45 protein-coding genes, 4 tRNA genes and 1 pseudogene (1 of these 50 cut by a window edge) are annotated in these 48,323 nt (G+C 59.9%); 14 read left to right on the top strand and 36 right to left on the bottom strand.

From position 1 onward, the window contains the following. From fabF to ACWIKB_RS16605, 7 genes are all read right to left on the bottom strand, one after another. A protein-coding gene (fabF, locus tag ACWIKB_RS16575; protein ID WP_109633845.1) for a beta-ketoacyl-ACP synthase II crosses the window boundary here: on the bottom strand, window positions 1-615 show its 5' end (the start). The gene continues 630 nt to the left of window position 1, outside the view; only the first 615 of its 1,245 coding nucleotides appear in the window; it begins with the start codon at window positions 613-615; its stop codon lies beyond the left edge, outside the window. A gap of 108 nt (window positions 616-723) precedes the next feature. Next, window positions 724-960: an acyl carrier protein gene (gene acpP / locus ACWIKB_RS16580; protein ID WP_003442511.1), complete on the bottom strand. Its 237-nt coding sequence runs from the start codon at window positions 958-960 to the stop codon at window positions 724-726. 191 nt (window positions 961-1,151) lie between these two features. Next, window positions 1,152-1,895 (bottom strand): 3-oxoacyl-ACP reductase FabG, encoded by a 744-nt coding sequence (gene fabG, locus ACWIKB_RS16585; RefSeq protein ID WP_475268187.1) that lies wholly within the window; start codon window positions 1,893-1,895, stop codon window positions 1,152-1,154. 16 nt (window positions 1,896-1,911) lie between these two features. Continuing rightward, window positions 1,912-2,850, bottom strand: coding sequence for an ACP S-malonyltransferase (gene fabD, locus ACWIKB_RS16590; protein ID WP_054051772.1), 939 nt, complete (start codon window positions 2,848-2,850; stop codon window positions 1,912-1,914). Window positions 2,851-2,975: 125 nt separating this feature from the next. Continuing rightward, window positions 2,976-3,986, bottom strand: coding sequence for a phosphate acyltransferase PlsX (gene plsX / locus ACWIKB_RS16595; protein WP_475268189.1), 1,011 nt, complete (start codon window positions 3,984-3,986; stop codon window positions 2,976-2,978). A gap of 4 nt (window positions 3,987-3,990) precedes the next feature. Next, on the bottom strand, window positions 3,991-4,173 hold the full coding sequence (rpmF, locus tag ACWIKB_RS16600) for a 50S ribosomal protein L32 (protein ID WP_008152339.1): 183 nt from the start codon (window positions 4,171-4,173) through the stop codon (window positions 3,991-3,993). 13 nt (window positions 4,174-4,186) lie between these two features. Further along, the gene (locus tag ACWIKB_RS16605; protein WP_008152342.1) at window positions 4,187-4,714 is read right to left on the bottom strand and encodes a YceD family protein; all 528 of its coding nucleotides are present in this window, start codon (window positions 4,712-4,714) and stop codon (window positions 4,187-4,189) included. 105 nt (window positions 4,715-4,819) lie between these two features. Here ACWIKB_RS16605 and ACWIKB_RS16610 point away from each other — a divergent pair, with 105 nt between their 5' ends. Further along, window positions 4,820-5,398, top strand: coding sequence for a Maf family protein (locus tag ACWIKB_RS16610; RefSeq protein ID WP_475268191.1), 579 nt, complete (start codon window positions 4,820-4,822; stop codon window positions 5,396-5,398). Between the two features lie 145 nt (window positions 5,399-5,543). On the opposite strand, the gene sppA is transcribed toward ACWIKB_RS16610, so the two are convergent. From sppA to rluC, 3 genes are read right to left on the bottom strand one after another with little or no spacing between them, the layout of a single operon-like run. Continuing rightward, a complete protein-coding gene (gene sppA, locus ACWIKB_RS16615; RefSeq protein WP_475268192.1) occupies window positions 5,544-6,533 on the bottom strand; it encodes a signal peptide peptidase SppA in 990 nt (329 codons plus the stop codon). A 24-nt stretch (window positions 6,534-6,557) separates the two neighbouring features. Next, entirely contained in the window at window positions 6,558-7,217 is a 660-nt protein-coding gene (locus tag ACWIKB_RS16620) for an HAD-IA family hydrolase (RefSeq protein ID WP_475268193.1), read from the bottom strand. Then, window positions 7,204-8,166, bottom strand: a complete 963-nt coding sequence (gene rluC / locus ACWIKB_RS16625) for a 23S rRNA pseudouridine(955/2504/2580) synthase RluC (RefSeq protein ID WP_054051763.1) — start codon at window positions 8,164-8,166, stop codon at window positions 7,204-7,206. Before rluC ends, ACWIKB_RS16620 begins: the two co-directional genes overlap by 14 nt. A gap of 702 nt (window positions 8,167-8,868) precedes the next feature. On the opposite strand from rluC, the gene rne reads away from it, so the two are divergent. Next, window positions 8,869-12,147, top strand: a complete 3,279-nt coding sequence (gene rne / locus ACWIKB_RS16630) for a ribonuclease E (protein WP_475268195.1) — start codon at window positions 8,869-8,871, stop codon at window positions 12,145-12,147. Between the two features lie 173 nt (window positions 12,148-12,320). Here the strand turns inward: rne and ACWIKB_RS16635 are convergent, their stop codons facing one another. The 12 genes from ACWIKB_RS16635 to ACWIKB_RS16690 all read right to left on the bottom strand — a co-directional run bounded on the left by ACWIKB_RS16635 (window position 12,321) and on the right by ACWIKB_RS16690 (window position 23,775). Further along, window positions 12,321-12,917, bottom strand: a complete 597-nt coding sequence (locus ACWIKB_RS16635) for a nucleotidyltransferase family protein (RefSeq protein WP_475268197.1) — start codon at window positions 12,915-12,917, stop codon at window positions 12,321-12,323. Next, window positions 12,914-13,897, bottom strand: a complete 984-nt coding sequence (locus tag ACWIKB_RS16640; RefSeq protein ID WP_475268198.1) for an XdhC family protein — start codon at window positions 13,895-13,897, stop codon at window positions 12,914-12,916. Before ACWIKB_RS16640 ends, ACWIKB_RS16635 begins: the two co-directional genes overlap by 4 nt. Beyond that, complete coding sequence (locus ACWIKB_RS16645) at window positions 13,897-16,218, bottom strand: xanthine dehydrogenase family protein molybdopterin-binding subunit (protein WP_475268200.1); 2,322 nt, start codon at window positions 16,216-16,218, stop codon at window positions 13,897-13,899. Before ACWIKB_RS16645 ends, ACWIKB_RS16640 begins: the two co-directional genes overlap by 1 nt. Beyond that, complete coding sequence (locus tag ACWIKB_RS16650; protein ID WP_475268202.1) at window positions 16,215-16,685, bottom strand: (2Fe-2S)-binding protein; 471 nt, start codon at window positions 16,683-16,685, stop codon at window positions 16,215-16,217. The genes ACWIKB_RS16645 and ACWIKB_RS16650 overlap by 4 nt, the downstream gene beginning before the upstream one ends. A 243-nt stretch (window positions 16,686-16,928) precedes the next feature. Further along, window positions 16,929-17,948 (bottom strand): UDP-N-acetylmuramate dehydrogenase, encoded by a 1,020-nt coding sequence (gene murB / locus ACWIKB_RS16655; RefSeq protein ID WP_475268204.1) that lies wholly within the window; start codon window positions 17,946-17,948, stop codon window positions 16,929-16,931. Then, window positions 17,945-18,409, bottom strand: a complete 465-nt coding sequence (locus ACWIKB_RS16660; protein ID WP_475268206.1) for a low molecular weight protein-tyrosine-phosphatase — start codon at window positions 18,407-18,409, stop codon at window positions 17,945-17,947. Before ACWIKB_RS16660 ends, murB begins: the two co-directional genes overlap by 4 nt. Further along, a complete protein-coding gene (kdsB, locus tag ACWIKB_RS16665; RefSeq protein WP_475268208.1) occupies window positions 18,409-19,173 on the bottom strand; it encodes a 3-deoxy-manno-octulosonate cytidylyltransferase in 765 nt (254 codons plus the stop codon). Before kdsB ends, ACWIKB_RS16660 begins: the two co-directional genes overlap by 1 nt. Further along, window positions 19,170-19,355, bottom strand: a complete 186-nt coding sequence (locus ACWIKB_RS16670; RefSeq protein ID WP_007945752.1) for a Trm112 family protein — start codon at window positions 19,353-19,355, stop codon at window positions 19,170-19,172. The genes kdsB and ACWIKB_RS16670 overlap by 4 nt, the downstream gene beginning before the upstream one ends. Window positions 19,356-19,380: 25 nt before the next feature. After that, complete coding sequence (gene lpxK, locus ACWIKB_RS16675) at window positions 19,381-20,391, bottom strand: tetraacyldisaccharide 4'-kinase (protein WP_475268209.1); 1,011 nt, start codon at window positions 20,389-20,391, stop codon at window positions 19,381-19,383. Beyond that, window positions 20,391-20,819, bottom strand: a complete 429-nt coding sequence (locus ACWIKB_RS16680; RefSeq protein WP_475268210.1) for an ExbD/TolR family protein — start codon at window positions 20,817-20,819, stop codon at window positions 20,391-20,393. The genes lpxK and ACWIKB_RS16680 overlap by 1 nt, the downstream gene beginning before the upstream one ends. Continuing rightward, window positions 20,816-21,454, bottom strand: a complete 639-nt coding sequence (locus ACWIKB_RS16685; RefSeq protein ID WP_185058243.1) for a MotA/TolQ/ExbB proton channel family protein — start codon at window positions 21,452-21,454, stop codon at window positions 20,816-20,818. The genes ACWIKB_RS16680 and ACWIKB_RS16685 overlap by 4 nt, the downstream gene beginning before the upstream one ends. Before the next feature lie 86 nt (window positions 21,455-21,540). Further along, window positions 21,541-23,775, bottom strand: a complete 2,235-nt coding sequence (locus ACWIKB_RS16690; RefSeq protein ID WP_475268212.1) for a DNA internalization-related competence protein ComEC/Rec2 — start codon at window positions 23,773-23,775, stop codon at window positions 21,541-21,543. 136 nt (window positions 23,776-23,911) lie between these two features. Between ACWIKB_RS16690 and ACWIKB_RS16695 the strand changes: the two genes are divergently transcribed. Next, window positions 23,912-24,427, top strand: coding sequence for a DUF2062 domain-containing protein (locus ACWIKB_RS16695; protein WP_475268214.1), 516 nt, complete (start codon window positions 23,912-23,914; stop codon window positions 24,425-24,427). Between the two features lie 110 nt (window positions 24,428-24,537). On the opposite strand, the gene ACWIKB_RS16700 is transcribed toward ACWIKB_RS16695, so the two are convergent. The 4 genes from ACWIKB_RS16700 to ACWIKB_RS16715 all read right to left on the bottom strand — a co-directional run bounded on the left by ACWIKB_RS16700 (window position 24,538) and on the right by ACWIKB_RS16715 (window position 27,705). Continuing rightward, window positions 24,538-25,317: an ABC transporter permease gene (locus ACWIKB_RS16700; RefSeq protein WP_123407003.1), complete on the bottom strand. Its 780-nt coding sequence runs from the start codon at window positions 25,315-25,317 to the stop codon at window positions 24,538-24,540. After that, window positions 25,314-26,246, bottom strand: coding sequence for an ABC transporter ATP-binding protein (locus ACWIKB_RS16705; protein WP_475268215.1), 933 nt, complete (start codon window positions 26,244-26,246; stop codon window positions 25,314-25,316). Before ACWIKB_RS16705 ends, ACWIKB_RS16700 begins: the two co-directional genes overlap by 4 nt. A gap of 132 nt (window positions 26,247-26,378) precedes the next feature. Further along, complete coding sequence (locus tag ACWIKB_RS16710; protein WP_475268216.1) at window positions 26,379-27,002, bottom strand: glutathione S-transferase family protein; 624 nt, start codon at window positions 27,000-27,002, stop codon at window positions 26,379-26,381. 43 nt (window positions 27,003-27,045) lie between these two features. Then, window positions 27,046-27,705 (bottom strand): transglutaminase-like domain-containing protein, encoded by a 660-nt coding sequence (locus ACWIKB_RS16715; RefSeq protein WP_475268217.1) that lies wholly within the window; start codon window positions 27,703-27,705, stop codon window positions 27,046-27,048. 248 nt (window positions 27,706-27,953) lie between these two features. Between ACWIKB_RS16715 and ACWIKB_RS16720 the strand changes: the two genes are divergently transcribed. Together ACWIKB_RS16720 and ACWIKB_RS16725 are read left to right on the top strand one after the other, a co-directional pair. Beyond that, the gene (locus ACWIKB_RS16720; protein WP_475268218.1) at window positions 27,954-30,401 is read left to right on the top strand and encodes an acyl-CoA dehydrogenase; all 2,448 of its coding nucleotides are present in this window, start codon (window positions 27,954-27,956) and stop codon (window positions 30,399-30,401) included. 74 nt (window positions 30,402-30,475) lie between these two features. Beyond that, window positions 30,476-30,883 carry a PA2817 family protein gene (locus tag ACWIKB_RS16725; RefSeq protein WP_054051726.1) on the top strand — a complete coding sequence of 136 codons (408 nt, stop codon included), beginning with the start codon at window positions 30,476-30,478 and terminating at the stop codon, window positions 30,881-30,883. Window positions 30,884-31,031: 148 nt separating this feature from the next. Here the strand turns inward: ACWIKB_RS16725 and ACWIKB_RS16730 are convergent, their stop codons facing one another. After that, the gene (locus tag ACWIKB_RS16730) at window positions 31,032-32,030 is read right to left on the bottom strand and encodes a LysR family transcriptional regulator (protein WP_475268219.1); all 999 of its coding nucleotides are present in this window, start codon (window positions 32,028-32,030) and stop codon (window positions 31,032-31,034) included. A 90-nt stretch (window positions 32,031-32,120) separates the two neighbouring features. Between ACWIKB_RS16730 and ACWIKB_RS16735 the strand changes: the two genes are divergently transcribed. The 4 genes from ACWIKB_RS16735 (at window position 32,121) to ACWIKB_RS16750 (ending at window position 36,188) form a co-directional block, all read left to right on the top strand. Then, a complete protein-coding gene (locus ACWIKB_RS16735; RefSeq protein WP_475268220.1) occupies window positions 32,121-32,747 on the top strand; it encodes an alanyl-tRNA editing protein in 627 nt (208 codons plus the stop codon). 93 nt (window positions 32,748-32,840) lie between these two features. Beyond that, window positions 32,841-33,611, top strand: coding sequence for a 2OG-Fe(II) oxygenase (locus tag ACWIKB_RS16740; protein WP_475268221.1), 771 nt, complete (start codon window positions 32,841-32,843; stop codon window positions 33,609-33,611). 1 nt (window position 33,612) lies between these two features. Next, window positions 33,613-34,251 carry a LysE family translocator gene (locus ACWIKB_RS16745; RefSeq protein ID WP_475268223.1) on the top strand — a complete coding sequence of 213 codons (639 nt, stop codon included), beginning with the start codon at window positions 33,613-33,615 and terminating at the stop codon, window positions 34,249-34,251. A 197-nt stretch (window positions 34,252-34,448) separates the two neighbouring features. After that, window positions 34,449-36,188: a dipeptidase gene (locus ACWIKB_RS16750; protein ID WP_475268224.1), complete on the top strand. Its 1,740-nt coding sequence runs from the start codon at window positions 34,449-34,451 to the stop codon at window positions 36,186-36,188. A 107-nt stretch (window positions 36,189-36,295) separates the two neighbouring features. Here the strand turns inward: ACWIKB_RS16750 and ACWIKB_RS16755 are convergent. The 4 genes from ACWIKB_RS16755 to ACWIKB_RS16770 form a co-directional block, all read right to left on the bottom strand. Continuing rightward, a tRNA-Gly gene (locus ACWIKB_RS16755) sits at window positions 36,296-36,371 on the bottom strand. Between the two features lie 3 nt (window positions 36,372-36,374). Further along, window positions 36,375-36,450: transfer RNA gene (locus tag ACWIKB_RS16760), tRNA-Glu, on the bottom strand. 105 nt (window positions 36,451-36,555) lie between these two features. Continuing rightward, window positions 36,556-36,631, bottom strand: a tRNA-Gly gene (locus tag ACWIKB_RS16765). Window positions 36,632-36,633: 2 nt separating this feature from the next. Next, window positions 36,634-36,709 (bottom strand) — tRNA-Glu (locus ACWIKB_RS16770). 393 nt (window positions 36,710-37,102) lie between these two features. Between ACWIKB_RS16770 and ACWIKB_RS16775 the strand changes: the two genes are divergently transcribed. Further along, window positions 37,103-37,861 carry a hypothetical protein gene (locus ACWIKB_RS16775; RefSeq protein WP_475268226.1) on the top strand — a complete coding sequence of 253 codons (759 nt, stop codon included), beginning with the start codon at window positions 37,103-37,105 and terminating at the stop codon, window positions 37,859-37,861. Window positions 37,862-38,432: 571 nt separating this feature from the next. Here ACWIKB_RS16775 and ACWIKB_RS16780 read toward each other — a convergent pair. The 4 genes and pseudogenes from ACWIKB_RS16780 to ACWIKB_RS16795 all read right to left on the bottom strand — a co-directional run bounded on the left by ACWIKB_RS16780 (window position 38,433) and on the right by ACWIKB_RS16795 (window position 42,921). Further along, the gene (locus tag ACWIKB_RS16780; RefSeq protein WP_427633846.1) at window positions 38,433-39,314 is read right to left on the bottom strand and encodes a methyl-accepting chemotaxis protein; all 882 of its coding nucleotides are present in this window, start codon (window positions 39,312-39,314) and stop codon (window positions 38,433-38,435) included. Further along, a pseudogene (locus ACWIKB_RS16785) lies at window positions 39,294-40,400 on the bottom strand (HAMP domain-containing protein); the annotation flags it as partial. The pseudogene ACWIKB_RS16785 and the gene ACWIKB_RS16780, both read right to left, overlap by 21 nt. A 108-nt stretch (window positions 40,401-40,508) precedes the next feature. Then, entirely contained in the window at window positions 40,509-41,912 is a 1,404-nt protein-coding gene (locus ACWIKB_RS16790) for an aminotransferase-like domain-containing protein (RefSeq protein ID WP_475268228.1), read from the bottom strand. Window positions 41,913-42,159: 247 nt separating this feature from the next. Beyond that, the gene (locus ACWIKB_RS16795) at window positions 42,160-42,921 is read right to left on the bottom strand and encodes an SDR family oxidoreductase (RefSeq protein WP_054054927.1); all 762 of its coding nucleotides are present in this window, start codon (window positions 42,919-42,921) and stop codon (window positions 42,160-42,162) included. 235 nt (window positions 42,922-43,156) lie between these two features. On the opposite strand from ACWIKB_RS16795, the gene ACWIKB_RS16800 reads away from it, so the two are divergent. Then, the gene (locus ACWIKB_RS16800; protein WP_475268230.1) at window positions 43,157-44,161 is read left to right on the top strand and encodes an NADP-dependent oxidoreductase; all 1,005 of its coding nucleotides are present in this window, start codon (window positions 43,157-43,159) and stop codon (window positions 44,159-44,161) included. 141 nt (window positions 44,162-44,302) lie between these two features. Here ACWIKB_RS16800 and pyrF read toward each other — a convergent pair whose 3' ends face one another. After that, window positions 44,303-45,001, bottom strand: coding sequence for an orotidine-5'-phosphate decarboxylase (pyrF, locus tag ACWIKB_RS16805; protein WP_475268232.1), 699 nt, complete (start codon window positions 44,999-45,001; stop codon window positions 44,303-44,305). A gap of 296 nt (window positions 45,002-45,297) precedes the next feature. Here pyrF and ACWIKB_RS16810 point away from each other — a divergent pair, with 296 nt between their 5' ends. The 3 genes from ACWIKB_RS16810 to xopAW all read left to right on the top strand — a co-directional run bounded on the left by ACWIKB_RS16810 (window position 45,298) and on the right by xopAW (window position 48,232). Further along, window positions 45,298-46,056, top strand: coding sequence for a response regulator (locus ACWIKB_RS16810; RefSeq protein WP_475268234.1), 759 nt, complete (start codon window positions 45,298-45,300; stop codon window positions 46,054-46,056). Continuing rightward, window positions 46,056-47,105: a sensor histidine kinase gene (locus tag ACWIKB_RS16815; protein ID WP_475268236.1), complete on the top strand. Its 1,050-nt coding sequence runs from the start codon at window positions 46,056-46,058 to the stop codon at window positions 47,103-47,105. The genes ACWIKB_RS16810 and ACWIKB_RS16815 overlap by 1 nt, the downstream gene beginning before the upstream one ends. 257 nt (window positions 47,106-47,362) lie before the next feature. Then, window positions 47,363-48,232, top strand: coding sequence for a XopAW family type III secretion system calcium-binding effector (gene xopAW, locus ACWIKB_RS16820; protein WP_475268238.1), 870 nt, complete (start codon window positions 47,363-47,365; stop codon window positions 48,230-48,232). Window positions 48,233-48,323: the final 91 nt, after the last annotated feature.

Consider the following 48,323-nt stretch of genomic DNA (forward strand, 5'->3'; position numbering starts at 1 on the left):
GGCACCGAAGCCGCCCATGCCCAGACCGCAAGCCGCCATCTCGGCGCCGCCGGCAATCATCACGTCGGCTTCGTCGTACATGATATTGCGGGCTGCCATACCGATGCAGTGCGTACCAGTGGTACATGCAGTGGCGATGGCGTAGTTAGGTCCCTGTGCACCCAAGTGGATGGACAGGAAACCGGAAATCATATTGATGATCGAGCCAGGCACGAAGAACGGTGAAATTCGACGAGGGCCGGAATCATGCAGCGTGCGGCTGGTTTCTTCGATATTGGTCAGACCGCCAATACCCGAACCCATGGCTACGCCGATGCGCTCACGGTTGGCGTCAGTGACTTCCAGACCGGAGTTACGCACAGCCTGAAACCCTGCGGCCAGACCGTATTGAATGAACAGGTCGAGCTTGCGAGCTTCCTTGACCGACAGGTATTCCTCGACATTGAAGCCCTTTACCGAGCCGCCAAAGCGGGTGGAATAGGCAGAAAGGTCGGTGTGTTCGATCAGACCAATGCCACTGCGGCCAGCCAGAATGCCCTGCCAACTGCTCGGCACATCCGTGCCCAGTGGCGACAACATACCCATACCGGTGACTACGACGCGTCTACGCGACACAGCACTCTCCTTTTTCAAATGACGACTTTGCATCAGGCCTAAAGAAAAAACCGCACGCCGTGATGGCAGTGCGGTTTTTCCATGACAGCAAGCAACGATTACAAGCTATTAAGCCTGGTGGTTAGTAACGTAATCGATTGCAGCTTGTACAGTAGTGATCTTCTCAGCTTCTTCGTCAGGGATTTCGGTCTCGAATTCCTCTTCCAGAGCCATCACCAGCTCAACGGTGTCAAGGGAGTCGGCACCCAGGTCTTCAACGAAGGAAGCAGTGTTGACCACTTCTTCTTCTTTAACGCCCAGTTGCTCAGCAACGATTTTCTTGACGCGCTCTTCGATGGTGCTCATACCTTGTTTTCACTCCTAATGGACAAATTCAGGCAGCTGGCCAGTGGGTAAGTGTATAGAAAGACTTTTCAGTTTTTCAACTGAAAGCTTCACTCCTCAAACCCGGCGACCCTCTGCCTATAAATAGATTGCAGCTTTATAACGGATTTTAGACAGCTCGTATGACATTTTTTTGAAGCAACCCGTCACATTTAACTCATGTACATCCCGCCGTTCACCGGGATTGTAGCCCCAGTAACGTAAGCCGCACCGTCGGATGCAAGAAAAGCGACCACAGACGCGATCTCTTGAGCTTGCCCCAGACGGCCCAGCGGAATCTGTGTCACCAAGGATTCACGCTGCGCCTCAGGCAGCTCGCGAGTCATATCGGTATCGATGAACCCTGGGGCTACCGAGTTTACCGTAATCGAACGCGAACCGACTTCACGCGCCAGTGCACGGCTGAAACCTTCCAGACCGGCCTTGGCGGCTGCGTAGTTTACTTGGCCTGCGTTGCCCATGGCACCCACAACCGAACCAATACTGATAATTCGTCCCCAACGGGCCTTGGTCATGCCACGCAAAACACCCTTGGACAGGCGGAACAGACTGTTCAAGTTGGTATCGATGACGTCGTTCCATTCGTCGTCTTTCATGCGCATCATCAGATTATCGCGGGTGATGCCGGCATTATTGACCAGGATCGCCGGCGCACCGAACTGCTCAGTGATGCTCGCCAGTACCGCTGCCACGGACTCGTCGCTGGTGACGTTGAGTTCCAGGCCGGTACCTTGAATAGCGTTTTCTTTCAGGGTAGCGGCAATGCGCTCAGCACCCGAGGCGGAGGTCGCGGTGCCAATGACGATGGCGCCCTGACGGCCCAGCTCCAGGGCGATGGCCTGGCCGATCCCGCGGCTCGCACCGGTGACCAGTGCAACTTTACCTTGCAGACTCATGCAAGTTTCTCCTGATTCAGGCCAGCGCTGCGCGAGCGGCAGCGAAAGCGTCTGGGGTATTGAGGTTGGATGTCGATACGCCTTCGGCGCAGCGTTTGTTCAGGCCCGCCAGCACCTTGCCAGGACCGCACTCGACCAGTTGGGTCGCGCCCTTGGCTGCCAGCGCCTGGACCGATTCGACCCAGCGCACAGGCTTGTAGAGCTGTTCAAGCAAATCACGCTTGAGGGTCTCCAGATCGGCCGGCACCGCGGCGCTGACGTTCTGCACCACAGGAATCTGCGGCGCCTGCCAGTCGATCGCAGCGATGGACTCGGCAAACCGCTCGGCCGCCGGACGCATCAGCTCGCAGTGAGACGGCACACTGACCGGCAACGGCATGGCGCGCTTGGCACCACGGGCCTTGCAGCCTTCGATGGCACGCTCGACCGCAGCCTTGGCACCAGCAATGACCACTTGGCCCGGGGAGTTGAAATTGACTGCACTGACTACTTCGCCCTGCGCCGCTTCGGCACAGGCTGCCAGTACGTCGGCATCTTCCAGACCGAGAATAGCGGCCATGCCGCCCTGCCCGGCCGGAACGGCTTCTTGCATCAACTGGCCACGACGCTCGACCAGTTTCACCGCGTCGCCCAGGCTCAGGCTGCCCGCTGCGACCAAAGCGCTGTACTCACCCAGGCTATGCCCGGCAACGTAAGCCGGACGCGCGCCGCCTTCAGCCAGCCACAGACGCCACAAGGCGATCGAGGCGGTCAGAATGGCCGGCTGGGTTTTATCGGTTTGATTGAGTTGCTCTTCCGGCCCTTGCTGGGTCAGTGCCCACAGGTCGTAACCCAGAGCATCGGAAGCTTCTTTGAATGTTTCGAGGACTACCGGATGTTGCGCGCCCAACTCGGCCAGCATGCCGAGGGACTGCGAACCCTGTCCTGGAAAGACGAATGCGAGGGAAGCAGACATGTAACAAGCCCCTAATGATCTTGTCGTCGGAGAATTGACGTCCCGCTTGGGGGACGCAAGAAACTGACAGTTGGATGGCCAATTGAACTGAGCGGTCACATTTAAGCATTGTCCGACGAAAACGCCTAAGGCAACAAATCCTCAAGACGGCCGTGAAGCCGTTCCGGGAGGTTTTCCTGGATCTCGATCAAGGCGCGATGAATCGCGCTCTGGAAGCCCTGAACCCCGGCCGAACCGTGGCTTTTCACGACAATGCCCTGCAAACCGAGGAAGCTGGCGCCATTGTGTCGCGCCGGAGCCAGATCCGCCTGCAAGCGCTTCATCAGCGGCAGCGCCAGTGCACCCACCATCCGCGAGGCCAGGTTCTTCTTGAACAAGGCCTCGATGCGCCCGGCAATCATGGTCGCCAGACCTTCGCTGGACTTGAGCAGGATATTGCCGACAAAACCGTCACACACCACCACGTCTGCCTCGCCCCGGTACACACCGTCACCTTCGACAAAACCGATGTAGTTGATGCCGCGAGCGCCCTGCAACAAGGTCGCCGCCAGTTTGACCTGCTGATTGCCCTTGATGTCTTCTGTGCCAATATTCAGCAACGCCACCCGCGGACGAACAACCCCCAGGGTTTCCGCCGCCACCGAGCCCATGATCGCGAACTGCAACAAGTGCTCGGCACTGCAATCGACGTTGGCACCCAGGTCGAGCAACTGGCAGTAACCTTTCTGGGTTGGAATGGCCGCGACCATCGCCGGCCGATCGATGCCCGGCAAGGTCTTGAGCACAAATCGCGACAGAGCCATCAGCGCACCGGTATTGCCGGCGCTGACACAGGCCTGGACCTTGCCATCACGCAACAACTCAAGGGCCACGCGCATCGACGAATCAGGCTTGCCACGCAAGGCCTGAGCAGGCTTTTCGTCCATGGTGATGACTTCGGACGCCGGGGTAATCGAGAGGCGCGCGCGATCCACAGCCGAATGACTGGAGAGCAGTTCTTCTAAAAGGGTAGGTTGACCGACGAGGGTCAGGTGCAGCGAGGGCGTAGCAGACAGGCAAGCAAGGCTGGCCTGAACAATGCTGCGGGGACCGAAGTCCCCGCCCATTGCGTCAATCGCGATGACTTGAGCAGACAAGTGATTACTCGTCAGCGCCCTTGTCGATCACTTTACGGCCACGGTATACGCCTTCTGGCGATACGTGGTGACGCAGGTGAATTTCACCGGTGGTTTTTTCTACAGACAGAGTGCTTGCCGTCAGGGCGTCGTGCGAACGACGCATGTCACGGGCAGAGCGGGATTTTTTGTTCTGCTGAACAGCCATAATTGATTAACTCCTAAACGTTTGGGTCACGCTTTAACTGCGCCAATACACTGAACGGGTTGGACCGCGTTACCTCGTCCTCGCTCGGTTCGGGCTCATCGAGACCCGCCGGCTGCTGGCATTCTTCCGGATGATGAGCAGGCACAATGGGCAAGGCGAGCAGAAGCTCCTCCTCGATCAGTGACTGCAGATCCAATGGATCTTCGCCCAGTTCCAGCACGTCATAACCTTTCGGCAACGACTGGGTATTCGCACCCTCCTTCACCACAGCATAACTGCATTCGCTATGGATCGGCAGGGTGACCAGCTCAAGACAACGCTGGCAAACCATTTTGACTTCGGTGTCGATAAAACTGTGGATTACCACAGACTTACGTTCATCTCGTTCAAAAACGAATTTAGCCTGCACCGTACCGACAGTGTCGGAAAGCGGGTCGCAGAGTCTCTCCAAATCGGCCAGCAGCATTTCACCTTGAAGGGTGGTGCCACGATCAGCCAATTTGCGCGGGTCAACGTGAGGTGGAATCGGGTCATTCAACATAGGCGCAGCATTATAGGGATGCACCCAGCCATGTCAAAGGAAATTCAGCCCTGTCCGTCACTTGGAAGCCTCGCTAGAATTCGCCCCTGCCTTTTGGAGATGCCCATGCTGCCTTTATTACTCGCTTCAAGCTCGGTTTATCGCCGGGAATTGCTGGCTCGCTTGCAGCTTGAGTTCACCTGCAGCTCGCCGGATATTGATGAAAGTCATCGCCCCGACGAGTCCGCGATTAATTTGGTAAAGCGCCTGGCTGAAGAGAAAGCGCGGGCGCTGGCCGGCAGCCACTCCGCTCATCTGATCATTGGCTCCGACCAGGTTGCAGTACTCGGCGAGCGGATTATCGGTAAACCCCACACCTTCGAAAAGGCCCGCGAACAACTGCTGGCGTCCAGCGGCGCCAGCGTGACCTTCCTGACCGGCCTGGCGCTGCTCAACAGCCAGACCGGCCACTGCCAGGTTGACTGCGTGCCGTTCACCGTACACATGCGCACACTCGATCAGGCGCGCATCGAACGCTACTTGCACGCAGAACAGCCTTACGACTGCGCTGGCAGCTTCAAGGCCGAAGGTTTGGGGGTGAGCCTGTTTCAAAGCACCGAAGGCCCTGACGCCACCAGCCTGATCGGCCTGCCGCTGATTCGGTTGATTGATATGCTTTTGGCCGAAGGTGTGCAGATACCTTGAAGATCAAAAGATCGCAGTCTCGTTTCTCTCGACAGCTCCTACATTGAAATGCGTATCCCTTGTAGGAGTTGTCGAGTGAAACGAGGCTGCGATCTTTTGATGTTAAAAAACCGGCCGAAGCCGGTTTTTTTATGCTGCAGCAGAATCAGCGCAACGATGGACCATGGAAACCCATCCACATCGCCAACTGTTCGGCCACGCTGGCTCCGAGCTTCTTCGAGAAGCGATCAAAGGTCGATTCCTGAATGGTGAAGTCCACCAGCTCTTTCTCGCCAATCACATCACGAGCCACGGAACTGGCATTACCCAGACCATCGATCAAACCCAGCGGCAGCGCCTGCTCGCCAGACCAGACCAACCCGGAGAACAGCTCCGGATGCTCTTTGTCCTTGAGCCGATCACCACGCCCCTTCTTCACGCTATTGATGAACTGCTGGTGCGTAGTGTCGAGCACGCCCTGCCAGAACTGGGTTTCCTCAGGCTTCTGTGGCTGGAACGGATCGAGGAACGACTTGTGCTCGCCAGACGTATAGGTCCGGCGCTCGACACCGAGTTTCTCCATGGTGCCGACAAAACCGTAACCGGCTGCCGTCACACCAATGGAGCCCACCAGGCTCGCTTTGTCGGCATAGATCTGGTCCGCCGCACTGGCGATGTAATAAGCGCCGGAAGCGCCCAGATCGGAAATCACGGCGTACACCTTGGTATCCGGGTGCAAGCCGCGCAAGCGCTTGATCTCGTCGTACACGTAACCCGACTGCACCGGACTGCCGCCCGGGCTGTTGATGCGCAGGATCACGCCCTTGACCTTGGTGTCCTCGAAGGCTGCACGCAGACTGCCAACGATGTTGTCGGCGCTGGCGGGCTCCTTGTCGGCGATCACGCCATTGACGTCGATCAACGCCGTGTAATTGGAGCTGCGGGTGGCGCTCTTTTCCATGTCCATCAGCGGCGTGAACAGCAGCAACGCGGCAAACAGGTACACAAAGGTCAGCAACTTGAAGAAAATCCCCCAGCGGCGCGAGCGGCGCTGTTCCTGCACGCTGACCAGCAACGTCTTCTCCAGCAGCTTCCAGCTCTTCTCGTCACCGCCATCCGCGCTTGCCTTGACAGGCGCTTTCCATTCGTCGGTCATGCCATCTACCCCAGCAAAAACGTATTAAGCCTGACGGAGCCAGGCGTGCAATTCAGAAAAACGATCAATGGCCAGTCGCGGCTCGAACAGTTTCAGCGCTTCGATGGATTGGGCACCGTAACTCACGGCAACCGAATCCATGCCGGCGTTACGGGCCATTTGCAGGTCAAAGGACGAGTCCCCGACCATCAGCGCCTGCTGCGCAGACACACCACAATGAGCAAGGATCTCTTCCAGCATCAGAGGATGAGGCTTGCTGGCAGTTTCATCCGCCGCACGGGTGATATCGAAATAGTCTTCCCAGCCATGAGCCTTGAGCACCCGATCCAGCCCGCGACGAGCCTTGCCGGTGGCCACCGCCAAGTGATAACCCTCATCGCGAAAGGCTGCCATCGATTCGACAACGCCTTCGAACAGCGGCGAAGGCACAGCCTCTGCTGCGATGTAGTGATCGGCATAGTGCTGACGAAACACGATGAGTTCGTCGTCGCCGATGTGCGGATACAGCGTGCGAATCGCCTCAGGCAATCCCAGGCCGATAATGCCTTTGACGGCAAAGTCATCGCACAACTGAAAACCGGAGCGCTCAGAGGCGACATGCATCGCCTCGACAATCCGACCAATGGAGTCGGCCAGGGTGCCGTCCCAATCGAAAATCAGCAGTTTGTAATCAGAGGGGTGCACTCAGTCGCTCCACGGTCTTGGCCCACATCTCATCCACCGGCGCCTGCAACTTCAGTTCACCACCATCGGGCAGCGGCACAGTCAGCATGTAGGCGTGAAGGAACAGGCGCTTGCCGCCCAGGTCGCGAATTTCCTTACTGAAATCGTCATCGCCGTACTTGGTGTCGCCGGCAATGCAATGCCCGGCGTGCAAGGTGTGGACACGGATCTGGTGAGTGCGGCCGGTGATCGGTTTGGCTTCGATCAGGGTGGCAAAGTCGCCGAAACGACGCAGGACCTTGAACACGGTCACAGACTCCTTGCCCTCCTCCTCGTCGACCTCGACCATGCGCTCGCCGGAACGCAGATTGCTCTTGCCCAGCGATGCACGCACTTGCTTGATCGAAGCCGCCCAGTTGCCGCGGACCAGCGCCATGTAGCGCTTGTCGACGCCATCACCGCGCAAGGCGGTGTGCAAGTGACGCAGCATGCTGCGCTTTTTAGCAATCATCAGCAGGCCGGAGGTGTCACGGTCGAGACGGTGAACCAGCTCAAGCTCCTTGCAATCGGGACGCAACTGACGAAAGGCTTCGATCACCCCGTAAGTCAGGCCGCTGCCGCCATGAACCGCGATGCCGCAAGGCTTGTTGATCACGATCAGCGCCTTGTCCTCGAAAATAATCGAGGCTTCGAGACGCTGGAGCAGGCCTTGTGCCAGCGGCACCGGTTCGTCGCGCTCAGGCACGCGAACCGGCGGCACGCGCACGATATCGCCCGCCTGCAGCTTGTATTCGGGCTTGATCCGACCTTTGTTCACTCGCACTTCGCCTTTACGCAAAATGCGGTAAATCAAGGTCTTGGGCACGCCTTTGAGCCGAGCGAGGAGGAAGTTATCAATACGTTGGCCGGCATATTCCGGCGAGACCTCCAGCAGTTGTACGGCTGGGGTCGAAGGGGCAGTAGTCGTCATGGCGCGGATGATAACAATTTTTTATGGAATTGAAGCACTTAATCATTGCTGCTATAGTCGCGAACGCCGCCAAAAGCGGCCTGGACAGCGGACTAACGGTCAAAAACCGGCCCTGACCAACGCAATTCACCAGGACGCGAGGCCGTCCTACGGGGCTTTCGCTACGTAACGGTGGAGTTTGCAGGTGTAACGAGCGCAGGTGACATGAGGCCTGAATCAAGCGGCAAAGCAGAGTTTTCACTCGCCTTGCGAGCCAATATTCATGGCCAGTTCACAAAGTGCAGTCAGCTGCGAATGACCCCGAGCGAACGCTTCGGAAACAACGCCTAAATTAGCCATGATGCGTGACCTCCCCTTTCGGAGCTCACGGTAAATGCCAACCCGCTGCGGATTCTGCGCGCGGCAGCACCCGAATTATCAGGGATACGTGTAGGGTGGAGATGCACAACCGCTGGACTGTGTAGCAATAGGCTTTATCAAGACGCTTCATCTCGTCCACAGCCACTGGTTGATTCCTCCTCCTGACTGAGTGCTTAAGTAGCCACAGCAAGCAGGACGCGTACGTCGCGACGCCGGCCCACATTGGCCGCCATCGCTAGACACTGGAGTGTCCAACCACACTCCTGACGCACCTGACACCGACCGTGAGAAGTCGTGTGTGCCGAACGCCGTTTCCGGCAGCCCGGAAACCGACGGTACTACATGAAAAGAATGCTGATTAACGCAACTCAACCCGAAGAGTTGCGTGTTGCACTGGTAGATGGCCAACGCCTCTACGACCTGGACATCGAATCCGGTGCACGCGAGCAGAAGAAGGCCAACATCTATAAAGGCCGGATTACTCGCATCGAACCAAGCCTTGAGGCTGCCTTTGTCGATTTCGGCTCTGAGCGCCACGGCTTCCTGCCCCTCAAAGAAATCTCCCGCGAATACTTCAAGAAAGCCCCCGAAGGCCGCGTCAACATCAAGGACGTCCTGACCGAAGGCCAGGAAGTCATCGTTCAGGTCGAAAAAGAAGAACGTGGCAACAAGGGCGCAGCCCTGACCACCTTCATCAGCCTGGCCGGTCGTTACCTCGTTCTGATGCCAAACAACCCGCGTGCCGGCGGGATCTCCCGTCGCATCGAAGGTGAAGAGCGCAACGAACTGCGTGAAGCCCTGAACGGCCTGGTTGCCCCGGCTGACATGGGTCTGATCGTGCGCACTGCCGGCCTTGGCCGCAGCAGCGAAGAAATGCAGTGGGACCTCGACTACCTGCTGCAACTGTGGACCGCTATCAAAGAAGCTTCGCTGGATCGCTCCGCGCCGTTCCTGATCTACCAGGAAAGCAACGTGATCATCCGCGCCATCCGCGATTACCTGCGCCAGGACATCGGTGAAGTGCTGATCGACAGCGTTGAAGCCCAGGACGAAGCCCTGACCTTCATCCGTCAGGTGATGCCGCAGTATGCGAGCAAGATCAAGCTCTACGAAGACAGCGTTCCGCTGTTCAACCGTTTCCAGATCGAAAGCCAGATCGAGACCGCTTTCCAGCGCGTCGTCGAACTGCCTTCCGGCGGCTCCATCGTTATCGATCCGACCGAAGCCCTGGTGTCCATCGACATCAACTCGGCGCGCGCCACCAAAGGCAGCGACATCGAAGAAACCGCCCTGCAGACCAACCTTGAAGCCGCCGAAGAAATCGCCCGTCAGTTGCGCTTGCGCGACATCGGCGGCCTGATCGTCATCGACTTCATCGACATGACCCCTGCCAAGAACCAGCGCGCCGTGGAAGAGAAAGTCCGCGAATGCCTGGAAGCCGACCGCGCTCGCGTGCAAGTCGGTCGCATCTCGCGCTTCGGCCTGCTGGAAATGTCCCGTCAGCGCCTGCGTCCATCGCTTGGCGAAAGCAGCGGCATCGTTTGCCCGCGTTGCAACGGCACTGGCATCATCCGCGACGTTGAATCGCTGTCGCTGGCGATCCTGCGCCTGATTGAAGAAGAAGCCCTGAAAGACCGCACCGCCGAAGTTCGCGCCCAAGTGCCGATCCCGGTGGCCGCGTTCCTGCTCAACGAAAAACGCAACTCGATCACCAAGATCGAACTGCGCACCCGTGCCCGCATCGTCATTCTGCCGAACGATCACCTCGAAACGCCGCACTTCGAAGTTCAGCGTCTGCGTGATGACAGCCCGGAAGCCCACATCAACCAGTCCAGCTACGAAATCGCTGCTGCCGCTGCCGAAGTGGAAGAAGTCCAGCCAGCCGCTGCGACACGCACCCTGGTTCGCCAGGAAGCCGCGGTCAAGACTGCGCCGGCCCGCGCCAACGCGCCGGTGCCGACCGAAGTCGTCGCTGCCGCTCCGGCACCTGCACCGGCCGTCGCGCCAGAGCCAAGCCTGTTCAAAGGCCTGGTGAAGTCGCTGGTCAGCCTGTTCGCTACCAAGGAAGAGCCAGCCGCTCCGGTTGTGGTTGAAAAACCAGCGACCACCGAGCGTCCGGCCCGTAACGAAGAGCGTCGCAACGGGCGTCAACAGAGCCGCAACCGTAACGGTCGCCGCGATGAAGAACGCAAGCCGCGCGAGGAACGTGCACCGCGTGAAGAACGCGCACCACGTGAGCCACGCGAAGAGCGCCAACCACGCGAAGCCCGTGAAGAGACTGCTACCCCGGTAGTAGCTCGCGAAGAACGCGCACCACGCGCCCCTCGTGAAGAACGTGCACCGCGCGCTCCACGTGAAGACCGCAAGCCACGTGGCGACCGCGAAGAGCGTCCGGTTCGTGAACTGCGCGAGCCACTGGACGCCGCTCCTGCTGCGCCAGCCGCTGCCGCTGCCGTCGCTACCACCACTGAAGAGCGTCCAGCCCGTCAGCCACGTGAAGAACGCGCGCCACGCCCACCGCGTGAAGAGCGTCAGCCACGTGCCGAACAAGCTGCTGCCGCCTCCGAAGAAGAACTGCTGACCAGCGAAGAGCAACAGCAGGAAGACGGTCAGGAAGGCGCCGAAGGCGATCGTCCACGCCGCCGTTCCCGTGGCCAGCGTCGTCGCAGCAACCGTCGCGAGCGTCAACGTGATGCCAACGGCAACGTGATCGAAGGTTCGGAAGAATCCGAGTCCGCCGAAGGTAGCGAAGCCAGCGAAACCAACGAGGCGCCAAGCGCTGCCGATCTGGCCGCCGGCCTGGCTGTTACTGCAGCCGTTGCCAGCACCGTGATCAGCGCTCCTGCTGAAGCCCAGGCTAACGAGCAAGCCGAACGCGCCACCGCTGCTGTTCAGGAAACTGCACCAGTAGAAGCGCCGGTCGTTGAAGCGACTACCCCGGTAGAAGCAACAGCCGCTCCAGAAGTCGAAGTAGCACCGGTTCGTGAAGCACAGCCTGAAGTTCAAGCTGCTGCCGAACCTGCTTTCATCGCTGAGCCAGTGGTCGTCGCAGAATCGGTTGTCGAAACTTCGACCGAAACCGTGACCGAAGCCGTTCGCGAAGTGCGTGAAGAGCAAACCGCGTTCAACTGGGTTGCCGAGCCGGTAGCTGCCGAGCCAGTCGTCGAAGCACCAGCGCCAGTCGCTGAAGCTCCGGTGGCTGAAGCCATGGCCTCCGAGCCAGTGGTTGCCGCTGCCGAGCCTGCTCCGGTGGTTGAAGCCCCGATCGTGGAAGCTCCGGTTGTTGCCGAAGTGGCTGCACCGGTGGTTGAAGCTGCTCCGGTCAGCGCCCTGACCGAAAATGGCCGTGCGCCGAACGACCCGCGTGAAGTGCGTCGCCGCAAGCGTGAAGCCGAGCGTCTGCAGAAAGAAGCCGAACTGGCTGCCGCTGCTGCACCGGCTGTTGCCGAGCCAGCACCGGTTGTGGCTAAAGTCGTCGAGGCAGCTCCTGCCCCGGTTGCTGAAGTCGCCGCCGAGCCGGTTGAATCCGTGATCGACGAAGCGCCTCGCTCCGTTCAGGAAGCGGTACAGCAACACGAAGAAGCCCTGGAAAAAGAGCACGAGCCTAAACCCCTCGTCTAATTCCATCGGCCACTAAAAAGCCCCGCCTGGTAATCCAGGCGGGGCTTTTTTTATACCCGTGCCTCTGCGCAATCCCCTGTGGGAGCGGGCTTGCTCGCGAAAGCGGTCCAACATTCAACATTCATGCAGGCTGATCCACCGCATTCGCGAGCAAGCCCGCTCCCACAGGGAATCTATGCCGGCGAATAGATCAACTTCTCAGGTACATCCACATCCCACAACACACCCGGATCATCCACCGCCACCTCGACCACCCTCGCCTGCGCAAACAACGGCTTGGCCCCGCGATCACCCGACAACCCCATCAGCCCCGGCCCAAAACGCCGGCCAAACCCCACCGGATGCCCGAACTCGCCCGCGTGCACCGGCACACTGATGCAATCGTCGGCAATTGCCGCCATTACCCGCTCGATACTCGACGGCAAAATGAACGGCATATCCCCCAGCACAATCAGCCAGCCACTGAGCTGCGAACATGCCGTCACACCCGCAGCGATACTGTCGCCCATGCCGGTCGATTCAATCAGTACGATTTCGTAACCGTAAGCCTGAGCCATGCGAATCACCTGCGGGCGATCCTCGGTGGTGACCAGCACGCGCTTCTCAATGCTGGGCGGCAGATTTACCAACACCTGCTCGATCACCGAACGTACAGCACCGTCGCGCCCGGTGCAGTCGGCCAGCAACTTGTCCTTTTCGGCACCGGCGACTTGGCGAAACCGACTGCCCCGCCCCGCCGCCAGCACGATGACACCGATAGGTTCGCTCATACGTCCTCGCGCAACGGCTTCTTCTGTTTCAACTCGACGCCGTTCTTGATCGCCACGATCTCGGCCAGCAGCGACAAGGCGATTTCCGCCGGGGTGTGGCTGCCAATGTGCAGGCCGATTGGGCCATGTAACCGCCCGATGGCCTGTTCTGACAAGCCTAGCTGAGCCAGGTTGTCGCGGCGCTTCTGGCTGTTGATCCGCGACCCCAGTGCGCCAACGTAGAACGCCTTGGAATCCAGGGCGGTGAGCAGCGCCATGTCATCCAGCCGTGGATCGTGGGTCAGGGCGACGATGGCAGTGCGTTCATCGGTCTGGATGTTCAATACCGCCTCGTCGGGCATGCCCGGCACGAAACGACCGTGCTGTTCTTCCCAACCGTAGACGAACTCGGTACGCGGATCACAGATCAGCACTTCGAAATCCAGCAGCCGCGCCATTTCCGCGACATAGCGCGACAGTTGCCCGGCGCCGATCAGTAGCAGGCGCCAACGCGGACCGTAGATGGCGCGCAAGGTACTGCCGTCGAAACTCAACACGTCGGTCTTGTGCGCCGGCTGCAAAACCACTTCACCGGTCGCGAGATCCAGCGAACGCGCGACGATTTCATGGGCCTCGCAACGGCTCAGCAACTCGGCGACCCACGCAGGATCGCCGACCCGCTCCTCGGTCAGGCGCAAGGTGCCGCCACAGGGCAAACCGAATCGTGCGGCCTCCTCGCGGGTAACACCGTAGGTGATCAACTGCACGGGCGGCCCGTCGGACGGAATGCGGCCATCATGCAGCCGCGCAATCAGATCGTCCTCGACACAACCACCCGACACCGAGCCGATCACCACGCCGTCTTCACGCAACGCCAACATGGCGCCAGGGGCCCGGGGCGCGGTGCCCCAGGTCTGGACCACGCTGTACAACACCACCCGCTGACCGGCGCGGCGCCAGTCGAGCACGCTGCGCAGGACGTTCAGATCGACGCTGTCCATCAGGCGTCCGCCTTCTGCCAGCCTTGCAGTTGATAGCGAACCGGCAGGCTACGGATACGTTTGCCGGTGGCGGCGAAGATCGCGTTGCACAGCGCCGGCGCAATTGGCGGCACACCCGGCTCACCAACCCCGCCCAACGGCACTTCGCCCGGCGGCGTGACCAGATGCACGGCGACTTCTTTCGGCGCCAGGGACATGCGCGCCACTTCGTACATGTGGAAGTTGTCCTGCTGCACCTTGCCGTCCTTGAAGCTGATTTCGCCGAGCACCGCGTTGCCCAGGCCCATCACGCAGGCCCCTTCGAACTGCGAGCGAATTCGTTCGGGGTTGATCTGCGGACCGCAATCCACGGCGATGTCAGCCTTGTGCACGATCAAAGTGCCGTCGTCTTTGACTTCGACTTCGATCACCGCCGCCACATAGGTGACGAAGCTGTAATGCACCGCCAACCCCAGGCCTCTGCCCTTGGGCAGTGTGCGTCCCCAACCGGCAGCCTTGGCGGCGGTTTCGAGTACCGTGCGCATCCGCGCGGTATCGATTGGATAACGCTCGGGGGATTCGCCGTAGTTCCACTCTTCACTCAAGGTGCGCGGGTCGATCTGACGATCCGGGCCGAGCAACTTGATCTGGTACTGCAGCGGATCCTGCCCAGCCTTGTGGGCCAATTCATCAACAAACGTCTGAATCGCGAAGCCGTGGGGAATGTTCGACACCGAGCGATACCAGCCGACCCGGGTGTGGACCGTCGCTTCCGGGTTTTCCAAACGCACGTTGGGGATCGCGTACGCCATGTTGGTGAAGCCCATGCCCAACTCGAACGCCGCCTCATGGTTCATGCCTGGGGCGAACAACGCGGTGATGCTCGGCGCCACGGTGCGGTGCAACCAGCCGGACGGCAGGCCGTCCTTGTCGAGGCTGGCCTTCAGGTATTCGGCGGACACGGTGTGGAAGTAGGAACAATGGATGTCGTCTTCACGGGTCCATTGCACCCGCACAGCCTTGCCGGGAAACTCCTTGGCGAGGATCGCGGCTTCAACGACGAAGTCCGGTTTGGACTTACGCCCGAAACCACCACCCAGCAAGGTGACGTTGAAGGTGACGTTATCGAACGGCAGACCGAGACGTTCGCCAATCCGCTCACGGGTAACTTGCGGCGCCTGGCTCGGTGCCCAGGCTTCGCATACGCCATCCTTGAACCGAGCGATGGCGACCATCGGTTCCATCGGCGCCTGGGCCAGGTGCGGTAAATAGTAGGAGGCTTCCAGGGTGCTGCTGGCGCTGCCCAAGGCTTTGTCGATGTCGCCGGTATTGCGCACCACTTTGCCGGGTTTAAGCGAAGCGGCTTCGAGTTCCTTGCGGTAGGCAATCGAGTCGTAACTGGCGTTGGGGCCATCGTCCCACTCGATGTTCAGCGCTTCGCGGCCCTTGATCGCGGCCCAGGTGTTGCTCGCGACCACGGCCACGCCACCCAATGGCTGGAACTCTGATGGCAGCGGACGGCTTTCGATCTGCAAGACCTTGATCACACCCGGTACTTTCATTGCCGCACTGGCATCGAAGGATTTGACCTTGCCGCCATACACCGCAGGACGAGCGATGGTCGCGTAGAGCATGCCGTCGAAATGCACATCGGCGCCGTAGACCGCACGACCATTGACGATGTCGGCACCGTCGATGGCGCGCACGCCTTCCTTACCGATGTAGCGAAATTCCGACGGCTGTTTGAGCCGCAAGCTGTCACGGGCCGGCACCGCCAGCGCACCGGCAGCGGCGGCGAGTTCGCCGTAACCGAGTTCACGTTTGGTAGGTTGGTGAATCACTTTGTGCAGTTGCGCGTGGCACTCGCCGACCGGCACTTTCCACTGCTCGGCGGCGGCCTGTTCCAGCATGGTCCGCGCGGCGGCACCGCAGCGGCGCATCGGTTCGTACCAGTGACGCATGCTGCGTGAACCGTCGGTGTCCTGGTTGCCGAAGCGCACTTCATCCCCCGGCGCCTGTTGCACTTTGACCAGCGCCCAGTCGGCGTCCAGTTCATCGGCCACCACCATGCTCAGGCTGGTGCGTACGCCCTGGCCCATTTCCGAACGGTTGCACACCACCGTTACCGTGCCGTCGGCGGCGATGCTGACGTAGACCTTCGGATCATCGATCCAGCCGTTGGGCATGCCGTCGGCACCGAATTTCTTCGGTTTGTCTTCGGCGAAAGCGTCTTGCCAGCCCCAACTGGCGGCGAGCACCAGCGCACTGGTGGCGCCGACGCCTTTGAGGAAACCGCGACGGCTGAGATTGCTCAGGGCGAAATCATTCGGGAGCTGGCTCATGCCTTGGCCTCCTTCAGATGAGTGGAGGCCTGGCGGATCGCGGTCTTGATGCGGTTGTAAGTACCGCAACGGCAAATGTTGCCGACCATCGCCTCTTCGATTTGCTCGTCGCTGGGGTTGGGGTTGGTCTTGAGCAATGCCGTGGCAGACATAATCTGCCCGCCCTGGCAGAAACCGCACTGAGCCACGGCGGTGTCGAGCCAGGCTTGCTGGACGATTTGCCCGACCGGGTCGGCGTGCAGGTTGTCGATGGTGCGGACGTCTTGGCCGATCACCGAACCAATCGGCGTGATGCAACTGCGCGCCGGCAAACCGTCGATATGGATAGTGCAGGCGCCGCACAGGCCCATGCCACAGCCGAATTTAGTGCCGTTGTAACCGGCCACGTCGCGGATCGCCCAGAGCAGCGGCATATCCTCGGTCACGTCGAGTTGATGGTCTTGGCCATTGAGTTTGAGGGTAATCATGGGCACGCCCGCATAGTGTTTCGGTTATGGGGTCGAGCAATCTGCCGCCAGGGGGTAGCGGTGGGTTCACGCAGATCGACTCAGGCTAGTGGGCTCTCTTACGCAAACGGTAACGTCTGCATCGGGCCTTTGATGGAGCAAATGCTTGCATCGTTAGGTGGCTAAGTTAACCCAGCATTAACAAAAAAGCCCTGCACAATTGAAGTTGAGCAGGGCTTCGAAATTCGCCTTTAAAGCGTAGCTTCAATAGCGATTGGGCTCCATTTCCAGCTCGACGCTGAATCGTTGCGAAATGTCTTTCTGGATGCGTTGCGCCAGCGCCAACAGTTGCAGACCGGTCGCACCGCCATAGTTGACGAGCACCAGTGCCTGCAATTTGTGCACGCCCGCATCGGCGTCACGGAAACCTTTCCAGCCAGCCTTCTCGATCAGCCACCCCGCCGCCAGTTTCATTTGCCCGTCCGCTTGCGCATAGGCCACCAGGTCCGGGTATTCCAGCTTGAGCCGAGTCACCAGCGCCGCTGGCACCAACGGGTTCTTGAAGAAGCTGCCGGCGTTGCCGAGTACGGCCGGGTCCGGGAGTTTTTCGCTGCGGATGCTGCAAATCGCCTGACTGACATCGGTCGGCGTCGGCTGATCGATGCCCTGCTCGGTCAGGCGCTGACGCACCGGGCCGTATTCCAGATGCAGGTGCGCGGTGCGATTCAGGGTGAAGCGGACCCGCAGGATCAACCAACGCCCCGGCTGCTGTTTGAACAGGCTGTCGCGGTAGGCGAAATTGCATTCTTCCAGGCTGAAATCCCGCAGCTCGCCGGTCTGGCGATCCAGCGCGGTGAGGCCGGCGAACACGTCTTTGATCTCGACGCCGTAAGCACCGATGTTCTGCATCGGTGCCGCGCCAACAGTGCCAGGGATCAGACTGAGGTTTTCCAGGCCCGATAAGCCTTGGGCCAGGGTGTGTTGCACGAACGGATGCCAAGGCTCACCGGCCTCGGCTTCGATCACCACCTGACTGCCATCATCGCTCAACACGCGAATACCGCGAGTGGCCATGCGCAGCACCAGCGCCTCGATATCCGCGGTCAGCAACAAGTTGCTGCCGCCGCCGATCACCAACAGCGGCACCGCGTTGGAAGCAGCATAGGCCAGTGCTTCACGCACCTCGGCATCACTGTGGGCTTCGGCGAACAGTCGGGCTTGGACGTCTACGCCAAAACTGTTGAACGGCTTAAGGGAAACCCCGGGGTGTACCTGCAAACTCATAACCGTCCCTTCAACTCGATCACCAGCAAATCACTGGCGCGCTCGATCAAATCCAGTACTTGCTCAAAGCCTTGGTCGCCGTCGTAGTACGGGTCCGGCACTTCATCGATTTCCGACTGGTAGCGACGCAGGAACAGGTCCAGCTCAGCCTTGGCCTTGGCCGGTTGCAGGGCCTTGAGGTTGCGCAGGTTGCTGTTGTCCATCGCCAGGATCAGGTCATAAGTGGCGAAATCAGCACGGCTGACTTGCTGGGCACGCTGGGCCGACAGGTCATAACCGCGCAGTTTGGCCGCAGCTTGGCTGCGCTTGTCCGGGGCCTTGCCGACGTGCCAGTCACCGGTGCCGGCGGAGGCCACTTCCACTTGATCGGCCAGCCCGGCCTCACGCAATTTGTGTCTCAGCACACCTTCAGCCGTGGGCGAACGGCAGATATTGCCCAGGCAGACGAACAGGACCCGCATCAGGCCTCCAGCAGGCGACGAACGCGCTCAAGGTCTTCGACGGTATCGACACCGTGCGGCGGAGCAATCAGCGCATCGGCGACATGAATCCGCACGCCGTGCCACAGGGCGCGCAGTTGTTCCAGGGATTCGGTGTTTTCCAGCCAGCACGGGCCCCAACTGACGAAGTCATGCAGGAAACCGGCGCGGTAGGCATAGATGCCGATGTGGCGGCGATACGGCACGCCTTCCGGCATCTGCTCACGCGACTTGGCGAACGCGTCCCGGGCCCACGGCAGCGTGGCGCGACTGAAGGTCAGCGCCAGGCCATTGAGGTCGCTGACGACCTTGACCACGTTGGGATTGAACAGGCTTTCCACGTCTTCGATCGGCTCAGCCAACGTGGCCATGCGCGCTTCGGTGTGGGCGGCCAGGTTGGCGGCGACCTGATCGATCACACTCGGCGGGATCAGCGGCTCGTCACCCTGGACGTTGACCACAATGGCGTCGGGCGCCAGGCCCAGTTTTGTCGCCACTTCGGCCAAACGATCTGTGCCGGAGTTGTGGTCTTCACGGGTCAGCACCACTTCGGCGCCAAACCCTTTGCAGGCCTCGACGATACGCGCATCGTCAGTGGCGACCACCACACGCTGCGCGCTGCTTTTACTCGCCTGTTCCCAGACGTGCTGGATCATCGGCTTGCCGGCGATCAGCAGCAGCGGTTTACCCGGCAAGCGGGTGGAGGCATAACGCGATGGGATGACAACGGTAAAGGCTGTGGTCATTTATCCAGACGCTCGTCGGTGGTCAGGGTGCGGGCTTCGGTTTCGAGCATCACCGGGATGCCGTCGCGAATCGGGTAGGCCAGGCCGGCGCCCTTGCTGATCAGCTCGGTCTTGTCGGCACTGAGCTTGAGCGGGCCTTTGCAGACCGGGCAAGCGAGAATATCGAGCAATTTGGTGTCCATGAGCATTCCCTGGATAAAAACGGTTTTAAGGCAAAAGACGATTCGGCAACAGGCGCATCAGCTGTGTATCGAACCAGGCCACGAAGGCCGGCGATGGCACAGCATCGACCGCCAGGTACCACCAGTCGGCGGCGGCAAAGGCACGGCACTTCACCGCATCCTTTTCGGTCATCACCAACGGCAATGACGGGGTGAAATTCAAGGCCTGCACGCTGTATTCGGCGTGGTCGGCAAACGCATGGGGTACTGGCTGCCAGTGTAGCGTTTCGAGGGTGGTGAAGAAACGCTGCGGATTGCCGATGCCGGCCACGGCATGCAGCGCCTGGCCTGAGGGAAAATGGTCGAGTGGCCGACGCTCACCCGTTTTCAGGTTGATCAGCGTCGTGGGTTGCAGTTGAAAGGCAAAACCATCGTCGCGGTCATGGGCGGCGCCGTTGTAGAGCACCGCATCGACACTTTGCAAACGCTCGATCGGTTCGCGCAATGGCCCGGCAGGCAGGCAACGCTTATTGCCCAGGCCACGGGCGGCGTCGATCAGCACCAACTCAAGGTCGCGGGCCAATCGATAGTGCTGCATGCCGTCGTCGGACAGGATCAGGTCCAGCGGTTCACTGGCCAGCAAGGCTTTGACGGCGCTGCTGCGGTCCGGGTCGATCATCAAAGACACGCCAGTGCGCTGGACGATCAACAGCGGTTCGTCACCGGCAATGTCAGCGCTTTGATCGGCCTCGACCCGCCACGGCAGTTGCGGCGGTTTGGCGCCATAACCCCGGCTGACCACGCCGACCCGCAAACCGCTGCGCTGGCAATGCTCGATCATCCACAGGATCAGCGGCGTCTTGCCGGTGCCGCCGACGGTGATATTGCCGACAACAATCAACGGCACCGGCGGCTGATAGATCTCGCCCTCACCCGCCAGGAAACGCTTGCGCTTGCCCGTGACCACTCGCCGATACAACCATTCCAGCGGCTGCAACAGCTTCAGGGCCGGATGACCTTGATACCACGCGGCTAGTAATCGATCAGACATGGCCATCAGTGCGCTGGCGCCGCCTCGACGGTGGTCATGCGCAGATGGCTGAAACCGAGTTTGCCGGCGGCGTCCATGGCGGTAATGACGGATTGATGCTGGGTCTTGCCGTCGGCGGTGATGGACAGCGGCAGGTTGGTGTCGCCGTTGGATTCTTTCTGCAAGGCGTCCATCAGGCTGGTCAGGTCATTCTTCGGCAACAACTGGTTGTTGACGGAAAACACACCCTCGGCGTTGATGGCGATGTCCAGTTGCTTGACCTGCTGATCTTCAGCGGGCGAGCCGCTGACCGCTTCCGGCAGCTCGACGCGCAATTGGGTCTCGCGGGTAAAAGTGGTGGTCACAACGAAAAACAGCAGCAGGACAAACACCACGTCGATCAGCGACACGAGATTGATGTCCACGTTCTCCCGTTGCTTTCGGCGGAATTTCACGCTTTTTTGCCCTCGGACAGGTCCACGTCACGGTCGCCCTGCACCACTTCAACCAGCTTGATAGCTTCCTGCTCCATCCCCACTACCAGCTCATCGATGCGCCGTTGCAGGAACCGGTGGAAGAATACCGACGGGATACCGACGATCAGGCCCGAAGCCGTAGTGATCAAGGCTTTGGAAATACCACCGGCCAGCACTGCGGCGTTGGTGGTCATGCCCGTGCCCATGAACGAACTGAAGATATCGATCATGCCCAGCACCGTCCCCAGCAACCCGAGCAACGGGGCCATGGCGGCGATGGTGCCCAGGGCGTTGATGTAGCGCTCCAGTTCGTGGATGACCCGGGCAGCGGCCTCTTCGATGCACTCTTTCATGATCTCGCGACCATGCTTGGAGTTGGCCAGGCCTGCGGCGAGGATTTCGCCCAGCGGCGAGTTGGCACGCAGTTCCTTGAGTTTTTCTTTATTGAGCTGTTTGTCTTTGATCCAGACCCAGACTTGCCCGAGCAAATGCTCCGGGGTCACACGGCTGGCACGCAGGGTCCACAGACGTTCGGCAACGATCGCCATGGCCGCGATGGAACTCAGAATGATCGGCAGCATCATCCAGCCGCCGGATTTGACCAATTCCCACACAGTGACAGTCCCCTCGAAAAAGTGCGCCACTCTAACATAGGGGGTCGGCGCACCGAAAACCGTGATGTCGCATCCCGTCCGGCTGGTTATTTGTTCAACACCGGCACATTACGCCAGAAGCGCCGTTGTTGACGCATCGTTTGCGGCGGCTTGAAGCTGCCCAGTTGCAGACGAACGGCACCGTGCTCGGCACTGTCGTAGATGCGCAGGCCTCGTTTGCGATAGCGCGCCATGACCGTGGGATGGGGATGGCCGAAGGAATTGCCGTGACCACGCGAGATCAACACGGCTTGGGGTTGCAGCGCGGTGAGCAGCGCCATGGATGACGAACTGCGACTGCCGTGGTGTGGCGCCGCAAGCCAATCGGTGAGCACCGCCAATGGGCTGTCGAGCAGCGCGCGCTCGGCGTGGGTATCGATGTCGCCGGTCAGCAGCAAGCGTTCGCCATTGGCTTCGATTTGCAGGACGCAGGACTTCTGATTACTTTCGCTGGCTGCTGACCATTGCCAGAGCTGGAAGGTTACGCCATCCCACGTCCATTGCTGGCCACTCTCGCAGCCCTCGGCCTGCAATTCGACGGGGAGCGCAAGCGGATCGCCACTGAGTACCCGCGCCACCGGCACCGCGCTGGCGATTGCTCGCGCACCGCCGGCATGGTCGGCGTCGGCATGGCTGAGCAGCATCAGGTCGAGTCCGTTCACACCGAGTTTGCGCAATGACGGCAGCACCACCCGCTCACCAAGGTCAAAATCGCCGAAACGCGGGCCGGCGTCATACAGCAGTGTGTGCTGGCGGGTGCGCACCAAAATTGCCAACCCCTGGCCGACGTCCAGTTGCCAGATCTCGGCCCGGCCTTCGGGTATCTCTTCGCGGGGCGCAAACACCAACAGCAACAACATCGGCCAACCCAACGGACGCAACGGGACGCCTCGTGGCATTAATAGAAGAAAAGCGCCCAATGCGCCGATGGCCCCGATCCATGGCGACACCGCCACCGGCACCCACGCAGGCAATTGATTCGCCATGAGTGTCAGGCCCTTGAACAGCAAGTCGATCAGCCCGCCGGCCACACACAGTAACCCTTCCCCCACATAAGGCACCGGCAACAGCACAGTCCCGAGCAAGGCTGGCGGCAACACCACCAGACTGATCCACGGCACCGCCAGCAGATTGACCAGCGGCCCGCTGACACTGATGGGCAGTCCCAGCATCAGCAGCAGCGGGCACAGACCGATTGCAATCAGCCATTGGGCGCGGGTCCAGGTTTGCCACCAGCGCCAGGGTCCCAACCGGCCGCCAAAGGTGAAGATCAACACCGCCACCGCCGTAAAGGACAACCAGAAACCCGGTTGCAAACTCGCGAGTGGGTCCAGCATCAGGACTGCATCAAGCGCCAGCAACAACGGCCACCAAGCGCCAAGATGACGAAAGCGCAGCCGCCACAACAGCACCAGGCCAATCATCACGCAGGCCCGTCGCACCGGCACTTCGAAACCGGCCAGCAACCCATAACCGAGCGCCGCCGCGAACGCCAGGCCACACGCCCACGGCAACCAGGGCCACCGAGCCGGCCACAGGCCATAACGGGCGAGCCCGGCGATCAACAAATACACCACGCCCGCGAGCAAACCGATGTGCTGCCCGGAAATCACCAATAGATGTACGGTGCCGGTGTCTTGCAGCACCTGCCAGTCTTCGCGACTCAACCCGGCGCCATCGCCCAACACTAACGCCGCCAATGCCCCCGCTCGCCCTTGGGCATCCACACTGAGCAAGCGCTGGCGGATGCCGTCGCGCCAGGCCCAGCAAGCAGACGACAGTCGCTGACCATCCTTGACCGTGCCGGTCGCGCCGATGCCTTGCGCCAGTAGCCAGGCGTCGTAGTCGAAAGCATGCGAATTGAGCAGCCCGATCGGGCGCTTCAACTTCACCGCAAGGCGCCAGTGTTCGCCACTGTTGACTGGCGGCCCGTCGTACCAGGCCAAACGCATCAGCGACGGCACTGCCCCGTGTCGAGAACGCGCGTCCGCCAATTCGAAACGCACCACCGTCTCACTGTTTTGCGGTAACCCCACCACTCGACCTTCGACCCAGCGAGTTTCGCCGTCCAGGCTCATCGGCAGCCGATCATCCAGCGCCGACTGTGCCTGCCCGCACGCCCAACTGAAGCCAAACAAAAAAAACGCCAACGGGTACGTGCGAAACGGCAGCAACATCAAACCCACGACCGGCAGCAACAAATATAACCAGACCGGCGGTAAACCCGGTAAAAAACGCAGCGCCAATAACCCGAGCGCGAGCGCGACCATCCCTGTGCGCATAAGCCCGTCCTTGAGAGTTCCCTCACTAGGCATAGCCGGCTTGTCGCACAGACGTCGTTATCAATTGTCACAAAGTCTGAATGGGCGGCTAATAGAATCCAGACATACTTGCCGCCTGAACCGACCGAGAAGCCTTATGCCCCGGCGCCTATTCAAACGCTACATGCCAGACCCGACCAGCATCAGGGAACACAAATCCTTACGCTTTCTCGGCACGCTGCTGCATGACCCCAACCTTTGGCACCTCAATCGCCATTCGGTGGCCCGAGCGATGGCCGTCGGCCTGTTCGCGGCGTTTTTGCCGATTCCACTACAAATGCTGGTGGCTGCCGTTCTGGCGATCATGGTTCGCGGCAACATGCCGATTTCGGTGAGTTTGGTCTGGTTGACCAACCCGATCACCATGCCCGCCGTGTTTTTCTGTACTTACCAGACCGGCGCCTGGCTGATGGATGTGCCCGCCCGGCATTTACCCGACGAACTGACCTGGGAATGGATCAGCGGCGAACTCTCGACCTTGTGGCAGCCGTTTTTGCTGGGGTCGGTGGTGGTGGGGTTGGTATTGGGCGCCCTCGCCTATTGCGTGACCATGATGTATTGGCGGTGGTGGGTGGGGCGGCAATGGGCACGGCGCAAGAAAAACCGGATGTGAGAATGCAAAACGGCCTCCAATTTTGGAGGCCGTTTTTTATGCGGTGTATGGGCTGGCGCCTTCGCTGTAGGAGCGAGGCTTGCCCGCGAAGGGCGCGACGCAGTCCTGAATCAGGTGCGCATCCCGCGTCCACTCACCAGCAACCGCGCACAACCGATGTACAACGCCACGGTCGCCACCAGCATGAACGTGATCGCCACGCTGATCTTGATATCCGATACGCCAAGAATGCCGTAACGGAAGGCGTTGACCATGTGCAGCACCGGGTTGGCCAGGGACACTGTCTGCCAGAACGGCGGCAGCAGGGAGATCGAGTAAAACACCCCGCCCAGGTACGTCAGCGGCGTCAGCACGAAAGTCGGGATGATCGAAATGTCATCGAAGTTGCGCGCAAACACCGCGTTGATGAAGCCCAGCAGCGAGAAGATCGTCGCCGTCAGCACCACCACCAAAATGGTCACACCCAGGTGATGCACCTGCAAATCGGTGAAGAACAGCGACAGGATCGTCACGATGATCCCGACCATCAACCCGCGCAGTACGCCGCCCAGGGTGTAGCCGATCAGAATCGTATGGGGCGAGACCGGCGAGACCATCAGTTCTTCAATGGAACGCTGGAACTTGCTGCCGAAGAAACTCGACACCACGTTGCCGTAGGAGTTGGTGATCACCGACATCATGATCAACCCCGGCACGATGTACTCCATGTAGGTGAAGCCACCCATGCCGCCAATCTGCTTGCCGATCAGGTTGCCGAAGATCACGAAGTACAGAACCATGGTGATCGCCGGCGGCAGCAGGGTTTGCGGCCAGATCCGGGTAAAGCGCTTAACTTCGCGATAAACGATGGTATTGAGGGCGACGAGGTTGGGTTGCAGCTCGGAACTCATACCGCCACCTTCGACAGATTTTTCTCCACCAGGGACACGAACAACTCCTCGAGGCGATTGGTTTTGTTACGCAGGCTCAGTACTTCAATGTTCTGCTGCGCCAACTGGGTGAACAACGCGGTGATGCCCATGGCCTTGTCTACCTGGACTTCCAGGGTGTGACCATCGAGCAGCTTGGTCGGGTAACCGAGCAACTGCGGCACCACGCCCAGAGTGTTCTTGATGTCGAGCAGGAAGGTTTCCACGTGCAGTTGGCTGAGCAACTGCTTCATGCTGGTGTTCTCGACAATGGTGCCGTGGTCGATGATGCCGATGTTGCGGCACAACTGCTCAGCCTCTTCCAGATAATGGGTGGTGAGGATGATGGTGATGCCTTTCTTGTTCAGCTCGGTGAGGAAGGTCCACATCGAGCGACGCAGTTCGATGTCCACCCCCGCCGTCGGTTCGTCGAGGATCAGCAGGCGCGGTTCGTGAACCAGGGCGCGGGCGATCATCAAACGACGCTTCATGCCACCGGACAGGGAGCGCGACGGCACATCACGTTTGTCCCACAGGCCCAGTTGCGTCAGGTACTGCTCGGCGCGTTCCTTGGCGATTTTCGGCGGGATACCGTAGTAACCGGCCTGGGTCACGACAATGTCGAAGGTCTTTTCGAACTGGTTGAAGTTGAATTCCTGCGGCACCACGCCGATGGAGCGCTTGAGCTGCGCAGGATTCTTGTCCAGGTCGTGACCGAAGATATTCACCGTGCCCGTGGTCTTGTTCACCAGGGTCGAGAGAATGCCGATGGTCGTGGATTTGCCGGCGCCGTTAGGGCCGAGCAAGGCGAAAAAGTCACCTTCGGCGACGTCCAGATCGATACCACTCAGGGCCTGGAAACCGTTGCCGTAGGTTTTGGTTAGCTGCCGGATGGACAGAGCGGAACTCATATCGGGATACGCACCAAGAAGGGAAGAAAGGGATAAATAAGGGCGGGCGGCGATCAATACAACCACGGCGCATGAGCGCAATGGTGCTTGTCGCCGCCACACAAGTACAGTCAAGTGTGTCGATAGTGAGTATTAAGTCAACGCGGTCATGACGGCTTTCTGATACGCCGGGCGCTGTTTCAGTCGCGCATACCAGGCTTCCAGATGCGGCTGGTGGGCGCGCTCGATCGGCATCTCGAACCAGGCATAAATAAAACTGCCCAGGGGAATGTCACCCATGCCGATTTCATCGCCGGACAGGTACGGTTTGGCTGCCAGCGCCTGATCGGCCATCGACAGCAGACCGTCGCATTCCTTGATCGCGGCGTTGATGGCCGGCCAGTCCTGTTGATCTTTCGGGGTGCGCAACACGCCCCAGAACACAGTACGGAACGGGCCGGCAAAACTTGATGTGGTCCAGTCCATCCATTTGTCGGCAGACGCCCGGGCCTGAAGATCTTTCGGATACCAGTTCGTTTCGTTGGCATGACGCGCCATCAGGTAACGCACGATGGCGTTGGATTCCCACAGCACGAAACCGCCGTCCTGGATCACCGGCACGCGGCCATTGGGGTTCATGGCGCGGTACTCAGGCGTGTCCACCACCCCGAAGGCGCCGCCGGCATCAATGGCTTCATAGGCCAGGCCAAGTTCCTCGGCTGCCCACAGTGGCTTCCTGACATTCGACGAGTTTTTCCGACCCCAGATCTTCAGCATGACCGCCTCTTTATGGATGAATGCGCAGGCAGCATACGCCGGATCAGGCGCGACTCAAATCACTCTGCATGTCACCCAACAGCACCGGCAGCTGCTCGCCGAACAGATGCGGATAGCACTTTTCCAGGTGCTGAAAAAAGAACGCTTCGGGCACATCGGTGAACTGGCCGTGATCCACCACGTACTCCATCAGCTTCTCGCCATCGCGATTGAAAGGATGGAAAACGCTGTCGTTGATCCCGTCGAACTCCAGCGGCGCGACATTGAACAACTCACACAAACCTTGATTGAACGCGGGCGTGGCTTTGACCCAGCGTTCATTCAGGTACAACTCGGTGTAGCCGTGCATGGCGAACACGTCGCTCTTGAGCAGTTCGAGCAGGCGCGGGGTCGACAGGTGATTACGCACGTCCGCCAGACCGATCCTTGCCGGGATCCCGCAATGCCGGGCGCAGCCGGCCAGCAAGGTAGCTTTGGGCACGCAATAACTTTCGCCGCTCGCCAATGCGTAACTGCCGCGCAAGGTGTATGGGTCGCGGCTGAAGGTGTAGGGGTTGTAGCGCACGGCCTCACGCACCACGTAATAGAGATTGATCGCCTGCTCGCGCGGATCGCGACTGACGCCACGATGTTTTTCGGCGAACTCCACCACCGCAGGGTGGTCACTATCGATGAAGCGGCCGGGATTCAGATACTCGTGCATGAGGGCGATCTCCTGGGGGAGCTTCGAGTCTAACGACACCTTCAGCACAGAGATAACGACGATTCGGCCAAACATGGGCGCTTTGCCGCTCACCTTGCGAACGATTTCCGAGGCCTGATGCCAACAGGTCTTACAAAACTCATCCAAGGTTTCCCACGATTTCTGTCCATTGCTCTGACCACCCGATTTTGCGGATGCCGTCTAAGCTCTGAAAGTTGGTTTTGCCCTGGTTTCACGGAGGATTAAATATGCTGTTGTTGTGGATACTGGTTCTGATCGTCGGAATTGCCTGGTTGGCCCACCGCCGCATCGCCCCGCTGCCGGCCTTGGGCATCGTGGCTGTCTATGTGGTGGCGATGGGCGCCTTCAGCCATGCACCGGGTTGGCTGCTACTGCTTCTCTGGGTATTGATCGCGGCGGTCGCGGCGCCATTGTTGCTGCCTGACCTGCGCCGCAAATTCTTCAGCGCGCCGCTGTTCAGCTGGTTCCAGAAAACCCTGCCACCGATGTCGCAAACCGAACGCGATGCGATTGATGCCGGCACTGTCTGGTGGGACGGCGAACTGTTCAGCGGCCGTCCGGACTGGGACAAATTGCTGTCCTACCCAAAAGCGCAATTGAGCGAAGAGGAACAGGCCTTTATCGACGGCCCGACCGAAGAACTCTGCGCAATGGTCAGCGACTGGCAGATAGGGCAAGACATGGACTTGCCGCCCAAGGCCTGGAGCCATATCAAGGAAAACGGCTTCTTCGCCCTGATCATCCCCAAGGAATTCGGCGGCAAAGGCTTCTCCGCCTACGCCCACTCCCAGGTCGCGATGAAACTGGCGACCCGCAGCGGCGACCTCGCGTCCACCGTGATGGTCCCCAACTCCCTCGGCCCGGCAGAACTGTTGCTGCACTACGGCACCGACGAACAACGCAACCATTACCTGCCACGACTGGCTCGCGGCGATGACATTCCGTGTTTTGCCTTGACCGGTCCGCTGGCCGGTTCCGACGCCGGCGCGATGCCCGACACCGGGGTCATCTGCAAAGGCGAATGGGAAGGCCAGGAAACCCTGGGCCTGCGCCTGAACTGGGAAAAACGCTACATCACCCTGGGCCCGGTGGCCACCCTGCTGGGCTTGGCCTTCAAGGCTTACGACCCGGATCATTTGCTGGGCGACAAGGAAGACCTGGGCATCAGCCTGGCGCTGATTCCCACCGACACCGCTGGCGTTGAGATCGGCCGCCGTCACCTGCCCCTCGGCGCCGCGTTCATGAACGGCCCGAACTCCGGTAAGGACGTGTTCATTCCATTGGACTTCCTGATCGGCGGTCAGGAAATGCTCGGAAAGGGCTGGATGATGCTGATGAACTGCCTGTCGGTGGGGCGTTCGATTTCCCTGCCTGCAGTGGGCACCGGCGCAGCGAAGTTCACCAGCCTGGTCACCGGCCAATACGCACAGGTGCGTGAGCAGTTCAACGTACCGCTGTCGGCATTCGAAGGGATTCAGGAAGCCATGGCCCGCATCGGCGGCAACGCCTGGATGATGGACGCCGCGCGGATGCTGACCGCCAATGCGGTGGACCTGGGCGAAAAACCGTCAGTGCTGTCGGCGATTCTCAAGTATCACCTGACCGAGCGCGGCCGCGAGTGCATCAGCCACGCCATGGATGTACATGGCGGCAAGGCGATCATCATGGGGCCGAACAACTACCTGGGCCGTAGCTGGAATGGCGCGCCGATCTTCATCACCGTGGAGGGCGCGAACATTCTTTCGCGCAACCTGATGATCTTCGGCCAGGGCGCAATTCGCTGCCATCCGTTCGTACTCAAGGAAATGGCCCTCGCCGGCCGTGAAGACAAGGATCAGGCCCTCACCGAGTTCGATGGCCTGCTGCTCAAGCACATCGGCTTTGCGGTAAGCAACGCCGCCAGCACGCTGGTGCTGAACCTCGGCTTCGGGCACTTTGAACATGCGCCGGGTAACAAGCTGAGCCAGGGTTATTTCCGCGCGCTGAACCGTCAGGCTGCCGCGTTCGCCATGCTCGCCGACCTGAGCATGATGTTGCTGGGCGGCGAACTGAAACGCCGCGAACGCCTGTCGGCACGCCTGGGGGATGTGCTCAGCAACATGTACCTGGCCTCCGCCGCGCTCAAGCGTTACCACGACCTCGATTCGCCGGACCACATGGCCCCGCTGTTTGTCTGGGCCATGGAAGAAAGCCTGGGCCAGTCGGAACGGGCATTGGATGAACTGCTGAGCAACTTCCCGAACAAGGTACTGGGTTGCCTGTTGCGGGTGATCGTGTTCCCGTTCGGTCGTCGTCATAAAGGGCCGTCGGACAAACTCGGTGCCGAAGTGGCGGCAGTAATCGGCCGGGCCAAGGGCGATCCGACCCTGGAAGAGCTGCTCGGCGGTTGCTACCGTCCGCAATCGGCCGACGACGCCGTCGGCGCCCTGCAACACGCCTGCAACCTGCTGAGCGCGGCGCAACCGTTGCAGAAAAAGCTGCATGTGGCGCTCAAGAGCGGCCAGGTCAAACCAGCCGCCGGGGAACATGCCATCGATGCGGCGCTGGAAGCCGGGGTCTTGCAACCGGGTGAGGCGCAAACCCTGCGTGACGCCGAAGTGGCGCGGCGCAAGGTGATCGATGTCGATGATTTCGACAAAGAGGAGCTGGCGCTGGCGCAAGGAAAAGTCCGCTGATCCAGCCATCGATGTAAAAATGGGCGCAGGAGCTTTATACTCCCGCGCCCGTTTTGCTCTTGAGGACTTATCTCGTGTCCAATGTCGTTGCCGATCATCTCGTCTTGCTTGACCACTTGCGCAGCATCCTGGTCGCCGTGGGTGAGGCCGAACAGGTTCCCGAAGAAAGCCATGCCTTGTTCCTGGAGCGCTTCGACGAACTGCGTGCATTGCTGCCGGTCGATCCGATCGAAAGCCAATACCTGGGCCAGGACATTCTCTGCCAGGTGATCACCCGCTACCCGCAAATCGCCCACCTGGTGCCGCGCGACCTGCTGTGGTACTTCGCCGGCGACTGCCTGCACTACATGCCCGATGATGAAATCGACTTGTATCAGGCGCTGGAAGAGCGTCGTTTTGAAGCAGAACAGAACGACGAACCGTTCGACTGGAACCAGGAAAAACAGCTGCTGGCAATGTCGCAAGACGACAGCAAGCACTGATCCCGGATCAGAAATACAAAAGGCCCGCATGGTGATTCATGCGGGCCTTTTTTTGTGGCATTAGTGAGGACGCCTTCGCGGGCAAGCCTCGCTCCTAAAAGTTATCCGCGGCCCCTGCAGGAGCGAGGCTTGCCCGCGAAGGCGTCAGTCAAAGCAACCCATCACTCTCCGGCAACTCATACTCTGCCGCAACCGCGCTCAATGCACTGGGCTTGCCCGGTTTGCTCAGCGTCGGCTCTTTCTCCAGACACTCCACCAGATAATCGATAAACACCCGAAGCTTGGGCGGCAGGTAACGGGTCGGCGAGTGCAACAACCAGGCACCGCCATGGTACGAAGCCAGAAAGGTCCAGTCCGGCAACACTTGCACAATCAGCCCCTGCTCCAACGCATAACGAGCGGTGAAGTACGGCAGGCTGCCAATGCCGATGTGCTGCAACACCGCACCCAAACGCACACCGGTGTGATTGGCCGCGTAACGCCCGCGCACACCGACGGTTACGGCTTTGGTGCCTTTCTTGAATTTCCAGCGGGCATCGCTCGGGGTTTCGCCCAGGTAGATGCAGCTGTGATTGAGCAAGTCATGGGGATGCGTCGGCGTGCCGTGTTCGGCCAGGTACTGCGGCGTCGCGCAGAGCAAGTGGTCAATAGTCAGCAGCTGCCGTCCGACCAATCCTGCGGGTGGTCTATCGGTAATACGGATCGCCAGATCGACGTTGTCATCAATCAAATCCACTTGCCGATCTTCAAGCAACAACTCCACATCCACTTTGGGATATCGCCGCAAAAATTCCGGCATATGCGGGTGAATCACAAATCGCCCCACCGCTTTTGGCACGCTGACCCGCACCAGGCCTTCGGCTTCATGGGTGAACTGGCCGCTGATTTCCATTACCGACTTGGCTGCGCTGACCATCTCCTGACAACGCTTGAACACTTCTTCGCCACCATCGCTCAACCGCAATTTGCGCGTGGTGCGCTGCAGCAATCGGGTGGCCAGGGCTTTTTCCAGGCGCGAGATGCTGCGACTGACCGCCGAGGGCGACGAGCCTAGCTGACGTGCCGCTTCAGAAAAGCTGCCGGTCTCGACAACCTTGACGAAAATCGCCATTTCACCCAGCAGTGGCAGCGGTAGATTTATGCTCACAGCGCAACAGTCCTTTGATGTTTGAACGGATTATCACGCAATTCCACGCTTCATATAATAAAAATAGAAACTTTAATAAGGGCATGGAATATGACGCTTCGCCTCTTTTTCCATAGTGATGACCTCAAGGCCAATGTGGAAGTCCTGGATTGCACGCCCCACGAGAATGAATTCGCGGTTGTTTTGCGCGCCACACTGTTCCATCCCCAGGGTGGTGGACAACCCTGTGATACCGGCTGGATCGGTGAAAGCCAGGTGCTGCGGGTGGTCCAGGACCCGGACCGGATCGTCCATTACGTCGACCACCCGGTAAAACTCGGCATGATCCAGATCCGCGTCGATGAACAACGCCGCCAGTTCAATACCCGGATGCATTCGGCCGGTCACCTGATCGGCCACTTCGTTCAGGTATTGGGCTGGATGCCGATCAAGGCCCACCACTGGCCGGGCGAGGGCCGCGTGCAGTTCCAACCGGCTGATTCAGCGGAAGAGGTTGATGCCCAGTCCCTTCAAGACGGTATCAAGCAGTGGATTGCCCACGACCTGCCACGCCTGATTTCGCTGCGTGAAGGCGCTCGGGAAATCGGTTTCGGTGAACTGCCCGCCTACGGTTGCGGCGGCACCCATGTACGTAGCCTGAAGGATTTGGGCACGGTCACGATCGACTCTCTTGCTCTGAAAAAGGGAACGCTGTCCGTCCACTACCACGTGGATTGAGCATTTTGGCGATGTCGACACCGACATCGCCTGACGCCGGGGGAAGCCCGCGTTCGCGGGCTCCGTTGACTATTCGATAGATGGACCTAAACCATGATGCTTGACGTCGAGCGTCTCGATGAGACGTGCATAAAAAAACTGGCCAATGAAGAAGTCCTCGCCGTCCGCGTCAAAGGCTTTTTGCCCCAGCCGCTGGCGGTGCAGATTGGCGACAAGATCCTCGCGCCGGGCTTCGAAGGCTACATCAACGCACCGAGCATCGGGCGCATCGGCATGGCGTTTTACGAGGCGGAAAATCAGCCGTTGCTGATCGAAGACTATTTCGAACGCGCCACCAGCAACATCGAGGAACTGCGCAATCGCTGTGCACCCTACTCGTCCCCCGTCGACACCCTGCGCTGCATGCTCGACGAATCCTGGCCGGCCGGCGCTCATCTGGAAAACCTCTACGGTCGCAAGATGTATGTCGGTTTGTCCCGGGTGGTCAAACCGGGCGTGTGCTTCCTCGCCCATCACGACATCTTCGCCAAGGACGCCCCGGACAGTTTTCAGGCCAAAAGCCTTGAGGCGCAATTCGCCTGCAATGTTTACCTGAACATGCCCACCGAAGGTGGTGCGCTGCAGATGTGGGACCACGACATTTCCCCCGACCGGTTCGACGAAATGCGTGGCGACAGTTACGGCATCGACCCGGCCCTGCTTGGCCCTCCGACCCTGGAGGTTCGCCCTGATCCGGGGGATTTCATCATGTTCAATTCGCGCTGCATGCACTCGGTGACCCCGGGCGTGGCAGACCCGCGATTGAGCCTTTCGTTCTTTGTCGGCTATCGCGGCAATGCTTCACCCCTTACTTTTTGGAGTTGAAATGCTTTCGAATTACCTGGGCGAGTTTCTGGCGCTGGCGACCATCCACTTTCTGGCCGTGGTCGCCCCCGGACCGGACTTCGCCGTGACCATCCGCCAAAGCGTTCGCTTCGGCCGCCTGGTGGGCATCTGCACGGCGCTGGGCATTGGCGCGGGAATTTCCGTGCATGTGCTTTACACCCTGCTCGGCGTCGGCGCGTTGATGCATACCACGCCCTGGTTACTGACGGTGGCCAAGGTCGTGGGTGGCGCCTACATTCTTTACTTGGGTGTCAGCCTGTTGCGCAGCAAGCCCAAGACCGCACTGGAAGGCGACAAGCCTGTTGACGAACCCGTCGTCGAACAAACCTTATTGAAGGCCTTCACCACCGGTTTCCTGACCAACGCGACCAATCCGAAAGCCACGCTGTTTTTCCTGGCGATCTTCACCACCATCATCAGCGCCACGACACCGCTCCAGATCCAGGCGCTGTATGGCTTGTGGATGTGTTTCGTGAACGCATTGTGGTTTGTGATCGTCGCGCTGTTCTTCTCTAGTGCACGGGTGCGGCTGCTGTTTATGCGCATGGGGCACTGGTTCGAACGGACCATGGGGGTGATTCTGATCCTGTTCGCCGGGCGCCTGATTCTGTCGATGTAAAACCTGCGCCCATGCAAAAGTCCCGCTCAGTCAGACTGGCGGGCCTTTTTCGTTTCTGCGTCGCTTTTGCGTTTCTGTGCGACAGTTCCCACTTCAGGGACTCCCCTACTGCTTCCTCGTGGTGTTAGTTTGGAAACCTTTCTGATTAATCGATCAGATATTTCTTACTCACTACCTGCGAAGGAATGCCCCCAGCAATGGATTTTTCTCTCAAACACCTGGCCGCAACCACCCTGGTACTGGCCAGCCTTTCGTCGTTCACCACGCTCGCGCACGCCAACATCAGCCCGCAACAGAGCGCGACTATCCTCAAGACCTTCAGTGACACATCGGTCACCGATTTCAGGCAATTCCTGGGAGGCCTGGCCAAGAGTGAACTGGCCAAAGCCGCCAACCTCGGCCCGGCAATCAGTGCCTTTCTCGACAACAAAACCCTGTCTGCCGAACAGCAGAACGAGATCAATCGCCTGCTGGGTATTTATGCCCGGGTGAAATATGGCAGCGCGGCCACCGAAACCCTGCGTGAGCTGGTGGCAATTCCGACCTTCCAAGTGGACGGTGTTGCCCAGCACGACAACCCTGAATTCATCAAGATCGCCGACAAGATCAAGGGCCTGGCCCAGGCCTTCAACCTGAACTTTCGCAACATCGATAACCGCGTCTACGAAATTTCCCTGGAAGGCAGTGGCGATGAAGTCGTGGGCATCCACGCCCATGCCGATGTGGTGCCTGTGACGCCGGAGAACTGGGTGCTGAAGGACGGCACCAAACTCGATCCGTTCAAGGTCACCCTGATCGGCGACCGCATGTATGGCCGGGGCACCGAGGATGACAAGAACGGCATCGTGGTGGCGATGTATGCCATGAAGATCATCAAGGAAGAGAAGCTGCCGCTGGCCAGGAACTTCAAGCTGTTGGTCGACACCACCGAAGAAACCACCGGCGACGCGATCCCTTACTACTTCGAACACAACCCGACGCCGAACTACAACCTGGCGCTGGATGGCGGCTATCCAGTGGTGATTGCCGAGAAAGGCTACGGCACAGTCATGGGCAACTTCCCGCGGCGTACTGGTCAGGGTAAAGGCGCCGAAATCATCTCGATGACTGGCGGGATGGCCACCAACCAGATTCCTTCGGCATCGGTGGCCATCCTTGTCACCGACAAGCCCGCCGAACTGGCCGCCAGCCTGCAGAAGGCCGGGGCTGATTATGCCAAACGCAATGGCGGTAACTTCGAGGTGAACGCCAAGGTCGACGGCAAGGACGTCAAGCTGACCGTCACCGGCGTTTCGGCTCACTCCTCCGAGCCCGAGTCCGGTGTTAACCCAGTGGCCAGGATGCTGGGCTTCATCCACAGCGTTGATGGAAAAGTCGCGCTCAAGCACAACCACATCACTGACGCTGCCCGCTACGCCGCCGACAACTGGGGCCTGGATTACCTGGGTGGCAAATTGGGGGTTGGCTTCTCCGATGCCTTCATGGGTCCGCTGACCACATCCCTGACCTTTGTCGGGATGGATGACAAAGCCTTCAAGCTCGCGGTCAACCTGCGCGTGCCAAAGGGCGAGTCCCCGGAAGCGCTCAAGGCGAAAATTGCTGACAAAATTGGCGCCTGGAGCAAGAAGACCCACGTAGCGGCGACCTTCACCTACTCGATCGCCGAGCCGATGTACCGCAACCCTGAGGGTGAATGGGTCAAGGCCCTGCTGGCGGTGTCCACTGAAAACCTGGGCATGGAACACAAGTTCGGCAGCTCCGCCGGCGCCACGTCGGTCCATGAGCTGCCCAATGGCGTGCAATTCGGCCTGGCCCGGCCTGAGGTCAAGTACACCGGCCATACCGACAACGAGTTCAAGACCGTCGACCAGTTCCTGCTGGACCTGCAGATCGTGACCGAGATGATGGGACGCGTCGGGCAGTTGCCGAAGCTCTGATCACCCGTTCGGACCCGCTACTCTGGCGGGTCCGACTTTTTAAGGTTTCAGCAGAAAACGCACAAACAAAAACGCCGCTCATTGCTGAGCGGCGTTTTTGTTAAATATGGAGCGGGAAACGAGACTCGAACTCGCGACCCCGACCTTGGCAAGGTCGTGCTCTACCAACTGAGCTATTCCCGCAAATGGCGTCCCCTAGGGGACTCGAACCCCTGTTACCGCCGTGAAAGGGCGGTGTCCTAGGCCACTAGACGAAGGGGACACGCTAACTGAAACACATGGTGTGTATTTCAGTGCCCAAATCCGCATCCGAAGATGTCGGTTCTGGTTTCACTCAGCCCCGCCCGAAAGCAGTGCTGTTTAAAAATGGAGCGGGAAACGAGACTCGAACTCGCGACCCCGACCTTGGCAAGGTCGTGCTCTACCAACTGAGCTATTCCCGCATTGGCGTCCCCTAGGGGACTCGAACCCCTGTTACCGCCGTGAAAGGGCGGTGTCCTAGGCCACTAGACGAAGGGGACACACGTACAACATTCACTCCCTACCGCGTTTCGCTGTGTGCTTTACGCTGTAAGTGGCGCGCATTCTATGGATGGATTGAGGGGTCGTCAACCCCCTGATATAAATTTATTTAAATCAATGACTTCGCCGTGCTTTGGGAGGCTAATCCGGGTTTTCCGTCGTCCGGCGTTTGACGCCTATATTCTGTCACTCGCCAAGGCGCTATAGTCCACCCACGCCACAGGTGATGGCAATGTGCACCTCGCACGTTGTTACTTATATAAGCAGGGGCACGGCCGATATAAGTAGAGTCGTGGCCGATCCAACTCGTCGAGCGGCCCTATGCGCCCCCAGGCCAAGCAACTACACTCGCACGCGAACCCTATAAAGAGGTCTTACCGGTGACACCACTCATGATCACCCTGCTAGTCGTAGCCGGGATCGCACTATTGATCGCCATTGGCTACATGAACCATGTGGTGGAAAACAATAAGCTGGAAAAGGCCCGTACCAAGGTTGAACTCAACGACCGCTTGCGTCGCTGCGGCGAAATCACCGAGACCTTTCCCGGTCAGTTGATGACGCCAGCGCTCAAGCTGCTGATGACTCGTCTGGAACTTAACGTTTGCCAGCGCCTGCTCAACCTCGAAAAAACCAATGCCTCGGTCAAAGCTCGAATTGCTGAATTGAGCACGCTGATCGCCCAGGGCGAATCGATCCCGGTCAACAACCCGCCGGCACCGATCCAGACCGAAGCCAAGGCCAAGGACGTGCGCTTCCTGCTCGAAGCCTTGCACGGCCAGATCACCCGCGCCGCGCAGGACGGCTTCTTGCCGACCAACGAAGCCAAGCGCTGGATCCGCGAAGTTCGCCACATCCTGGTGCTGCTGCACATCGAGTTCTTCAACAATCTCGGCCAGCACTCCCTGCAACAGAACCAACCCGGCCAGGCTCGCCTGGCATTCGAACGCGGCGTGCAATACCTGCGCAAACAACAGGAACCGCAGGTCTACGCCGAACAACTCGAATACCTGGAAAAACTCCTGGCCCGCGCCAACGCCCAAGTCATGGACAAAATCGCCCCGGCTGAAGGCGAAGTAAACCAATTGACCGAAGGCCTCAAAGACGTCGAAGCCGACGCCGACTGGAAGAAAAAAGCGATATACGACTGACCAGAACAGCCAGAAAAAGCCACCGCAAGGTGGCTTTTTTTTGCTTTGGATTTGAAGATCAAAAGATCGCAGCCTTCGGCAGCTCCTACAAAGAGCCAGTGCAGCCGGGAGAGAATGGTCGGCTGTTGGGGCGCCTTTGCGGGCGAGCCTTACTCCTACAAAATCAAAAACAGAAGCAAACCGGCATGCACCGCCCCGCTCCTCACCACTCAAGGCCGAGCGTTAGCTCGCCTGCCCTCGATCTTGACCCACCCGCCCCCTCGGGAGGCTGAGTGGAGGTGTTCATCTGGGGGGTGGGCGCGTAGCGCCGTGCGGCGAAGCCGCACACATCGAGAGGAGGTCGAAGCGAAGCCGACCGTAGGCGATGCCCCCAGATGAATACCGGAGCGAAGGAACGCCGAGCCCAGGCGAGGGGCCGGACGCTCGGGGCGAGACCTTTTGGTTCCTTTTGGGGCGTTTGCCAAAAGGGACTCGCCGTAAGGGCGAAACCGCCAGCCGCCCTAACCGCAAAAACGGATATACACACACCCACCAAGAACATGGTCGGCCCAAAGGCCGCCAAGGAAAAGCGTCAAAGCCGAAAATGCCCAACCATCCCCTTAAGCTCGATCCCCAACTGCGCCAACTCAATACTGGAAGCCGCATTCCCCTGCATCGCCAACGAAGACTGATCCGCACTCGCGCGAATACTCGTCACACTGCGATTAATCTCCTCAGCCACCGAACTCTGCTCCTCAGCCGCCGCCGCAATCTGCTGATTCATCTGCTGAATCAACGACACCGCCGCCGCAATACTCCCCAGCGCACTCTCAGTCTGCAGCGCATCACTCACCGCCAGCTTCACCAACTCACCACTGTTCTGAATCTGCTGCACCGACGACTGCGCCGCCGAACGCAAAGCACTGACCAGCCGCTCAATCTCCTCGGTCGATTGCTGGGTACGCTTGGCCAACGCCCGAACTTCATCGGCCACCACCGCAAAGCCCCTGCCCTGCTCACCCGCCCGCGCCGCCTCGATGGCCGCATTGAGCGCCAACAAGTTAGTCTGCTCAGCCACGCTTTTAATCACACTCAGCACCGTGCCGATGTTCTGGATCTCGGCACTCAAGCTCTCGATGCTGGAACTGGCTGACGTAGCCGAATCCGCCAGTTGCTCGATCCGAGCCATGCTCTGACGCACCACCTGCTGTCCGCTCTCGACCTTGTCATCTGCCGTCTGCGCCGCCGTAGCGGCCTCTTCGGCATTGCGCGCCACGTCATGCACAGTGGCAGTCATCTGATTCATCGCCGTGGCGACCTGCTCGGTTTCTTCCTTCTGGCTGCTGACCTCCAGGTTGGTCTGCTCGGTCACCGCCGACAGCGATTGCGCGGAACTGGCCAACTGTTCGATCCCTGCCTGCAAACCACTGACGATACTGCTCAGACCTGCGCCCATCTGCTGCATCGCCAGCATCAACTGGCCGATTTCATCGCGGCGGGTCACTTCCACCGTCGCACTCAAATCACCGGCGGCAATCTGCTGGGCAACACGGATCACGCTGCGCAGCGGCGCAACAATCAACCGGGTAATCACCCACGCCGCGATCAGACCAACCAGCAGCGCCAGCGCCGAAGAGCCGACGATCAACAGCGAATTCTTTTTCAGTTCGGTCTGCATCGCCCCGTCTTCGGCCACATAGGCCTGATCGACCCGCTCCACTACCTGGGCGGCGCGCTGATGCAATTGCTCGTAAACGGTTTTTTCCTGAGCCAGTAGCCCGGTGTATTCGGCGAGTTTGTCGCTGAAACTGGCGATGTGACCGGTCACTTCATTGAGGACCGTCTGGTAGCCCTCGTCCTTGACCGTGGTTTTCAGTTGTTCGGCCTGGGTCAGCGCCTGGTCGGCCTGCTCGATCTTGCCCTTGCCGGCGCTATCGTCATCACCCTTGCGGCTCTGGTCGAGGCGCACGCGGGCCTCGTTCATTGCCTGCAACATCAACCGTGACACCTGGCTGACCTGGTTAGCCTGTTCGATGAATTGCGCGCCATCCTTACCTTCGGAATCCTTCAAGGTATAGGCGCCGTCGTCGGCGAGACCGGCCTGCAACACGTCCAGGTTGTTAGCCACGCTGGACACCGACCAACTGGCCATTTCCAGGGCCAGGTCCTTGGCCTGGGTCAGCGAGACAAATTCGTCGAAGGCCTTGCGGTAGGCGCCAAGCGACTGCTCGACATCGTTCATGACCGGCACATTGGCCGCCGACTGTGCCTTCAATTGAGTAGACAGGGCGACCAGCGCATCAACCCCCTGACGCAGGGCATCGGCGGTCTTCGGGTTACCGTGCAAGGCGTATTCCTGCTCCAGCAAGCGCACCTTGAGCAAGCTGCTGTTGAGCGACGACATCTGCTTGAGCCCGTCGAAGCGATGACTGATGGTTTGCAGGGACCATACGCCAATGGCTGCCACCAAGGCGGTCAACAACAGCACCAGGACAAACCCGATACCCAGTTTTTTCGCCATACCGAGGTTGGCAAAACGTCCTTGCACGGCCGAAATCATTGCTCGTAGTCCCCTGCCATAGTCTGTAGATGGAGATTCGCAACGGGCCTGTGGCAACACAAGTCTCTGGCGTCGGAATAATGGCAAAAAGCTACGCCCACGTCGTTTTCAGAACGTTTTAGGTCGATCCGAAGCGGTGGCATGGAAAAACCTGCGGGCCCGAGGATCACAGGCATAGGCCACATTTATGCGCAGCCAGTCGCTGGCCTCACCGGTCGGACTGAATGCCGTCGCAGACGACAGCAGCACGTCAAAACGTCGTGCCTGTGTGCGCAAGTGAGCGTAGTCGTACTTGGGTGATCGCGCCCAGATGAACAAGCCGCCGGCCGGCTTGCCGAACACCTCCCATTCGGCATCTTCAAGCACCTGCAATGCCGCGACCCGGTCCACGTTCAGGCGTTGACGCTGGCGCTGTACCAGTTTGCGATAGGCACCGGTGGCCAACATACTGGCCAATACTGATTCGCAAAACCGCGACCCGCCCATGCTGCTGATCATCTTGACCTCAGCCAGCCGCGCAACCAGCCCGGCACCGGCCACCACAAACCCGACGCGCAACGAACTGCTGAGGGTTTTCGAGAAACTGCCGACGTAGATCACCCGGCCGTCATCATCCAGCGCCGCGAGGCGTGTGCCGGGGGCATTGTGCAGATCAGCATAAACGTCGTCTTCGATCACCAGAACATCATGGGCTTTGCTCAGCGCCAGAATCTGCTGCGCCACCACGAGCGCCACGCAACTGCCCGTGGGGTTGTGGTGAAAACTGTTGATGAATAGCGCACGAGGGTTGTGCTTGATGAGTAAATGCTCAAGCACGTCCGTGTCAGGCCCGTGCGGGGTGCGGGGAACCTCGTGCATGCGGACCCCGTGCAGCCTGAGCAAATCGAACAGAGGCGAATAACCGGGGCTTTCCACCACCACGCAATCCCCCGGCTCGAGCAACGTGCGCACAATCAGATCGAGCCCCTGGCTGGCGCCAGCGGTAGTCAGAACCTGACTTTCGTGCGCCTCGATATTGAGCGGTTTCAAGCGTTTGAGAATTTGCTGGCGCAACGGGAGCAAGCCCAGCGGTGTGCCGTAGTTGAACAGGCCGGCCATGTCGGTGCGGGCCACCTGGCGGATCGCGTAGCTGAGGTCGTCCGTCTCGCGCCAGCTTTCGGGCAACCCGCCACCCCCCAGCATCAGTTCACCCGACAGGCTGTCGGAGCAACCCGCTTGCATCGTCTCTACGCCTTCGAACCTGGGTAAGTCCCACGCATCCGGCAACACCGGCACCGACGCGGCGACAGAAAACCCCGAGCCGGGACGCGTGACCAGAACCCCTTGGGCGACGAGGCGCTCACAGGCTTCAACGACACTGGACTGACTGAGCAAATTGAGCCGCGCGATGTGTCGCACGGAAGGCAAACGCGTCGCGGGCGGCACTTCGCTTTGACGGATCCAGCTCGCCAGTCCGTCGACGATTTGCTGTACGACGGGCACCATTGCCTGTCGATCAATTCTCAATTCCATGAGCAAACAAACTCCTGTCCATTTTGCTGACAGCAGTTAATCACAGGAGCGCACGTCGGGCTGTGCGACAACGCCGCTAAAACCGGTGGTTCTAACCATTTGAAACACATTCCCACATGGCTAACCACAAACCCATGTGGGAGCGGGCTTGCTCGCGAAAGCGGCGTGTCAATCAACATAGATATCGACTGACACTCCCTCTTCGCGAGCAAGCCCGCTCCCACAGGGGGGATTGCGTTATCAACTTTTAGAAAGCGGTGACGCCACCGTCCACGGCCAGCGAATGCCCTGTGGTGAATGCCGCGCCGTCACTGCACAGGTACAACACCGCGCTGGCGATTTCCTCGACCTTGCCGATGCGGCCGACCGGGTGCATGGCGTTGGCGAACTCGGCCTTCTTCGGGTCGGCTTCATAGGCGCGGCGGAACATGTCGGTGTCGATCACCGCCGGGCACACCGCGTTCACACGGATCTTCTTCTTGGCGTATTCGATAGCCGCCGATTTGGTCAAGCCGATCACCGCGTGCTTGGAGGCCGCGTAGATGCTCATCTTCGGTGCCGCACCGAGGCCGGCCACCGAAGCGGTGTTGACGATCGCGCCGCCGCCCTGGGCCAGCAGCAACGGCAACTGGTACTTCATACACAGCCAGACACCTTTGACGTTGACGCCCATGATCGCGTCGAACTCATCGAGCGTACCGTCGGCCAGTTTGCCTTTTTCGATTTCGATGCCGGCATTGTTGAAGGCATAGTCGAGACGGCCGTAGGTATTGATCACCTCGTCCATCAGATGTTTTACCTCGCTCTCCACGGTGACGTTGCAGCGCACGAAGGTCGCTTCGCCACCCGCCGTGCGAATAAGCGCCACGGTGCCCTCGCCCCCCGCCGTGTCCAGATCCGCGACCACTACCTTCAACCCTTCGGCCGCAAAAGCCTGGGCGGTAGCGCGGCCAATACCATTGGCTGCACCGGTCACAACGGCTACCTGGCCGGAAAACGTCATGCTCATTGTTCTGTCCTCGAAGAGAAGATGGCGGGGGATCTCGTGCTTGCAGTCTATCCACGGGGCGTTACGTGCGGCAGCACTATCAGAAGGCCGGTTGAGTGCCCATGACTCACAGTGATAGAACCGCCCAGCCAACTATCACTGCACTGGATCGACCTGTATTCGCCGCATCAGCCAACCTTGCGGCATCGGCCATGAAGGTCTATCAACAAGGCTTCATTCATCTTGAGTGCCTGTCATGACTACCCAGAACAATCGCCAATTCCTGCTCGCCAAACGCCCGGTCGGCGCGGCGACTCGCGAAACGTTCACCTATCAAGAAGTACCGGTCGGCGAACCGGCGGCGGGTCAGATCCTGGTCAAGAACGAATACCTGTCCCTGGACCCGGCCATGCGCGGCTGGATGAACGAGGGCAAGTCCTACATCCCGCCGGTTGGTATTGGCGAGGTCATGCGCGCATTGGGCGTAGGCAAAGTCGTGGCATCGAACACTCCAGGCTTTGCGGTCGGCGACTACGTCAACGGTGCCCTGGGCGTGCAGGATTATTTCCTCGGCGAGCCACGAGGTTTCTACAAAGTCGATCCGAAACTGGCGCCGCTGCCGCGCTACTTGTCCGCACTGGGCATGACCGGGATGACCGCTTACTTCGCCTTGCTCGACGTTGGCGCACCGAAGGCCGGCGACACCGTGGTGCTGTCGGGCGCGGCGGGTGCAGTGGGCAGCATTGCCGGGCAGATCGCCAAGATCAAAGGCTGCCGCGTGATCGGCATCGCCGGCGGCGCGGACAAGTGCAAATTTTTGATCGATGAACTGGGTTTTGACGGGGTCATCGACTACAAAAACGAAGACGTCGTTGCTGGGCTCAAGCGCGAATGCCCTAAAGGCGTGGACGTGTATTTCGATAACGTCGGTGGCGACATCCTCGACGCGGTGCTGAGTCGCCTGGCCCTGAAAGCACGGGTAGTGATTTGCGGCGCCATCAGCCAGTACAACAACAAAGAAGCGGTCAAAGGCCCGGCCAACTACCTGTCGCTGCTGGTCAACCGCGCTCGGATGGAAGGCTTTGTGGTGATGGACTACGCCGCGCAATTCGCTGCCGCCGGGCAGGAAATGGCCGGCTGGATGGCTAAGGGGCAGTTGCAGAGTCGCGAAGATATTGTCGAAGGACTGGAAACATTCCCGGAGACGCTGATGAAGTTGTTCAGCGGGGAGAATTTCGGGAAGTTGGTTCTGAAGGTTTAACCCGATTCTTGAATGCACCACATAACCAATGTGGGAGCGGGCTTGCTCGCGAAGAGGGAGTATCAGTCGACATCATCGTTGACTGATACACCGCCTTCGCGAGCAAGCCCGCTCCCACATTTGGATCTTCAGTGTGTCTGGTTAAGCGATTTCGGCCACAACGTCGGCCAACGCCTTTGCAGGATCCGCCGCCTGGCTGATCGGACGGCCGATCACCAGATAGTCGGAACCGGCATCCAGTGCCTGACGCGGAGTCAGGATGCGACGTTGATCGTCCTGGGCGCTGCCCGCCGGGCGAATCCCCGGGGTCACCAGTTGCAGCGACGGGTGGGCCGCTTTCAAGGCCTGGGCTTCCAGGGCCGAGCACACCAGACCGTCCATCCCGGCTTTTTCCGCCAGCGCGGCCAGGCGCAGCACTTGCTCCTGCGGCTCGATGTCAAGGCCGATGCCCGCCAGATCTTCACGCTCCATGCTGGTCAGCACGGTCACGCCGATCAGCAGCGGCTTGGGGCCGGTACGCTGGTCAAGCACTTCACGGCAGGCCGCCATCATGCGCAAGCCGCCGGAGCAGTGGACGTTGACCATCCACACGCCCATTTCCGCGGCTGCTTTCACCGCCATAGCGGTAGTGTTCGGGATATCGTGAAACTTGAGGTCCAGGAACACTTCGAAACCCTTGTCACGCAGGGTGCCGACGATTTCCGAGGCGCAGCTGGTGAACAGTTCCTTGCCGACTTTGACCCGGCACAGTTTCGGGTCCAACTGGTCGGCCAGCTTCAGTGCGGCGTCACGGGTGGGGAAATCCAGGGCGACGATGATAGGAGTCTGGCAGACGGACATGTGCGGGCTCTCAGGCAGGACGAAATCGGCGCGCATTGTAGCGGAACCAACGGCGCTGCGGGACCCGATGATCGGTAAATCGTCCCGCATACTCCGGCAAGCCTAGCTTGTGCGCCAATTGTGTCGAGCCCGATACACTCACGACACGCCCACAACATCCTTCATCACTACCCTCGGCAGCCGCAACACGTCCTTACAGCAGCACTTCCCGCCTTCGGGCTGGACGCCTATGCTGAAGCCACAACCTCGCAGCCCATCTTTGTGGTTGGCAGCCTATCTGGCAGATGAACGCACGCATGCACAACACCTCAGCACCTGTGAACGACGATCAAAAAGCGCCCGGCGACGACAAACGCTGGAGCATTCGCGCCCTGATCGTCGACGATGACGTCCCGATCCGCGAATTGATGATCGACTATCTGGCCCGGTTCAATATCCACGCCAGCGGCGTCACCGATGGCGCGGCCATGCGTCTGGCGCTGCAAGCGGAGCATTTCGACGTGGTGGTGCTCGACCTGATGCTACCCGGCGAAGACGGCTTGTCCCTGTGCCGCTGGCTGCGCGCCGAGTCGGACATTCCAATTTTGATGCTGACTGCGCGCTGCGAACCCACCGACCGGATCATCGGCCTCGAATTGGGCGCCGACGACTACATGGCCAAGCCGTTCGAGCCGCGGGAACTGGTGGCGCGGATTCAGACCATTCTGCGGCGGGTGCGGGATGATCGCACCGAGCAGCGTGCGAATATTCGCTTCGACAACTGGCGCCTGAACAGCGTGCTGCGCCAATTGATCGCCGCCGATGGCCTGGTGGTGCCGTTGTCCAACGCCGAATTCCGCCTGCTCTGGGTGTTCATCGAACGTCCGCGCCGGGTGCTCAGCCGCGAACAATTACTGGATGCCGCCCGTGGTCGTTCAATCGAGGCTTTTGATCGCAGCATCGACTTGCTGGTGTCGCGCCTGCGCCAGAAACTGGGGGATGACCCGAAAAACCCACAGCTGATCAAGACCGTTCGCGGCGAGGGTTACCTGTTCGACGCGAGAGACATCGGCTGATGCGTGCGCGCTTCGATACGCTGTTCGGCCGCCTGTTTGGCGTGCTGCTGATCGCGATCATCCTGGCGCACCTGCTGGCGTTTTTCTGGTTTCACCACTACGGCCCGCCTCCCCCTCCGCCGCCGCCCGGGTTTTCCGAGGACTTCGAGGGCCCGCGTCCACCGATGGACCCGCGCTTCGAAAAACGCCCGCCGCGGCCGTGGTTCGGCGGGCCGTTGGTGCCGCTGACCTTTCAACTGGTCTCGCTGATCATTGCCGCGTGGTACGGCGCCAAGTTGCTGAGCCGGCCGATCCAGCGCCTGAGCGATGCCGCCGAGCGCTTGAGCGAGAACCTCGACAGCCCGCCGCTGGACGAGTCAGGTCCACGGGAGGCGCGGCAAGCGGCCCACACCTTCAACAAGATGCAGCGCCGGATTATCGAACAGGTGCAACAGCGCTCGCGGATGCTCGGCGCGGTGTCCCACGACCTGCGCACGCCGCTGTCGCGACTCAAGCTGCGCCTGGAACAAATCGACGACGACAAGCTGCAAGGCCAGATGCGCCAGGACCTGGACGACATGATCGGCATGCTCGACGCCACCCTCACTTACCTGCACGAACAACGCACCAGTGAAGCCCGGCAGTGGATGGATGTGCAGGCATTGGTCGAGTCCCTGAGCGAAAACGCCCAGGACCAGGGGGCCGACGTCCAGGCCAGTGGTCATTGCGCGCCGCTGCAAGTCCAGCCGATGGCCTTGCGCTCGTGCATCAATAACCTGATGGATAACGCCCTGCGTTATGCCGGGGAAGCGCTGATTACCCTTGAAGACAGCCGTGAACACCTGGTGATTCGGGTGATCGATCACGGCCCGGGGATTGCGCCGGACAAGCGTGAAGCGGTATTCGAACCGTTTTTTCGGCTGGAGGGTTCGCGCAACCGCAACTCCGGCGGCGTCGGCCTGGGCATGACCATCGCCCGGGAAGCGGCGGAACGGTTGGGCGGGCAATTGAGCCTGGAAGAAACACCGGGTGGAGGCTTGACTGCTGTTATCAAATTGCCTCGCAACTGAATCCCTACATAAATCCCCTTGTTAAACATAAATCCCCTGTGGGAGCGGGCTTGCTCGCGAAGAGGGCGTGTCAGTCGACATCAATATTGACTGATACACCGCTTTCGCGAGCAAGCCCGCTCCCACAGGGGATCTCGGATTGGCCTGCTGACTCTGTGTACCAACCGGTACAAACGCCACATACCCACGACAACTTGCCCCTTGAGGCTGCATAAGCCGGTGCACTCACCGGTTTTCCGTCCAAAGGAGTGAGCCCAATGATCGGTAGCGTCAGCAGCAACTACACGAGCTATACCAGCACGAGCACCAGCAACACGACGGCCAACGCCGCCCGCCGTGCAGAGTTCCAGAAACAACTGTTAACCAAGCTCGACACCAATGGCGACGGCTCGGTAAGTCAGGACGAACTAAAAACCGCCCAGACCGAAAAACCCGACAATCGCCTGTTGGCCGATCTGAGCAAGAACTTCACAGACCTCGACAGCGACGACAGCGGCAGCCTGAGCAGCGAGGAAATGGCCGCGATGGCACCGCCGCCACCTCCGCAGGACCAGGCACCCAACACTGACCTGGCCGACGCGCTTCTCGGCGCCCTGGATGCCGACGGCAATGGCAACCTCAGCAGCGATGAGCTGAGCAACGGCCTGACCAGCGCTGGCAGCAGCGCCGACAGCAAGGAGATCTTCTCGGCGCTGGACAAAAACCAGGACGGCACTGTCAGCAAGGACGAACTCGCCGCCGCCCTGAGCCCACCGCCACCACCGCCGCAACAGGCCTCCAGCGATCAGTTGTTCAGCCAACTCGACACTGACAGCGATGGCAGCATCAGCGCCACGGAACTGAGCAGCGCGTTACAGGCCAGCAACAGCAACTCATCGACCTCAACGTCGACCGCCACCGACACCAGCGCCGCGTTGCTGAAGGTGCTCGACAGCGACAGCAGCGGTGGCGTCAGCAGCGACGAACTCAAAGCAGCACTGCAGGCTGGTCGCGAGAAAAACAGCGACAGCTCTACCGATCAGTCGAATGTGAGCGAAGCGCTGCAGAAAATGATCGCCAATTTGAGCAAGCAGTATTCGCTGGATAACGTGGCGAGCGCAGGCAAGTACCTGAACGTCACGACCTAAGTCAAAAGCTTCGCGGGCAAGCCTCGCTCCTACAGGATTGGTGTCGTATCGCGATGATGCGAACGACGCAAATCCTGTAGGAGCGAGGCTT

Source organism: Pseudomonas sp. 5Vm1k (assembly GCF_056161485.1).

Bases quoted from the DNA above. Each gene is read 5' to 3' on its own strand.
- acpP (WP_003442511.1), bottom strand. From the start codon at position 960: ATGAGCACCATCGAAGAGCGCGTCAAGAAAATCGTTGCTGAGCAACTG.
- fabG (WP_475268187.1), bottom strand. From the start codon at position 1,895: ATGAGTCTGCAAGGTAAAGTTGCACTGGTCACCGGTGCGAGCCGCGGG.
- fabD (WP_054051772.1), bottom strand. From the start codon at position 2,850: ATGTCTGCTTCCCTCGCATTCGTCTTTCCAGGACAGGGTTCGCAGTCC.
- rpmF (WP_008152339.1), bottom strand. From the start codon at position 4,173: ATGGCTGTTCAGCAGAACAAAAAATCCCGCTCTGCCCGTGACATGCGT.
- ACWIKB_RS16605 (WP_008152342.1), bottom strand. From the start codon at position 4,714: ATGTTGAATGACCCGATTCCACCTCACGTTGACCCGCGCAAATTGGCT.
- ACWIKB_RS16610 (WP_475268191.1), top strand. From the start codon at position 4,820: ATGCTGCCTTTATTACTCGCTTCAAGCTCGGTTTATCGCCGGGAATTG.
- sppA (WP_475268192.1), bottom strand. From the start codon at position 6,533: ATGACCGACGAATGGAAAGCGCCTGTCAAGGCAAGCGCGGATGGCGGT.
- rluC (WP_054051763.1), bottom strand. From the start codon at position 8,166: ATGACGACTACTGCCCCTTCGACCCCAGCCGTACAACTGCTGGAGGTC.
- rne (WP_475268195.1), top strand. From the start codon at position 8,869: ATGAAAAGAATGCTGATTAACGCAACTCAACCCGAAGAGTTGCGTGTT.
- ACWIKB_RS16635 (WP_475268197.1), bottom strand. From the start codon at position 12,917: ATGAGCGAACCTATCGGTGTCATCGTGCTGGCGGCGGGGCGGGGCAGT.
- ACWIKB_RS16640 (WP_475268198.1), bottom strand. From the start codon at position 13,897: ATGGACAGCGTCGATCTGAACGTCCTGCGCAGCGTGCTCGACTGGCGC.
- ACWIKB_RS16645 (WP_475268200.1), bottom strand. From the start codon at position 16,218: ATGAGCCAGCTCCCGAATGATTTCGCCCTGAGCAATCTCAGCCGTCGC.
- ACWIKB_RS16650 (WP_475268202.1), bottom strand. From the start codon at position 16,685: ATGATTACCCTCAAACTCAATGGCCAAGACCATCAACTCGACGTGACC.
- murB (WP_475268204.1), bottom strand. From the start codon at position 17,948: ATGAGTTTGCAGGTACACCCCGGGGTTTCCCTTAAGCCGTTCAACAGT.
- ACWIKB_RS16660 (WP_475268206.1), bottom strand. From the start codon at position 18,409: ATGCGGGTCCTGTTCGTCTGCCTGGGCAATATCTGCCGTTCGCCCACG.
- kdsB (WP_475268208.1), bottom strand. From the start codon at position 19,173: ATGACCACAGCCTTTACCGTTGTCATCCCATCGCGTTATGCCTCCACC.
- ACWIKB_RS16670 (WP_007945752.1), bottom strand. From the start codon at position 19,355: ATGGACACCAAATTGCTCGATATTCTCGCTTGCCCGGTCTGCAAAGGC.
- lpxK (WP_475268209.1), bottom strand. From the start codon at position 20,391: ATGGCCATGTCTGATCGATTACTAGCCGCGTGGTATCAAGGTCATCCG.
- ACWIKB_RS16690 (WP_475268212.1), bottom strand. From the start codon at position 23,775: ATGCGCACAGGGATGGTCGCGCTCGCGCTCGGGTTATTGGCGCTGCGT.
- ACWIKB_RS16695 (WP_475268214.1), top strand. From the start codon at position 23,912: ATGCCCCGGCGCCTATTCAAACGCTACATGCCAGACCCGACCAGCATC.
- ACWIKB_RS16700 (WP_123407003.1), bottom strand. From the start codon at position 25,317: ATGAGTTCCGAGCTGCAACCCAACCTCGTCGCCCTCAATACCATCGTT.
- ACWIKB_RS16705 (WP_475268215.1), bottom strand. From the start codon at position 26,246: ATGAGTTCCGCTCTGTCCATCCGGCAGCTAACCAAAACCTACGGCAAC.
- ACWIKB_RS16710 (WP_475268216.1), bottom strand. From the start codon at position 27,002: ATGCTGAAGATCTGGGGTCGGAAAAACTCGTCGAATGTCAGGAAGCCA.
- ACWIKB_RS16715 (WP_475268217.1), bottom strand. From the start codon at position 27,705: ATGCACGAGTATCTGAATCCCGGCCGCTTCATCGATAGTGACCACCCT.
- ACWIKB_RS16720 (WP_475268218.1), top strand. From the start codon at position 27,954: ATGCTGTTGTTGTGGATACTGGTTCTGATCGTCGGAATTGCCTGGTTG.
- ACWIKB_RS16735 (WP_475268220.1), top strand. From the start codon at position 32,121: ATGACGCTTCGCCTCTTTTTCCATAGTGATGACCTCAAGGCCAATGTG.
- ACWIKB_RS16740 (WP_475268221.1), top strand. From the start codon at position 32,841: ATGATGCTTGACGTCGAGCGTCTCGATGAGACGTGCATAAAAAAACTG.
- ACWIKB_RS16745 (WP_475268223.1), top strand. From the start codon at position 33,613: ATGCTTTCGAATTACCTGGGCGAGTTTCTGGCGCTGGCGACCATCCAC.
- ACWIKB_RS16750 (WP_475268224.1), top strand. From the start codon at position 34,449: ATGGATTTTTCTCTCAAACACCTGGCCGCAACCACCCTGGTACTGGCC.
- ACWIKB_RS16775 (WP_475268226.1), top strand. From the start codon at position 37,103: ATGATCACCCTGCTAGTCGTAGCCGGGATCGCACTATTGATCGCCATT.
- ACWIKB_RS16780 (WP_427633846.1), bottom strand. From the start codon at position 39,314: ATGCTGGCGATGCAGCAGATGGGCGCAGGTCTGAGCAGTATCGTCAGT.
- ACWIKB_RS16790 (WP_475268228.1), bottom strand. From the start codon at position 41,912: ATGGAATTGAGAATTGATCGACAGGCAATGGTGCCCGTCGTACAGCAA.
- ACWIKB_RS16795 (WP_054054927.1), bottom strand. From the start codon at position 42,921: ATGAGCATGACGTTTTCCGGCCAGGTAGCCGTTGTGACCGGTGCAGCC.
- ACWIKB_RS16800 (WP_475268230.1), top strand. From the start codon at position 43,157: ATGACTACCCAGAACAATCGCCAATTCCTGCTCGCCAAACGCCCGGTC.
- pyrF (WP_475268232.1), bottom strand. From the start codon at position 45,001: ATGTCCGTCTGCCAGACTCCTATCATCGTCGCCCTGGATTTCCCCACC.
- ACWIKB_RS16810 (WP_475268234.1), top strand. From the start codon at position 45,298: ATGCACAACACCTCAGCACCTGTGAACGACGATCAAAAAGCGCCCGGC.
- ACWIKB_RS16815 (WP_475268236.1), top strand. From the start codon at position 46,056: ATGCGTGCGCGCTTCGATACGCTGTTCGGCCGCCTGTTTGGCGTGCTG.
- xopAW (WP_475268238.1), top strand. From the start codon at position 47,363: ATGATCGGTAGCGTCAGCAGCAACTACACGAGCTATACCAGCACGAGC.